This is a genomic window from Pararhodobacter sp. CCB-MM2, assembly GCF_001691415.1.
Classification (GTDB): Bacteria; Pseudomonadota; Alphaproteobacteria; order Rhodobacterales; family Rhodobacteraceae; genus Pararhodobacter.
Genome location: NZ_LRRR01000011.1, coordinates 57,672 through 113,669, shown reverse-complemented (window position 1 = coordinate 113,669; position 55,998 = coordinate 57,672). Strand labels below are relative to the sequence as shown.

At 67.2% G+C, this 55,998-nt stretch carries 49 protein-coding genes, 1 tRNA gene, 1 pseudogene and 1 riboswitch (2 of these 52 running past the window's edge); of the genes and pseudogenes, 29 read left to right on the top strand and 22 right to left on the bottom strand.

What is annotated here, in order from left to right:
• Window positions 1-1,091, bottom strand: the 5' portion of a protein-coding gene (locus BCY78_RS12945; RefSeq protein WP_068302451.1) for a globin-coupled sensor protein. Its footprint begins 358 nt before the window's first position; the window shows 1,091 of its 1,449 coding nt (coding positions 1-1,091); it begins with the start codon at window positions 1,089-1,091; its stop codon lies off the left edge, out of view.
• A 575-nt stretch (window positions 1,092-1,666) separates the two neighbouring features.
• On the bottom strand, window positions 1,667-2,845 hold the full coding sequence (locus BCY78_RS12940) for a YbfB/YjiJ family MFS transporter (RefSeq protein ID WP_233499401.1): 1,179 nt from the start codon (window positions 2,843-2,845) through the stop codon (window positions 1,667-1,669).
• 139 nt (window positions 2,846-2,984) lie between these two features.
• Between BCY78_RS12940 and pheS the strand changes: the two genes are divergently transcribed.
• From pheS to BCY78_RS12925, 3 genes are all read left to right on the top strand, one after another.
• On the top strand, window positions 2,985-4,046 hold the full coding sequence (gene pheS, locus BCY78_RS12935; protein ID WP_068302448.1) for a phenylalanine--tRNA ligase subunit alpha: 1,062 nt from the start codon (window positions 2,985-2,987) through the stop codon (window positions 4,044-4,046).
• A 274-nt stretch (window positions 4,047-4,320) separates the two neighbouring features.
• Window positions 4,321-5,781 (top strand): trypsin-like serine protease, encoded by a 1,461-nt coding sequence (locus BCY78_RS12930; protein WP_068302447.1) that lies wholly within the window; start codon window positions 4,321-4,323, stop codon window positions 5,779-5,781.
• Window positions 5,782-5,958: 177 nt separating this feature from the next.
• Window positions 5,959-7,401: an MORN repeat-containing protein gene (locus BCY78_RS12925; protein WP_068302444.1), complete on the top strand. Its 1,443-nt coding sequence runs from the start codon at window positions 5,959-5,961 to the stop codon at window positions 7,399-7,401.
• Between the two features lie 188 nt (window positions 7,402-7,589).
• Here the strand turns inward: BCY78_RS12925 and BCY78_RS12920 are convergent, their stop codons facing one another.
• Complete coding sequence (locus BCY78_RS12920; protein WP_068302442.1) at window positions 7,590-8,249, bottom strand: hypothetical protein; 660 nt, start codon at window positions 8,247-8,249, stop codon at window positions 7,590-7,592.
• Between the two features lie 138 nt (window positions 8,250-8,387).
• On the opposite strand from BCY78_RS12920, the gene BCY78_RS12915 reads away from it, so the two are divergent.
• On the top strand, window positions 8,388-9,164 hold the full coding sequence (locus BCY78_RS12915; protein ID WP_068302440.1) for a DUF1013 domain-containing protein: 777 nt from the start codon (window positions 8,388-8,390) through the stop codon (window positions 9,162-9,164).
• Window positions 9,165-9,227: 63 nt separating this feature from the next.
• Here the strand turns inward: BCY78_RS12915 and BCY78_RS12910 are convergent, their stop codons facing one another.
• A complete protein-coding gene (locus tag BCY78_RS12910; protein WP_068302437.1) occupies window positions 9,228-9,638 on the bottom strand; it encodes a hypothetical protein in 411 nt (136 codons plus the stop codon).
• A gap of 152 nt (window positions 9,639-9,790) precedes the next feature.
• Here BCY78_RS12910 and pheT point away from each other — a divergent pair, with 152 nt between their 5' ends.
• From pheT to BCY78_RS12865, 9 genes are all read left to right on the top strand, one after another.
• Complete coding sequence (gene pheT, locus BCY78_RS12905) at window positions 9,791-12,211, top strand: phenylalanine--tRNA ligase subunit beta (RefSeq protein WP_068302435.1); 2,421 nt, start codon at window positions 9,791-9,793, stop codon at window positions 12,209-12,211.
• Window positions 12,212-12,445: 234 nt separating this feature from the next.
• Window positions 12,446-13,468, top strand: coding sequence for a DMT family transporter (locus tag BCY78_RS12900; protein ID WP_068302433.1), 1,023 nt, complete (start codon window positions 12,446-12,448; stop codon window positions 13,466-13,468).
• A gap of 57 nt (window positions 13,469-13,525) precedes the next feature.
• Window positions 13,526-13,602: transfer RNA gene (locus BCY78_RS12895), tRNA-Pro, on the top strand.
• A gap of 159 nt (window positions 13,603-13,761) precedes the next feature.
• Window positions 13,762-14,205 (top strand): TerB family tellurite resistance protein, encoded by a 444-nt coding sequence (locus tag BCY78_RS12890; RefSeq protein WP_068302496.1) that lies wholly within the window; start codon window positions 13,762-13,764, stop codon window positions 14,203-14,205.
• 556 nt (window positions 14,206-14,761) lie between these two features.
• Window positions 14,762-16,822 carry an HlyD family efflux transporter periplasmic adaptor subunit gene (locus BCY78_RS12885; RefSeq protein ID WP_068302430.1) on the top strand — a complete coding sequence of 687 codons (2,061 nt, stop codon included), beginning with the start codon at window positions 14,762-14,764 and terminating at the stop codon, window positions 16,820-16,822.
• On the top strand, window positions 16,822-18,393 hold the full coding sequence (locus tag BCY78_RS12880; RefSeq protein ID WP_068302428.1) for a glycosyltransferase: 1,572 nt from the start codon (window positions 16,822-16,824) through the stop codon (window positions 18,391-18,393). The genes BCY78_RS12885 and BCY78_RS12880 overlap by 1 nt, the downstream gene beginning before the upstream one ends.
• Before the next feature lie 13 nt (window positions 18,394-18,406).
• Window positions 18,407-19,462, top strand: coding sequence for a polysaccharide biosynthesis/export family protein (locus tag BCY78_RS12875; RefSeq protein WP_083195011.1), 1,056 nt, complete (start codon window positions 18,407-18,409; stop codon window positions 19,460-19,462).
• 14 nt (window positions 19,463-19,476) lie between these two features.
• Window positions 19,477-20,643, top strand: a complete 1,167-nt coding sequence (locus tag BCY78_RS12870) for a nucleotide sugar dehydrogenase (RefSeq protein ID WP_068302425.1) — start codon at window positions 19,477-19,479, stop codon at window positions 20,641-20,643.
• Between the two features lie 52 nt (window positions 20,644-20,695).
• Window positions 20,696-21,802, top strand: a complete 1,107-nt coding sequence (locus BCY78_RS12865) for a hypothetical protein (protein ID WP_068302422.1) — start codon at window positions 20,696-20,698, stop codon at window positions 21,800-21,802.
• A 20-nt stretch (window positions 21,803-21,822) separates the two neighbouring features.
• Here the strand turns inward: BCY78_RS12865 and BCY78_RS12860 are convergent, their stop codons facing one another.
• A complete protein-coding gene (locus tag BCY78_RS12860) occupies window positions 21,823-22,281 on the bottom strand; it encodes an Lrp/AsnC family transcriptional regulator (RefSeq protein WP_068302420.1) in 459 nt (152 codons plus the stop codon).
• 117 nt (window positions 22,282-22,398) lie between these two features.
• Between BCY78_RS12860 and putA the strand changes: the two genes are divergently transcribed.
• The 3 genes from putA to BCY78_RS12845 all read left to right on the top strand — a co-directional run bounded on the left by putA (window position 22,399) and on the right by BCY78_RS12845 (window position 27,677).
• Window positions 22,399-25,821, top strand: a complete 3,423-nt coding sequence (gene putA / locus BCY78_RS12855) for a bifunctional proline dehydrogenase/L-glutamate gamma-semialdehyde dehydrogenase PutA (RefSeq protein WP_068302418.1) — start codon at window positions 22,399-22,401, stop codon at window positions 25,819-25,821.
• A gap of 77 nt (window positions 25,822-25,898) precedes the next feature.
• Window positions 25,899-26,633, top strand: a complete 735-nt coding sequence (locus BCY78_RS12850) for a rhomboid family intramembrane serine protease (protein ID WP_225297513.1) — start codon at window positions 25,899-25,901, stop codon at window positions 26,631-26,633.
• Window positions 26,634-26,744: 111 nt separating this feature from the next.
• Window positions 26,745-27,677, top strand: a complete 933-nt coding sequence (locus BCY78_RS12845; RefSeq protein ID WP_068302414.1) for a pirin family protein — start codon at window positions 26,745-26,747, stop codon at window positions 27,675-27,677.
• An 82-nt stretch (window positions 27,678-27,759) separates the two neighbouring features.
• On the opposite strand, the gene BCY78_RS12840 is transcribed toward BCY78_RS12845, so the two are convergent.
• Both BCY78_RS12840 and BCY78_RS12835 read right to left on the bottom strand, forming a co-directional pair.
• Window positions 27,760-28,392, bottom strand: coding sequence for an NrsF family protein (locus BCY78_RS12840; protein WP_068302413.1), 633 nt, complete (start codon window positions 28,390-28,392; stop codon window positions 27,760-27,762).
• On the bottom strand, window positions 28,389-28,949 hold the full coding sequence (locus BCY78_RS12835) for a sigma-70 family RNA polymerase sigma factor (RefSeq protein WP_225297509.1): 561 nt from the start codon (window positions 28,947-28,949) through the stop codon (window positions 28,389-28,391). Before BCY78_RS12835 ends, BCY78_RS12840 begins: the two co-directional genes overlap by 4 nt.
• 170 nt (window positions 28,950-29,119) lie before the next feature.
• Between BCY78_RS12835 and BCY78_RS25985 the strand changes: the two are divergent.
• The 5 genes and pseudogenes from BCY78_RS25985 to BCY78_RS12810 all read left to right on the top strand — a co-directional run.
• Window positions 29,120-29,386, top strand: a pseudogene (locus BCY78_RS25985) (DUF2282 domain-containing protein); the annotation flags it as partial.
• Between the two features lie 209 nt (window positions 29,387-29,595).
• Complete coding sequence (locus BCY78_RS12825) at window positions 29,596-30,441, top strand: DUF692 domain-containing protein (protein WP_068302407.1); 846 nt, start codon at window positions 29,596-29,598, stop codon at window positions 30,439-30,441.
• Complete coding sequence (locus tag BCY78_RS12820; protein WP_068302402.1) at window positions 30,431-31,159, top strand: DUF2063 domain-containing protein; 729 nt, start codon at window positions 30,431-30,433, stop codon at window positions 31,157-31,159. Before BCY78_RS12825 ends, BCY78_RS12820 begins: the two co-directional genes overlap by 11 nt.
• Complete coding sequence (locus BCY78_RS12815; RefSeq protein ID WP_083195009.1) at window positions 31,156-31,626, top strand: DoxX family protein; 471 nt, start codon at window positions 31,156-31,158, stop codon at window positions 31,624-31,626. Before BCY78_RS12820 ends, BCY78_RS12815 begins: the two co-directional genes overlap by 4 nt.
• Window positions 31,627-31,719: 93 nt before the next feature.
• Window positions 31,720-33,144 carry an amidase family protein gene (locus BCY78_RS12810; RefSeq protein ID WP_068302399.1) on the top strand — a complete coding sequence of 475 codons (1,425 nt, stop codon included), beginning with the start codon at window positions 31,720-31,722 and terminating at the stop codon, window positions 33,142-33,144.
• Window positions 33,145-33,150: 6 nt separating this feature from the next.
• On the opposite strand, the gene BCY78_RS12805 is transcribed toward BCY78_RS12810, so the two are convergent.
• The 4 genes from BCY78_RS12805 to BCY78_RS12790 form a co-directional block, all read right to left on the bottom strand.
• On the bottom strand, window positions 33,151-34,305 hold the full coding sequence (locus tag BCY78_RS12805; RefSeq protein ID WP_068302396.1) for a M20 aminoacylase family protein: 1,155 nt from the start codon (window positions 34,303-34,305) through the stop codon (window positions 33,151-33,153).
• A gap of 117 nt (window positions 34,306-34,422) precedes the next feature.
• Window positions 34,423-34,815: an iron-sulfur cluster assembly accessory protein gene (locus tag BCY78_RS12800; RefSeq protein WP_068302490.1), complete on the bottom strand. Its 393-nt coding sequence runs from the start codon at window positions 34,813-34,815 to the stop codon at window positions 34,423-34,425.
• 5 nt (window positions 34,816-34,820) lie between these two features.
• Complete coding sequence (locus BCY78_RS12795; protein ID WP_068302392.1) at window positions 34,821-35,189, bottom strand: SUF system Fe-S cluster assembly protein; 369 nt, start codon at window positions 35,187-35,189, stop codon at window positions 34,821-34,823.
• A 90-nt stretch (window positions 35,190-35,279) separates the two neighbouring features.
• Window positions 35,280-36,044 carry an enoyl-CoA hydratase-related protein gene (locus tag BCY78_RS12790; protein WP_068302389.1) on the bottom strand — a complete coding sequence of 255 codons (765 nt, stop codon included), beginning with the start codon at window positions 36,042-36,044 and terminating at the stop codon, window positions 35,280-35,282.
• A gap of 81 nt (window positions 36,045-36,125) precedes the next feature.
• Between BCY78_RS12790 and tgt the strand changes: the two genes are divergently transcribed.
• The gene (tgt, locus tag BCY78_RS12785; protein WP_068302386.1) at window positions 36,126-37,256 is read left to right on the top strand and encodes a tRNA guanosine(34) transglycosylase Tgt; all 1,131 of its coding nucleotides are present in this window, start codon (window positions 36,126-36,128) and stop codon (window positions 37,254-37,256) included.
• Window positions 37,257-37,337: 81 nt separating this feature from the next.
• Here the strand turns inward: tgt and BCY78_RS12780 are convergent, their stop codons facing one another.
• Both BCY78_RS12780 and BCY78_RS12775 read right to left on the bottom strand, forming a co-directional pair.
• Entirely contained in the window at window positions 37,338-38,633 is a 1,296-nt protein-coding gene (locus tag BCY78_RS12780) for an HlyC/CorC family transporter (protein WP_068302384.1), read from the bottom strand.
• Between the two features lie 155 nt (window positions 38,634-38,788).
• The gene (locus BCY78_RS12775; RefSeq protein ID WP_068302381.1) at window positions 38,789-39,358 is read right to left on the bottom strand and encodes a DUF882 domain-containing protein; all 570 of its coding nucleotides are present in this window, start codon (window positions 39,356-39,358) and stop codon (window positions 38,789-38,791) included.
• 539 nt (window positions 39,359-39,897) lie between these two features.
• Here BCY78_RS12775 and BCY78_RS12770 point away from each other — a divergent pair.
• Genes BCY78_RS12770 through BCY78_RS12755 form a run of 4 tightly spaced genes read left to right on the top strand, consistent with a single transcriptional unit; the run spans window position 39,898 to window position 44,197 of the window.
• Entirely contained in the window at window positions 39,898-41,523 is a 1,626-nt protein-coding gene (locus BCY78_RS12770; RefSeq protein ID WP_083195008.1) for a murein L,D-transpeptidase, read from the top strand.
• Window positions 41,524-41,576: 53 nt separating this feature from the next.
• Entirely contained in the window at window positions 41,577-42,683 is a 1,107-nt protein-coding gene (lpxD, locus tag BCY78_RS12765) for a UDP-3-O-(3-hydroxymyristoyl)glucosamine N-acyltransferase (RefSeq protein ID WP_068302378.1), read from the top strand.
• A 15-nt stretch (window positions 42,684-42,698) separates the two neighbouring features.
• A complete protein-coding gene (locus tag BCY78_RS12760; RefSeq protein ID WP_068302376.1) occupies window positions 42,699-42,986 on the top strand; it encodes an acyl carrier protein in 288 nt (95 codons plus the stop codon).
• 2 nt (window positions 42,987-42,988) lie between these two features.
• The gene (locus tag BCY78_RS12755; RefSeq protein ID WP_068302373.1) at window positions 42,989-44,197 is read left to right on the top strand and encodes a beta-ketoacyl synthase; all 1,209 of its coding nucleotides are present in this window, start codon (window positions 42,989-42,991) and stop codon (window positions 44,195-44,197) included.
• 18 nt (window positions 44,198-44,215) lie between these two features.
• Here the strand turns inward: BCY78_RS12755 and BCY78_RS12750 are convergent, their stop codons facing one another.
• From BCY78_RS12750 to BCY78_RS12740, 3 genes are all read right to left on the bottom strand, one after another.
• Window positions 44,216-44,800 carry an invasion associated locus B family protein gene (locus tag BCY78_RS12750; RefSeq protein WP_158515935.1) on the bottom strand — a complete coding sequence of 195 codons (585 nt, stop codon included), beginning with the start codon at window positions 44,798-44,800 and terminating at the stop codon, window positions 44,216-44,218.
• A gap of 313 nt (window positions 44,801-45,113) precedes the next feature.
• Complete coding sequence (locus BCY78_RS12745; RefSeq protein WP_068302367.1) at window positions 45,114-46,334, bottom strand: MFS transporter; 1,221 nt, start codon at window positions 46,332-46,334, stop codon at window positions 45,114-45,116.
• Between the two features lie 158 nt (window positions 46,335-46,492).
• On the bottom strand, window positions 46,493-47,530 hold the full coding sequence (locus BCY78_RS12740) for an LLM class flavin-dependent oxidoreductase (protein ID WP_199523152.1): 1,038 nt from the start codon (window positions 47,528-47,530) through the stop codon (window positions 46,493-46,495).
• A 149-nt stretch (window positions 47,531-47,679) separates the two neighbouring features.
• On the opposite strand from BCY78_RS12740, the gene BCY78_RS12735 reads away from it, so the two are divergent.
• Window positions 47,680-48,420, top strand: a complete 741-nt coding sequence (locus BCY78_RS12735; RefSeq protein WP_068302361.1) for a glucose 1-dehydrogenase — start codon at window positions 47,680-47,682, stop codon at window positions 48,418-48,420.
• Here the strand turns inward: BCY78_RS12735 and BCY78_RS12730 are convergent.
• The 6 genes from BCY78_RS12730 to gcvT are packed head-to-tail and all read right to left on the bottom strand — an operon-like array spanning window position 48,417 to window position 54,532.
• Window positions 48,417-49,307 carry a ketopantoate reductase family protein gene (locus BCY78_RS12730; RefSeq protein ID WP_068302358.1) on the bottom strand — a complete coding sequence of 297 codons (891 nt, stop codon included), beginning with the start codon at window positions 49,305-49,307 and terminating at the stop codon, window positions 48,417-48,419. The two genes, BCY78_RS12735 and BCY78_RS12730, sit on opposite strands and share 4 nt — an antisense overlap.
• Window positions 49,308-49,362: 55 nt before the next feature.
• Complete coding sequence (gcvP, locus tag BCY78_RS12725) at window positions 49,363-52,203, bottom strand: aminomethyl-transferring glycine dehydrogenase (protein WP_068302355.1); 2,841 nt, start codon at window positions 52,201-52,203, stop codon at window positions 49,363-49,365.
• 27 nt (window positions 52,204-52,230) lie between these two features.
• Window positions 52,231-52,710, bottom strand: coding sequence for an SRPBCC domain-containing protein (locus BCY78_RS12720; RefSeq protein WP_068302352.1), 480 nt, complete (start codon window positions 52,708-52,710; stop codon window positions 52,231-52,233).
• Complete coding sequence (locus tag BCY78_RS12715; RefSeq protein WP_068302349.1) at window positions 52,703-53,068, bottom strand: VOC family protein; 366 nt, start codon at window positions 53,066-53,068, stop codon at window positions 52,703-52,705. The genes BCY78_RS12720 and BCY78_RS12715 overlap by 8 nt, the downstream gene beginning before the upstream one ends.
• A 4-nt stretch (window positions 53,069-53,072) precedes the next feature.
• Complete coding sequence (gene gcvH / locus BCY78_RS12710) at window positions 53,073-53,432, bottom strand: glycine cleavage system protein GcvH (protein ID WP_068302347.1); 360 nt, start codon at window positions 53,430-53,432, stop codon at window positions 53,073-53,075.
• A gap of 11 nt (window positions 53,433-53,443) precedes the next feature.
• Window positions 53,444-54,532 (bottom strand): glycine cleavage system aminomethyltransferase GcvT, encoded by a 1,089-nt coding sequence (gcvT, locus tag BCY78_RS12705; protein ID WP_068302344.1) that lies wholly within the window; start codon window positions 54,530-54,532, stop codon window positions 53,444-53,446.
• Between the two features lie 158 nt (window positions 54,533-54,690).
• A riboswitch (glycine riboswitch) is annotated at window positions 54,691-54,789 on the bottom strand.
• 132 nt (window positions 54,790-54,921) lie between these two features.
• Between gcvT and BCY78_RS12700 the strand changes: the two genes are divergently transcribed.
• Together BCY78_RS12700 and BCY78_RS12695 are read left to right on the top strand one after the other, a co-directional pair.
• Window positions 54,922-55,482 (top strand): gamma-glutamylcyclotransferase family protein, encoded by a 561-nt coding sequence (locus BCY78_RS12700; protein WP_068302342.1) that lies wholly within the window; start codon window positions 54,922-54,924, stop codon window positions 55,480-55,482.
• Window positions 55,482-55,998, top strand: partial view of an endonuclease/exonuclease/phosphatase family protein gene (locus BCY78_RS12695; RefSeq protein WP_068302339.1) — the 5' portion only. Its footprint extends 281 nt past the window's final position; 517 of the gene's 798 nt are visible here — the first part of the coding sequence; it begins with the start codon at window positions 55,482-55,484; its stop codon lies off the right edge, out of view. The genes BCY78_RS12700 and BCY78_RS12695 overlap by 1 nt, the downstream gene beginning before the upstream one ends.

Here is a 55,998-nt window from a genome sequence, read left to right as displayed (position 1 = left end):
TCCCCGGCATTGACGGCGAGGTTGCGCACCTCGGTCGCGACGACGGCGAAACCCGACCCCGCGGCGCCGGCGCGGGCGGCCTCAACCCCGGCGTTCAGGGCCAGCAGGTTGGTCTGGAAGGCGATGTCCTCGATCATCTGGGTGATGTTCGAGATCTTCTCGGACGAGGCCTTGATCTCGCCCATCGCCTGCGCGGCGGCATCCACGGTGCGCGAGGCATCGTCGAGGTCGTTCTGGGCCTTGCGCGAGATGTCCTGCGCTTCCTCGGTCATCTGGGTCGCGCCGGAAATGGTGGCGGTGATCTCCTGCATCGCGGCGGCGGTTTCCTCCAGCGAGGCGGCCTGACTGTTGGTCCGCGCCGACAGGTCGTCCGACATGTCCGACACCTGACGCGACTGCGTCATCAGCGTCTGCAGCAGCGACTGCGTGCGCGACAGGGTGCCGCCCAGCTTGTCGAAGGCCGCGTTCAGCGTGTTGCGCAGGTTGTCGTATTGGCGCGGGAAGTCGCTTTCGTCCGGCGAGGGGATGCGGTGGCGCAGGTCGCCCTCGGCCAGTTGCTCGACCGCGGTGTCGAGATGGGCGAAGGCGCATTCCAGTTCCTCGTTCCAGACGCGGAAGGTGATCGTGGTCACGCGCTGGATGTCGAAGGCGAAGGCGCGGTTCACGGCCGAGACCATCTCGGCCAGCTTGGTGGCGCCGCTGATGGCCTGAACCCCGCGGGAATGGCGTTTGATCAGCGTGGCGAGGATCTGCGACGAGGCGCTGGCATAGGCCGACATATACACTTCGAGCGGCAGGTTGATCCGGGCATGGGTGCGGCCGATCCGGTCGGTCGAGGCGCGGTATTCCTCACCATAATCGCCGGTCAGCAGCAGGCCCCAATGGGCTTTTTGCGCGTTCCGGGCGCGGGTCATACGCTCTTCAGAGTCGAAAAAGCCCGAGGCCAGCGGATCGGCTTTCACGCCGACATAGAAATCCGCAAGGATGCCGTCGATTGCGGGCTCGATGATTTTCCACGCCTGTTTGAGCCGTTTTACAGTGGCGTCATTCAGGCCAAAGCGTTGGATGCCGTCTTCGAGATTGCCTGTCATATGCAGCCCTCATTCAGTCTGTTGCCGGGCCAGTGCCCCGCGATCTGCGGGGCGCGGGGAGGTGGCCCGGCGTCCTATCAGGGCTACGCCGCCTTCCTTTACGGAACATGATTTTAGATACAATGCGGATGCATCTTTACGCTCAATTCGGCTTCAAATCCGGGCGAATTCGAAGGGCTTTCCCTGGGGTCAGATGAGGCGACTCGACTGCTGTATCGTGTTGTCATAACAACAGAAATTCTGCCTCGCCCGAGCTCTGCGCGAAACCGAAATCGCGATTATTTCTCATGTTATCAAAGGGGCGTTATGCCGGGCCGTTGGCGGGGTCTCGCGCCCGGTGGGGCGCTGTGCCCTCCATCCAGATGAGCAGGCGCCAATTCGGCGAGCGGAAAATCAACATTTCCTCCCTTCCGAAACGTTAATTCCGCAAGGCAAATGCGCGAAAAAGCTCAGTCTAAAAAAGTACGGCTCGAGAAAAATAATCATCACGAACGCGTGATGAATCGAATTCTGACGCCCAGATTCAGGAGTTGTTGGAACAACTCGGTCTCAAAACGAATCGCTTTTGCTCGCAATCACGCCTTTAGCGGGCGCTGCAGGCTGGCCGCCAGTGCGCCGCACAACAGTAGGCCCGATGCTGCGACCAGGCTGATTCCGATGCTGCCCGAGAGATCCCCCAGCCAGCCCGCGGCATAGGGCCCAAGGGTCTGGGCGATGGCGAAGACGACGGTGAACAGGCTGATGGCGGAGCCCCAGCTTTCGGGCGGAAGGTTCTGTCGGGTGAAATTGGTGACCGCGCCGGGGGCCATGAACACGCAGGCGCCCAACACCAAGGCCGAGACAACAAGGCCCAACGTTCCGGGCCAGAGGACCGGCAGGGCCGAGCCTATGGCGATCCCGGTGAGGACCAAGGCCAGCGGCCGGCCCGAGGCATGGCGGGCAAAGACCCCGCGCCACAGCATCGGCGAGACGGAGATGCAGCTGCCGAGCAGGATCCACACCAGCGCGACCTGCCAGACGCCCGCCGCTTGCTCCTTCATCCAGGAGGACAGGAAGGTGAGGTAGACGATATAGCCCAGCCCGAACCCGGCGTAGCCCATCAGCTCCGGCGCGATGCGGGCCAGTGGCAGGCGCGGCGACGAGGCGTCGCGGCGGGGCACGGGCGGGGATTTCACGGCTGCCCACAGGCCCAGCGGGACGCAGAGCAGGCTGAGGCCACCGACGATCACCCAGGCCCAGGGCCATGAGGTGTCGCCCCAGATCTCCAGCATCGGGGGCAGGGTCGCGCCGCACAGGACGATCGCCGATCCGCCGCCCGACCCGAAGAGGATGGCGATGCCCAGCGCATTGAGCCTCGGGTTGTCCGGCCACAGGCGCGCGGCGAGGGCGCCGGCGGTGGAGAAGGATAGCGCGCCGGCCAATCCGGTCAGGAAGCGCCACAGGCTTTGCCACCACAACTCGGGGATCAGGCCGGTCGCCACCAAGGCCAGCGCCGTTCCGACGAGGCCCCAGGCGAACAGCGTGGCCGGGCCGGTGCGGCGCAGGGCCAGCATCGTGCCGACTGCGCCGAGGATATAGCCCAGCGCGTTTGCCGTGTTCAGCCAGCCCGCCTGTGCATAGGTCCAGTCCAGATCCGCGCGCATGGCCGGCAGGATCAGCCCATAGGCGAAGCGACCGAAGCCGTTGGTGACCAGCACGCCCAGCGACAATCCCGTCAGCAGCAGCCAGGGATTGGCCTCTCTTGCCTCGCTCATGTGGTCCTCCCGTCCCGTTGGCGGCATCGTGCCCGTGCGCCCCGGCGTCAACAAGGGTGGTTGCGCCTGACGAGGCCTGCCTGCGCTTGCAATCACGCCACGTCACGGATAGCAGGTGGGCCAAGTTCTGGAGGCTGTCATGCAAGACCTGCGCGAAACCTATCTGGCCCGTATCTCGGGTGCTGCCGATCAGGCGGCGCTGGAAGAGGTGCGTCTCGCCGCCCTTGGCAAGAAGGGCGAGATCAGCCTGAAGATGCGCGAGCTGGGCAAGATGTCGCCCGAAGAGCGCCAGACCGTCGGCAAAGCTCTCAATGAGCTGAAGGACGAGCTCGACACCGCCCTGCGCGCCCGCAAGGTGGCGATGGAGGACGCGGCGCTGGATGAGCGGCTGAAGGCCGAGTGGCTGGATGTCACGCTGCCCGCCCGTCACCGCATGCGCGGCACGATCCATCCCGTGAGCCATGTGACCGAGGAATGCACGGCGATCTTCGCCGATATGGGCTTTGCGGTGGCCGAGGGTCCGCAGATCGAGACCGACTGGTACAATTTCGACGCGCTCAACATCGCGCCGGAACACCCCGCGCGTCAGGAGCATGACACCTTCTTCATGCACCGTGCCGAGGGTGATAACCGTCCGCCGCATGTGCTGCGCACCCATACCTCGCCGGTGCAGATCCGCGCGATGCAGGACCAGGGCGCGCCGATCCGCGTGATCGCGCCGGGCCGTGTGTACCGGATGGACATGGACCAGACCCATGCGCCGATGTTCCACCAGATCGAGGGCATGGCCATCGACAAGGACATCTCGATGGCGAACCTGAAATGGGTGCTGGAGGAATTCTTCACCGCCTATTTCGGCACCAAGGTGAAGACGCGCTTCCGCGCCTCGCATTTCCCCTTCACCGAACCCTCGGCCGAAGTCGACATCCAGTGCAGCTGGGTCAACGGCCAGCTCCGCGTGGGCGAGGGCGATGGCTGGCTGGAAGTGCTGGGCTCAGGCATGATGCATCCCAAGGTGCTGCGCGCCGGTGGGATCGATCCCGACCAATGGCAGGGCTTCGCCTTCGGCATGGGCATCGACCGGATGGCGATGCTAAAATACGGCATCCCCGACCTGCGCGCCTTCTTCGAGAGCGACCTGCGCTGGCTGCGCCATTACGGCTTCGGCGCGCTGGAGGCGCCGACGGTTCACGCCGGCTGAACGCTTCGCCATACCCATACCTCGTGCAGCGGCGCCCCTCGGGGCGTCGTTTGCATTTGGCGGCCGCCCTGTCAGGCAAGACTTTGGCCGCCGGCCTGTCCAGTTTTCGTTGACCTGTCGCGGAAGCGTGACACACTCCGCGCGTTGGATGTTTCCGGTGTTTTGGGAGTTCTGAATGACAAATTCTTCTGACCTATTGAGTTTCGGCTGGATGCGGAGGACGGCCTTTCTGGCCGGTGTCGTCGCTCTCTCCACAGCGTTTGCCTTGCCCGCCATGGCGCAGATTCCGGGCGCGGGCCTGAAGCCGGAAGATGCTGTGGTTGCGCAGTCCGATGATACCGCCATCGCGCCGCAGATCGTCGGCGGTTCTGCGGTGAGCAATCGTCGCTTCCGTCGGAATTTCCGCTGGATGGCGGCTCTGATCAACGAGGGCACCGGGCGGCAGTTCTGTGGCGGGGCGCTGATCGATCCGGAATGGGTGTTGACCGCGGCGCATTGCTTGCCCGGCGCCCAAGCTTCTGCGATCAGCGTTCTGCTGGATACGCCGACCCTGTCCTCGGGCGGGGAACTGGTGCCGGTGGTGCAGATTTTCATGCATCCGCAGTACAACGGCAGCACCAACGAGAACGGCATCGCGCTTCTTCAGCTGTCGCGGCCCGTTGACGGACATCCCCTGTCGCTGCTGCCCACCGTTGCACAGGGCGTAAACCTGACCGATCCGGGCGATACGCTGCGTGCCATCGGCTGGGGCGATACGACCCAAGGCGGGTCGTCGCCCGACCGCCTGCGCGAGGTGGCGCTGCCGGCGGTCGCCCAGGGAACCTGCCGCGCGGCCTACCCGAACGAGTATATCGCTGACACGATGCTCTGCGCCGGCCGTCCCGCAGGTGGCATCGATACCTGCCAAGGCGATTCGGGTGGACCTCTGGTCGCGCGGGCGGGTGACGCCTGGGTCCAGTTGGGCATCACCAGCTGGGGCTATGGATGCGCGCAGCCGGGGCTGTACGGCGTCTACACGCGGGTGGCGGATTATCTGGGCTGGATCTCGGACACGATGGCCGGCATCGTCACTTGCGGTGTGACGGATGTGCCAGCGCCGATGCGCCTGCCGCGGGATTTCTCCTGTAGCTCGCTGGGCCCGATCGATGACGGGAGCTCGGGTCTGGTCTCGATCGGTTTCCCGGTGCGGATGGGCGCTGAGACCTTCACCGAGGTCGCGGTCAACAACAACGGCAACATCAGTTTCGGCGCCACCTTCGGAGATTATCAGGCCAGACGCCTCGTTGATCTCGCTCTGCCGATCATCGCCCCCTTCCTTGCGGATGTAGATACGCGCGCATCGGGGAGCGGGGTGGTCTATTACGGGACTGGTCGTATCGGGACGCGGCGCGCTTTCACAGCGATCTGGCCTTTGGTCGGGTCTTATAGCCTGGACGCGGAGGCGCTGAACGCCTTCCAGGTGACCCTCATTGAACTTGGACGGAACTCAGGAAATTTCCGTATCGAGTTCAACTATGCCCAGATCGAATGGGATGAACGCGCTGCGGGTTCCACTGCGGCACCGCGGGTAGGGTTCTCGCTGGTGCCCGACCGGCCGGCTCGGAGCCGCGAGATCGGCGGCTCGGGTGAATTCGGTGTCTTGCTCGACACCGGCACCCGCCCGCTGGTCGACCGCAGCAATGCCGGTCGGGCAGGGCGGTTCCAATGGGTCGTGCGCGGCGGGCGGCTGCGCTGATCCAAAGACCTGACGACGATCCTGAAGGCGGGCCCTGCGGTGCCCGCCTTTTCAAGGCCCTGCCGCGAAACCGGCGGATCACGGCGGCGTCATGCCATGGCCGCTTGTCATGCCAAGGCGCCTTGCACTAGGTTTGGGGCGCCTCGGGCCCCGGCCCGCCTCATACCAGGCCTGATGATGACGAACCGCCCCCTTGCCGCCCTTTTCCTGGCCCTCAGCCTTGGCGCCGCCGCGCCTGCGCTTGCACAGGACCTCGGCGAAGTGATCACCCGCCAATACCCCGACGGCGGGATCTACGAGGGCACCTTCCTCGAGGGGCGCCAGCACGGACAGGGCACCTACCGCATGCCTAACGGCTTCGAGTATACCGGCGAGTGGTCCCACGGCGAGATCACCGGCACCGGCACCGCGCGCTATCCCAACGGTCAGGTCTATTCCGGCGCGTTCCTCGATGGGCGCCCGCATGGGCAGGGCCGCATGGTCTTCGCCGATGGCTCGTCCTACGAGGGCAACTGGGACGCGGGCCGCATCATGGGGCAGGGCCCCCGCCGCTACGTGACCGGCGTGGTCTATACCGGCGCCTTCGATGACAGCCAGCCGCATGGCACGGGGACCATGACCCGCCCCGGTGGCATGCGCTACGAGGGCGAATGGGCCCATGGCCTGCGCGAAGGGCAGGGGACGCTGACTTATCCCGATGGCTCGGTCTATGTCGGCGGCATGCTGGCCGACCTGCGCCATGGCGAGGGGCGGCAGACGCGCCCCGACGGCACCGTCTATGACGGCGAATGGGCCGAGGACATGCCCAGCGGCGCCGGCGTGCTGACGCTGGCCAATGGCGAGCGGCGCGAGGGCACCTTCGTTGCCGGCCAGTTGCAGGGCGTCGGGCGTCTGATCCTCGCCGATGGCGGGATCTACGAGGGCGCTTTCGCCGATGATCGCCGTCAGGGGCGCGGGCGGCTGACCACGGCGGATGGCTATGTCTATTCCGGCGAATGGGTCGCGGACCGGATCGACGGCCGCGGGGTGATGACCGCGCCGGACGGCACACGCTACGATGGCCAGATGCGCGATGGCGTGCCGGATGGCGAAGGGCTGATCGCCTATGTCGACGGCACCGGCTACAACGGCCAATGGTCCGAGGGGCGCCGCGAAGGCCCGGGCCGCGCGCGTCTCGCGGCGGACATGGTCTATGAGGGCAATTTCAGCGCCGGCCAACCGCAGGGCGAGGGGCGCATGGAATACCCGGACGGGCGCGTCTACACGGGCCTCTTCGTGTCGGGCCGGCCTGAGGGCGAGGGCGTGATGACCTATCCCGACGGCACCCGCTACGAGGGGCATTTCACCGCCGGCGAGCGCGATGGGCAGGGCACCATCACCACGGCAGATGGCTTCACCTACAATGGCCATTGGACTGCTGGCCGGATCGAAGGGCGCGGCACCGCGACCTATCCGACCGGCGATGTCTACGAGGGCGATTTCGTCGACGGCCAGCGTGTGGGGCAGGGACGCCTGACCTATGCGGCCGGGCAGGTCGTCTCGGGCCGCTGGGAACAGGGCGTGCTGGTCGAGCCGGACACCGCCCCCGCCCCCGCCGCCGAGGCGCCGAGCGACGGCTGATCCGTTGATTGATGACAACAAAAGACCCGCGTCCGGTTTGGCTGGACGCGGGTCTTTGAGTATTTGCGACAAGGTGAAAGAGGCAGGGGCTTTTGCCGGGCGGCCTCTCATCTGGGGCAGGCCGCGATGCGTATTTGCGGCAGAGTGAAAGGGCGCGGGCGGAGCCTTGAGCCCCGCCGCGCGCGGGGTCAGCGAACGGGCAGGAAGACGGCGCTGGAGCGCGAGCATTCACGGCGCGTCAGGGCCGGGGCGCAATCCTCGGGTTCGAGCGAGCGGTTGAGGCAGACGCGCAGCTCCACCATCTCGCCGCGTGGGCAGGAGGTGACGATGCGGTCAGGCGTCAGGTCCGGGTTGGCCTCGATGAAGGCGGCCTCGACCACGTTGGGATCGACGCTGAGTTCACGGTTGATGCCGCCGAAGACTTCGGGCAGGGCGATGCTGTCTACCGCGGTCTGCACCAGCCGGTAGTAATTGGCCGCCGACAGGCCGGTGCAGCGTCCGTGCTTGTTCCACTGGTGCCAGGCCGAGCCCGAGGTGCCGAACAGCGGCGATTGCTCGGTCGTTTCGCGCCGCGAGGGATCGCGTTGGGTGGTGGCGCAATACTCAGGCCAGCTGCCGTCGTCATATTGCGGCCAGAGCCCGTGCACGGCCCAGCCGAGGCCGGCGCCGTCACGGCAGCGGGGATCGTCGCGGTCGTCGCCGTCCATGGCGCAATAGGCCGGGATCCAGCTGAGGGCCAGAAGGTAGCTGTCGAACTCCCCCGCGCGGTCTTGGGTGTTGTGCTGGGCGCTCGCCGGCGTGGCGAAAAACGGCAGAAGGGCGATCAGGAGGGCGGTCAGGCGCTGCATTTTCTCTTTCCTCAGGGCGTCGGGACGCTTATATACGGCGCATTCCCCGAAATCGAGGATGCACGGCCCGCGGCCGTGGCCGGTCCTGACCGGCGAGTGCCGCGCCATGCGTGGCTCGCAGGTTGAAGGACGACGAACATGACGAAACCGCTGATGGCCAAGGCGACCGCCGTCTGGCTCGTGGACAACACCACGCTGAGCTTCAAGCAGGTGGCCGATTTCTGTGGCCTGCACGAGCTGGAAGTTCAGGGCATCGCCGACGGTGACGTGGCGACCGGCGTGAAGGGTTTCGACCCGATCGCGCATAACCAGCTGGAAGAGACCGAGATCAAGAAGGGCGAGGCCGACCCGCTCTACAAGCTCAAGCTGAAGTTTAACCCGGCCTCGGTCGGCGAGGAAAAGCGCCGTGGCCCGCGCTACACCCCGCTGTCCAAGCGCCAGGACCGTCCGGCGGCGATCCTGTGGCTGGTCAAGTTCCACCCGGAACTGGCCGATGCGCAGATCCGCAAGCTGGTGGGCACCACGAACCCCTCGATCCAGGCGATCCGCGAGCGGACCCACTGGAACATCCAGAACATCCAGCCGATCGATCCCGTTGCGCTGGGCCTGTGCCGCCAGTCCGAGCTGGACATGGAAGTGCAGAAGGCCGCGAAGAAGCGCGAGGCCGAGGGCATCGTGATGACCGACGACGAGCGTCGCAAGCTGGTGTCGACCGAGCAGTCGCTCGACATGCCGGCCGAGCCGCGCCTGCCGCGCAACATCGCGGGTCTGGAGACCTTCACGCTGGGTGGTCAGTCCGAGGACGAGACCGAAGAACAGACCGCGCGCGACTATTCGGACGCGGACAGCTTCTTCAACCTGCCCGAGGGCGAGGCGGACGAGGACGAGGACGACAGCGACGATCCCCGCCGCTGATCGGCCCGACAGATACGATCGCAAGGCGCGCTCCCATGGGGCGCGCCTTTTGCGTTTGGCGGATCAATCCGCGCGGGGCCAGAAATGCACGATCAGCGCGGCGAGGACGACCTCGATCAGGCTGAGCGGCACGGCCCAGAGCAACAGGGCGAAGGGCAGCACGCCGAGGTTCCCGGTCACCACCCACATCATCAGGAATCCTGCGAACCAGGCAACGCCCGTGGCCTCGATCAACGAGAAGCGTTTGAGCAGCATCCAGATCAGCGCCGCGAGGCAGAGCGACCACAGCCCCCAAGCCGCACCATTGAGTGCCGCATCGGGAAATTGCAGGCCCAGGTCGGCGTAGTGGCGCTGCCAATAGGATTTGAACAGGAATTCGTTGCGCAGGAACTCGCTGAGCGCGATCCAGATCGCCGCGGCAAGAATGGCCACCGCAGGATGGCGATAGGCGGGGCGGGGAGGGGTGAGGGACACGGGCACGCTCCGGAAACAGGGGACAGCCCAGCTTGCGCGACACGGCGGCCTCAGGCCAGTCCTTTCCGTGACCGCATGCCGCCAAGCCCCGGCTTTCCTTGCGCGACAGGATCGGCTAACAGGACGCCGAACAGTGAACTGAAGGTCTGGCGATGAAATTCACCCTGTCCTGGCTCAAGGAGCACCTGGAAACCGAGGCCACGCTCGATGAGATCGTCGAGGCGTTGACCGATCTGGGCCTCGAGGTCGAGGAGGTGGCGGATCCCGCCGCCACTCTGGGCGCGTTTCGTATCGCCAAGATCGCCGAAGCGGTGAAGCATCCCGATGCGGACAAGCTGAACCTCTGCCGTGTCGAAACCCTGCCCGATGGTCCGGGCGGCAAGGTCGAGGAAGTGCAGGTCGTCTGCGGTGCGCCGAACGCGCGCACCGGCCTCGTCGGCGTCTTCGCCCCGGTCGGCACGCATGTCCCCGGCACCGGCGTCGACCTGAAGCCGGGCGTGATCCGTGGCCAGGCCTCGAACGGGATGATGTGTTCCGAGCGCGAGCTGGAGCTGTCCGAAGACCATGACGGCATCATCGAGCTGCCGTCCGATGCGCCGCTCGGCATGCGCTATATCGACTATGCGGGCCTCAACGACCCGATGATCTACATCAAGATCACCCCGAACCGCCCCGATGCGCTGGGTGTGCGCGGCGTTGCCCGTGATCTGGCCGCGCGGGGCCTCGGCACGCTGAAGGCCTTGGACGTGACCCCGGTTGCGGGCACCTTCGCCAGCCCCGTCACCGTGACCATCGACCCTGCGCTGAAGGACAAGGGCTGCCCCTATTTCGCCGGTCGCGTCATCCGCGGCGTGAAGAACGGCCCCTCGCCGAAATGGCTGCAGCAGCGGCTGAAGGCCATCGGCCTGCGTCCGATCTCGGCTCTGGTCGACGTCACCAATTTCTTCACCTTCGCCTACAATCGCCCGCTCCATGTCTTCGACGTGGCCAAGGTGCAGGGCGGCGCGCTGCGTATCCATCCGGCAGCGGGCGGCGAGGAGATCCTCGCGCTCGACGGCAAGACCTATGCGCTGAAGCCGGGGATGATGGCGATTTCCGATGCATCGGGCGTCGAATCCATCGCCGGCATCATGGGCGGCGAGCATTCGGGCTGCACCGAGGAGACCGTCGATGTCTTCCTCGAATCGGCCTATTGGGACCCGATCACCATCGCCACCACCGGCCGCGCACTGAAGATCAACTCCGATGCCCGCTACCGCTTCGAGCGTGGCGTGGACCCGGAGTTCACCCTGCCGGGGCTGGAACTCGCGACCCGCATGATCCTCGATCTCTGCGGCGGTGAGGCCTCGGAGGTCGTCAGCGACGGCGCGGTGCCGGATACGACCCGCGACTACCGCTTCGACGCCGCCCGCTGCTCCAGCCTCGTCGGCATGGACATCCCCGAGGCCCAGCAGCGCACGATCCTCGAAAGCCTCGGCTTCAGGCTGAACGGCGACCGCGCGACCCCGCCGAGCTGGCGTCCGGACGTGCTGGGCGACGCCGACCTCGTCGAGGAAGTCGCCCGCGTCGTCTCGCTCACGAAACTCGAGGGCAAGCCGATGGCCCGCCCGCAATCGGGTGTGCCTGTGCCGATCCTCACGCCGCTGCAAAAGCGCGAGCGGCTGATGCGCCGGACGCTGGCCGCGCTCGGCTACCATGAATGCGTGACCTATTCCTTCATCGACGCCGCCTCGGCCGCGCTGTTCGGGGGCGGTGAGGACGCGCTGAAGCTGGAGAATCCGATCTCCAGCGAGATGACACATATGCGCCCGGACCTGCTGCCCGGCCTGCTGCAGGCCGCCGCCCGCAATCAGGCGCGCGGCTTCATGGACATCGCGCTCTTTGAGCTGGGCCCGGTCTTCCATGGCGGCGAGCCCGGTGAGCAGGAGATCCACGCGACCGGCCTTTTGATCGGCGCCAACGGCCCGCGTGACCCGCATCACGCCCGCCGCAATGTCGACCTTTTCGACGCCAAGGCCGATGCCGAGGCCGTGCTAGCCGCCATCGGTGCCCCGGCCAAGACCCAGTCCGACCGCAATGTCGCCAGCTGGTTCCACCCGGGCCGCGCCGGCCGCCTGACGCTGGGCAAGAACGCGCTCGCAACCTTCGGCGAAGTGCATCCGCGCGTGCTGAAGGCCTACGGCATCAAGGGCGCCGCCGTCGCCTTCACCCTCTCCGTCGCCGCGGCACCGATGCCGAAGAAAGCCACCGCCACCCGCCCGGCTTTGGTCCTCAACGACCTGCAGGCCGTCGAGCGTGACTTCGCCTTCGTCCTCGACACCTCGGTCGAGGCGCTGGCCGTCGTCAACGCCGCCCAAGGCGCCGACAAGGCGCTGATCGAGACCGTCCGCGTGTTCGACGAATTCTCGGGCGACAAGGCGGTTTCGCAGATGGGCGAAGGCAAGAAATCGCTGGCCATCACCGTGCGCTTGCAGCCTCAGGGCAAGACCCTGACCGAAGAAGACATCGAGGCCGTCTCGGCCAAGATCGTCGACAAGGTCTCGAAGGCCACCGGCGGCACCTTGCGCGGCTGATCGCACGCGTCAGAACACCGAAACGGGGGCCCGCGCGGCCCCTTTTTCATGGCCCGCGCCCTGACCCACAGGCTGCCTCATCTTTGTTCCCCAAATATCCCGGGGGGGTGAATTCGTCCCCTCCTTCAGGGGACGAAGAGGGGGGCTGGCCCCCCTCCCTTGTCGTATCGCGGAACCGGGCTATAGGTTGGGACCAGAGACCGCTAACCTGTTCACTAACCGGATCCCGGCCCCATGACCCAGACGACCCCCTCCGCCCCGACCAAGGCCAATTCCGGCCCCGTCGGCCCGCTGATGGCCCTGCTGGGCTTCGCCCTTTACGCGACGCATGACGTGTTGATCCGCATCTTGGGTGAGACCTATTCGGTCTTTCAGATCATGTTCTACATGGGTCTGTTCAGCTTCCCCTTCCTTGTGCTGATGCTGATCCGCGATCCTGAGCCCGGAACCCTGCGCGCGGTTCATCCCTGGTGGTCACTGACGCGGACGGCCTGTGTCGTCGTCTCGGCCGGCGGGGCCTTCTATGCCTTCACGGTGCTGCCTTTGGCGCAGGTCTATGCCGTCCTCTTCGCCTCGCCCCTGCTGATCACGCTGCTGTCGATCCCCATGCTAGGCGAGAAGGTCGGCCTGCATCGCGGAGGCGCGGTGATTGTCGGGCTATTGGGCGTGATCGTGGTGCTGCGCCCCGGCGGAACCGAGCTGGGGCTTGGCCATGCGGCGGCGCTGCTGTCGGCGTCGACGGCGGCGCTGAACGGGGTGATCGTGCGCAAGATCGGCCCGGACGAGCGCTCGGCCGTGCTGCTGCTCTATCCGATGCTGGCGAATGTGGTGATCATGGGCGCGCTGCTGCCGGCGGTCTATGTGCCGATGGAACTGCCGCATCTGGCGACCGTTGTGGTGATCGCGGCGCTGGCCTTCGTGGCGATGTCGCTGTCGATCGGCGCCTACAAACGGTCGGAGGCCGCGTTGGTGGCTCCCATGCAGTATTCACAGATCCTCTGGGCGGCATTCTATGGCGCGATCCTGTTTGGCGAATCGCCGGACCGCTGGACGGTGGCCGGGGCCTCGCTGATCGTGGCCTCGGGCCTCTACATCGTGTTCCGCGAATCGCGCCGCAATGTGTCCGAGAACCAGCCGGTTCTGCAGACCCGGTTGCGCAATGAATCGGTGGCCGCGCCGGCGCCGATCGTGATGGAGGAATTGCAGCAGGATTTGGCGCAGGACGCGGAAACCGGTGAGAGCGAAAAGGCGGCATAATCCTTGCGGTAGCCCCTTGCAAAGCCCCGCGTGGCGGGGTAATCCCGCGCCCACGGTCGGAGTGTAGCTCAGCTTGGTAGAGCACTGTCTTCGGGAGGCAGGGGCCGGAGGTTCGAATCCTCTCACTCCGACCAAGATCAAACAGCCCCCCTCGTGGGGGCTTTTTGCTGCGCGGGTGGGACGGCGCTCGCCTGCGGCATCGCCCCGCCCACCCTCCCATCGCCGCGCCTTTCACGCGCCCGTGTCACCAGCGGCCCTTGTCGTTCGCGCGCCTGCGACGCATGTTGACCCGCATGATCGACGTTCTCCGCAGTCTCTTCCGTCCCGATGCCGGCAACCGGCACGAGGTTCCCGCCGACATTGCCGTCGCCGCCCTGCTGGTCGACGCCGCGCGGGCCGATGATGTCTACAAGCCCGAGGAGCGGCTGGCGGTCGTGACGCTGCTGCAGGCGATCTTCGGGCTGGAGCTGCCCGAAGCGGAACGTCTGTGCGAACAGGGCGAAGCCGCGCAGGCGGAGGCGGCGGATATCGTCCGGTTCACCCGCGTGGTGAAGTTCGGCATGGAGGAAGCCGAGCGCGTCCGGCTGTTCGAGGCCCTGTGGGAGATCGTGCTGATCGATCACGAGCGTGATCCCGATGAGGATGCGTTGTTGCGGCGTCTGGCGCCGCTGTTGGCGGTCTCTGATCATGACAGTGCAGCGGCCCGGCAGCGCGTTCTCGCGCGCCAAGGTGGCTGAACGGGGCGATTCCCGGCTTTCCGATGCGTTTTGCGGAAACAGTGCCTTGAGGGCGCTGGCGTTTGTCTTGTGTCGATAAACGGTGGTGCGCCAGGGCTGTCTTGCAACCACAAGGAGGCAATGTGGTGGGATTGGGGCTGATCTGGCCAGAAACTCCCCTCAATTGTCCTTAAACTTTCCCGATCTCGCCCCGATCTCCGGTCAGACCTATCCCAACGAGAAACAATCGTGACCCGTTCGAGGTCACTTGGGACAGTGCAGGTCGGTCATGGTGCAAGCAGGCAATCAGTCGGGACGGAGCCGCGCGGACGGCGCCTTCGATGCCGAGGATTTTCTCGGGCTGGGTGACGCGTCCGGTGCTGCTCCGAGTGCGAAGATCCACAGCCTGCCCCCCATTGTCACTCCCCCGGTCTATGACCGGAACGGTCCCAACCGCATGGCGCGGATCGATCCCGCAAAAGTGGCACCGCCGTCCCGCCCGGCTTCTTTCCCGACGGCCCGTGCGTCTGCACCGCTATCGGCCCCACAGCCGCTACGGGAGCCGGAAGGCCGGGCTGTGGCGGAAGGGCCGACCCCGATCGTCAGCCCGCCGGTCTATGACACGCGGGGTCGGGTCGTCTCACCAGAGCGTCTTGCCGACATCGCGCCGCTCACGCCCCCTGCGCCCGCAGCGATCGTCACGCCTGTGTCCGCCCCGGCCGCCGCTCCCGAGGATCCGGAGCTGGAAGCTCTGCTGTCCGACTTCCGGGAAGATCCGCGCACGGCCCGGAAACCGGCGCCCGTGGCCGAGGCCGCGCCGATCGTCGAGGCGCCGGCCCCTGCACCGCTGCCCCGCGTTGCTCCGCCGACAATGCGTCCCGCTGTGGCCAACACGCCGGTCGTTGCACCGGCTCCGGCTGCGACGCCGCTTGTGACCCCGCCCAGCTATGATCGGCAACGGCGCCCAGTTGCTCCCGCAACCTTCGAGGCCGGCGACGCGACCGAGGTCTTCGACCTGCCCGAACCCGACCGGGCCCCGCAACCGCGTCAGCCGCAACCGCCTGTTCAGGTCATGGCCCCGCAACCCGCGCCGGCCCGGACCCCGGTGCAGTCGCATAGCCCGGACCTGAACGCGGTCGCGGTGCATGAGCCGATGAGCGTGCGCCTTCAGGGCGCCGAGATGCGCACCTCGGTCTGGACGGTGAACGGCTTCACGCTGACCGAGCCCTACCAACCGCGGCCGGGCCAAGGCCGCGTGTTCGACGTGACCCTGCTGATCGGCAAGGGCGTGACGCGTATCGAGATGCGCGTGCAGGTTCGCGCCGAGGCCGAGCCGGGCCAACCGGCGCAGCAGTTCATCTTCGTCGATCTGGACCGCGCGCAGGCCGAGATGTTGCACCGCATCGTCGATCAGGTGGTCGCCGATCACGCGCTCTCCCTGACCCGGCTGATCAATGACACGACCGAGAACCGTCAGGCCCAACACCAGACCGGCGAGCGCATGCGCCGCTTCCGGACCGGGTTCCAGCTGTCGCTGGCGGGCCTTGCCCTTGCCACCGCCGGCGCCGTGGCGCTGAACAGCTTCACCTCGGTACCCGCGCGCTATGCCGCAGTGACCGTGGGCGCCACCAGCATCGCCGTTCCCGTGGCCGGCACGGTTTCGTCCCTGCGGATCGAGCCCGGTCAGCGCGTCGCCTTGGGCGATGTGTTGGGCTATGTCCGCCCCTCGGATTTCGAGCGCCGGGCGCTGAACGTGCTGGACCGCCGCCGCGCGCTGGAGGCCGAACTGGCCGATCTGCAGGCGCGCCGCACCGCCACCGGCGAGCTTGCCAGCCTGTCGGTGGCCGGGGCCGAGGGCGAACGCTCGCGTCAGGCCGAAGCCCTGCAACTGGCCGAGCGCCGGGTCGCCATCGAGCGCCAGCAACTGGCCGCGCTGCGGGCTGGGGGCCTTCCCACCGCCGAGCGCCAGCGCCAACGCGCGCAGCAGGAAGCCCGCGTGCTGGAAGCCGAGAGTGACCTGCTGCGGGTCCGGACGGATTCGGATCGTCTGGGGCAGGTGCTCGCGCTTGCGCCGATGGGCATTCTGGGCGGCGAGATCCGGCCCGGGACGACCACGCTGGCGGCCATGGATCAACGCATCGCCTCGCTTCAGGCCGAGCTGCAGCAGATGGCACAAGGTGGCCTCGATGCCGAGCTGGGCGCGCCGATCCTGTCGCCCTGCGATTGCACCGTGCAGACCGTCAGCGCGCGGGCCGGCGAATGGGCCGAGCCGGATCAACCGCTGGCCCTGCTGACGGGCGGCGAGGCTGCGACGATCCACGCGCTGGTGATGGCCGAAGAGGCGCGTCACCTCGATTTGGGCGACCGCGCGCTGGTCGAGCTGGCCGATGGCACCCGTCTGGAAGGCCGCGTGTCGCAGTTCAACTACAACCCGCATTGGCGCGGATTTGCCGGCCTGCAGGACAATGTCTTTGCCGCCGACCGCTATGCCCGCGTCGAGATCACCACCGAGCAGCCGTTGCGGGCGCCCGCCGGGATGGTGGCCGATGTGTCGATCCAGACCAGCGCGCTGTGGGGCTTCCTGCGTGCGCAGGTGGGCGGGCTGTTGGCCGGCCTGTCCAGCCTGGTAGGCCTGTGATGGCCGCGCGCGAGATCCATCTGGGGACGTCGCCACTGTCCAGCTACGCGCTGTTCGGAACGGCCTGGCTGACGGCACTGGTAGTGCTGTTCACCGTGATCCCGCCGCGCACGCTGATCGCCGGCGACGCGGCCTTCCTCGCGTCGATGGGGATGATCGGCGCCTGGCGCTGGTCGTGGGGCGGCTTCCACATGCTGCGCGCCTGGGCCTTCACCCGCCGCGTCTTTCCCGCCATCCGCCGCGATGCCGAGGCCGCTGCGCCGGCCAAGGGCCGCCATGTCGCCGTGGTCTGCCTCAGCTGGAAGATGGGCGATGCGATGAATGCGGCGGTCTATGGCAACCTGTTCAAGGACATCCTCGATTACTCGGGCCAAGGGACCGTGGTGGCTGCCGTCGCCTCGACCGACGAGATGGCGCTCATCGGCCATGTCCACCGCTCGATCCCGGGAACCGAGGGGATCCGGCTGGCCTTCACGCTGCAGGACGGCACCGGCAAACGCTCGGCCATGGCCGATGCGCTGGCGAAGCTGCGCGAGATGGGCGTGCCGCCCGATTGCCCCGGCATCCTGATGGATGGCGATACGCTGGTTCAGCCCGGTACCCTGCGCCGCACCGCGCCGATCCTGCTGCACCAGCCGCGCGTCGGGGCCCTGACGCTGGACAATACCCCGCTGGTTGCCGGCACGACGCTGGCTCGCGAATGGTACCGCCTGCGCATGGCCCAGCGGCATGTCTACATGTCCTCGATGGCGCTGTCGGGCCGGGTGCTGGTGCTGACCGGTCGCTGGTCGATGTTCCGCACGCAGATCATGATGCACCCCAACTTCGCTGCGAACCTGCTGGAAGACGTGCTGCACCACAAGCGGCTGGGCAAGATCACCATGCTGACCGGCGACGACAAGTCGACCTGGCGCTGGGTGGTCGAGAACGGCTGGGACGTGACCTACGTGCCCGACGAGGTGATCTATTGCCTCGAGTCGCTGCCGGGCAAAGGCTTCGTCGCGGATACTGTCGGCCTGCAGAAGCGCTGGTTCGGCAACATGACCCGCGGCGGCGCCAAGGCGCTGAAACTGGGGCGCAAACGGCTGGGCACCTTCACCTGGCTGGCGCTGATGGACCAGAAGGCGTCGATGTGGACCCCGCTGTTCGGTCTGGTTTTCTTCGGCACCGCCGCGCTGATCCACGATCCGATCTTCCTCGCGATCTATGCGCTGTGGATCTGCCTGACCCGCAGCCTGCATTCGGCCGGCGTCGGCCTGATCTCAGGCCGTTGGCATCCCGTCTTCCCGCTGCTGACCTATTACGGACAAGTCGTCGGCGCCGGCATCAAGATCTTCGTCTCGCACAACCCCAACGTCCAGCGCTGGACCCGCCAGAACACCGGCGGCAAGGGCAAGGGGCCGCAGGCCTTCAACCCCGCCGCCCCGCGGCTCGAGAGCAAGGTCATGCTCGCCGCCTCGCTCGCCGCCTTTGTGTCGGCAGTGCTGCTGATCTCCAACGTCACCGACGACAGCGCGCGCTTCGATCTTTGGACCGAAGACCTCTCCGCCCGCATCATCCACGGCTATTGAACAGGACCTGCCGATGTACGCTCTTTCCCAGTCCCTGCGTTCCTCTGCCTGCATAGCAGCGCTCGTTCTGCTCTCGGCCTGCGTCTCGGGCCCCGGGCCCGAGGCCACGATGATGGCCGCGCGCCCGGCCGGGGCGGCGCTGGCCTCGTTCGACCGCCAATTGGTGCCGGTGACCCTGACGGCCGAGACCGTCGCCCAATATGCCGCCACGCCGAGTGCGGGGCAGGGGGGCTGGCGCTACCTGCTGGGGGCCGGGGACGTCGTGCAGCTTTATGTCGTCGATGCGCCGGAACTGACGCTGCCGGGCGGCGCGCAATCGGGTTACCGGGTTGAGGAAGACGGCGCCCTCCAGCTGCCGTTCCTGGGCCGGGTGCCCGCCGCCGACCGCACGCCCGAGGCGCTGCGGGCCGATATCGCCGCGCGGCTGCGCCAATACATCGCCAATCCGCAGGTCGACGTTCGCGTCACCGGCTTCAACGCGCGCCGTGTCTCGGTCGTGGGCGCGGTGCCCCGGCCCAACCGGCAAGCACTGACCACCACGCCGCTGACCGTCATCGACGCTGTCAACGCGGCCGGCGGCTTCACCGGGGATGCGGCCCGCGACCGGGTGGTGCTGATCCGCGACGGGATTGAGCAGCGCGTGGATCTGGAGGCTTTCCTGACCCGCGGCCAGCCCACGCCGGTGCTGCGCGACGGCGATGTTCTGCGCGTCGTCACCGGTGCCGAGGGCGCCCGCCTGCCGGCGCTGGCCGAGGCGCGTCCCGCACCGCTGCGCCTGATGGGCACGGATGGGCAGCCGCGCCTCTATGACCTGTCCGGCGGCATCGTCAGCCTCGCGGCGGTGCTGGGCACCCAGCCGCCCGCCAGCGGCACGGTCCATGTCCTGCGCGCCCAGACGGGCCGAACGCTGGTCCTGCAACTGCCCGCGGCGCAGGCGCTGTCCGCCGACTTCGGCGCGCGTCTGATGCTGGGGGCGGGGGATGTCATCGTCCTCGACCCGCGTCCGGCCGGTGCCTCGGGCGCCGACCTCACCCCTGTGCATGCCGCGCTGCGCGCGCTCAACCTGTGACCGGAGTATCCGCCATGAAGATCGCCGTTGCCGGACTGGGCTATGTCGGCCTGTCGAACGCCATCCTGCTGGCCCGTCACCACACGGTGACCGCCATCGACATCACGCCCGAGCGGGTCGCCGATGTGAACGCCGGTCGCTCGCCCATCGTGGATGCGGAATGCAGCGAATACCTCGCCTCGGGCATGCTGGACCTTCGCGCCACCCTCGACCCGCGTGAGGCCTATGCCGACGCCGAGCTGGTGATCATCGCCACGCCCACCAATTACGATGCGCAGACCCATGCCTTCGACACCTCGTCGATCGAGACGGTGATCGACACGGTCCGCGCCCTGAACCCGCGCGCCACGATGGTGATCAAATCCACCATTCCGGTCGGCTACACCAAGGCCCTGAAAGAGCGGCTGGGCTGCGACAACATCGTCTTCTCGCCGGAGTTCCTGCGCGAGGGCAAGGCGCTCTATGACAACCTCTACCCCTCGCGGATCGTCGTGGGCGAGGTCAGCGCGCGCGGCGACAAGATCGCGCAGCTGTTCCGCGCCGCCGCCCTGAAGCCCGAGGTCGAGACGCTGCTCACCGACGCGACCGAGGCCGAGGCGATCAAGCTTTTCGCCAATACCTATCTCGCGCTGCGGGTATCCTTCTTCAACGAGATCGACACCCTGGCCATGGCCACGGATCTGGATGCGCGCGAGGTCATCGCAACGCTGTCCGAGGACCCGCGTATCGGCGACCATTACAACAACCCCTCCTTCGGCTATGGCGGCTATTGCCTGCCGAAAGATTCCAAGCAGTTGGTCGCCAACTTCGCGCAGGTGCCGCAAAGCCTGATGAACGCTATCGTGTCGTCGAACGCGTCCCGCAAGACGGTGCTGGCCGATTCCATTCTGGCCCGCGCGCCCAAACGGGTCGGCGTCTATCGGCTGGTGATGAAGGCCGGTTCGGACAATTTCCGCGAAAGCGCGGTGCAGGACATCATCGTCGCCCTGAACGATGCCGGCGTCGAAACCGTCATCTACGAGCCGGCCTGGCCGGGCGAGACGCTGAACGGCCAGCGCGTCCTGCGCCGGTTCGAGGAGTTCGACGACGCCTGCGACCTGATCATCGCCAACCGGATGACCCCGGACCTCGATCCCGTCGCGGGCAAGGTCTTCACCCGCGACCTGTTCGGCCAGAACTGATCCTAAAGCGGCCCCCATTCTCGAACCGTGACTTCAGCCAGAGAGTAATCCCATGCGTATCACCATCATCGGACTGGGCCTTGTGGCCATGAGTGACGCCCTGTCTCTGGGTCGTCTGCACGATGTCACCGTCACCGGCCCGGTTCCCGACCGGATCGAGGCGATCAACCGCGGGGAATTCCCGCTGCAGGATCCGGCCCTCGCCGGCTATCTGGCCGAACATCCGGTCCGCGTGCGCGCCACGGTCAACACCATCGCCGCGCTGGAGCAGGCCGAGCTGGTCCTCGTGGCCTCGCCCCTGCGGCAGGATCCGGTGACCGGGCAGGTCGACACGATCGAGCTGGAGAGCCGGATCGAATTCGCCCATACGATGTGCCCCGGCGTGCCGATCGTCATCCGCTCGGCCGTGCCCATCGGCTTCACCGCGCGCCTGCAACAGCGCCTCGACAGCCAGTGGCTGATCTGCGCGCCTGAATTCCGCCGGGAAGGCGCGGCGCTGCAGGATGCCTTGAACCCGGCACGTCTGGTGATCGGCGATCGCGGTCGCCTTGGCACGCGTGTCGGCCGCGTTCTTGCCAGCGCGGCGCTGAACCCCGCCGTCACCCTGCGCCAGATCGGCCCGTCCGAGGCCGAGGCCGTCCGCCACGCCGAGCAGGCCTATTTCGCCGCCCGCGTCGCCTATTTCAACGAACTCGACAGCTACGCCATGGCGCATGGGCTGGACGCGCGGCAGGTGATCGACGGTGTCTGCCTCGACCCGCGGATCGGCCGTAGCGCGAACAACCCGTGTTTCGGCTTCGGCGGCCAGCTGATGTCCCGCTCGACCCGGCAGCTGGTGGATGCCACGGCCTCGGTGCCGGTGCATATCCTGCCGGGGATCGACGAGGCGAATGCCGTGCGCTCCTCGGCTCTGGCGGCGTCGGTCCTGCAACGGGCCCCGCGTCGGGTGGGGATGTATCGCCCCGGCCACTCGGCGCCGATGACGCAACTGGCGGACCGTCTGCGCGCGGCGGGGACCGAGATCTTGTCCTGGGACGGCGAGCCCGCGACGCTGGATGCGTTCAAGGCCGATTGCGACGTTGTCATCGCCCAACGCGCGGTGCCCGAATTGGCGGATCTGGGCGGCAAGCTGTTCTGCCGCGACCATTTCGCCGCCTGACCCCTGCGGGCCGGGCGGGTCTATCGCCCGGCTTCCTTCACCGATTCCATCGCCACATGGGTCGAGGTCGAGGCCACATGCGGCAGGCCCGAGATCTTCTCGGCGAGGATCTGCCGGTAATCCATGATGTCTTCCGAGCGAACCTTCAGCAGATAGTCGAAGGCGCCGGCGATCATGTGGCATTCCTCGATCTCGGGCAGGGCGCGCACGGCGGTGTTGAAGGCCCTCAGCGCTGCTTCGCGCGTGTCCGACAGCTTGACCTCGACAAAGGCCACATGTCCGCGGCCCAGCCGGTAGTGATCCACGCGGGCTTGATAACCCGTTATGAAACCGGCCTTTTCCAGCCGCCTCAGCCGCGCCTGCGTGGGGGATTTCGACAGGCTGATGCGGCTGGCTAGCTCGGTCACGCTGATGCGGCCGTCCTGCTGAAGGATGCGCAGGATCGCCAGGTCGAAGCTGTCCAGATCGTCGCGGGTCATTGTCCTGTCCGGGGCTGAAAAATCGGCGATTTCGCCTGCGCCTTTACGGTAATCGGGAAAAAGGCGGGCCTCAATCGGGGTAATGCTGGTTCAGACCCCCTTCTTTGGTGCCAGACCATGACCGAACCGCTCATCAACCCGATTCCCGCTGACGAAGAGACCCTCGTGGCCGCTTTGGCCGAGGCCGCCGCGCTCTCGCCCGAGGCCCGCGCGCGCATCCATGCCCGTGCCGTGCAGCTGGTCAAGGACATCCGCTCGGGCGCGAAACCGGGGCTGATGGAAGTGTTCCTCGTCGAATACGGCCTCTCGACGGATGAGGGCATCGCGCTGATGTGCTTGGCCGAGGCGCTGCTGCGGGTGCCCGATGCCTCGACCATGGACGCGCTCATTGAGGACAAGATCGCGCCGTCGGATTGGGGCAAGCATCTGGGCCATTCCGCCTCGTCGCTGGTCAACGCCTCCACTTGGGCGCTGATGCTGACCGGCCGCGTGCTGGACGAGGAACAGCCGGGCATCGCCGGCCATCTGCGCGCCGCGGTGAAGCGGCTGGGCGAGCCGGTGATCCGCACCGCGGTGGGCCGCGCGATGAAGGAGATGGGCCGCCAATTCGTGCTGGGTGAGACGATCCAGTCCGCCATGGCCCGTGGCGCTGCGATGGAGGCGCGCGGCTACGCCTATTCCTACGACATGCTGGGCGAGGCCGCCCGCACCGAGGCCGATGCCCGCCGCTACCAAGAGGCCTATGCCAAGGCCATCGAATCCATCGGCACGGGCTGCAAGGGGCAGGACATCAAGGCCAATCCGGGCATCTCGGTGAAGCTCTCGGCGCTGCATCCGCGCTATGAGGAAAGCCAGCGCGACAGCGTGATGCGTGAGCTCGTGGGGCGCGTCACGCAGCTTGCCCGCATGGCCGCCAAGCGCGGCATGGGCTTCAACATCGACGCCGAGGAGCAGGACCGTCTTGTCCTCTCGCGCGACGTGATCGCCGCCGTCCTGACCGATCCGGCGCTGGAGGGCTGGGACGGGTTCGGCGTCGTCGTGCAGGCCTACGGGCCGCGCGCCGGGGCGATGATCGACTGGCTCTATGCCGAGGCCGCGCGGCTGGATCGCAAGATCATGGTCCGGCTGGTCAAGGGCGCCTATTGGGACGCCGAGGTGAAGCGCGCGCAGGTCATGGGTCTGCCGGGCTTCCCGGTCTTCACCGCCAAGACCGCGACCGACATTTCCTACATGGCGAACGCCCGCAAACTGCTGGGCCTGACCGACCGCATCTACCCGCAATTCGCGACGCATAACGCGCAGACCGTGGCGACGGTGCTGGAGATGGCCACCGGCCTGCCGCGCGATGCCTTCGAGTTCCAGCGCCTGCATGGCATGGGTGAGCGGCTGCATGACCTCGTGCTGACCGCCGAGAAAACCCGCTGCCGCATCTACGCCCCGGTCGGCGCGCATCGTGACCTGCTGGCCTATCTGGTGCGGCGGCTGTTGGAGAACGGCGCGAACTCGTCCTTCGTAAACCAGATCGTCGACGAGAAAGTCGCGCCCGAGCAGGTCGTGGCCGATCCGATCTCGGCGCACCGCCCCTTCGCCCTCACCACCGGCCCCGCGCTGTTTGCGCCCGAGCGCGCCAATTCGCAGGGTTGGGACTTGACCTCGGCCCCCGATCTTGCGCGGATCGAGGCCGCCCGTCTGCCCCATGCCATCGCGCATGTCACCGCCGGTCCGCTGATGGCCGCGCCGGTGCAGGGCGGGGCCGTGGTCGATGCACTGAACCCGGCGCGTCCCGGTGAGCAGGTCGGCAAACTCACGCAGGCGAGCCGCGCCGATGTCGACGCGGCCCTCGCCGCCGCCCGCGTCTGGGATGCCGCGCCCGAGGAACGCGCCGCCGTCCTGAACCGCGTCGCCGACCTCTATGAGCGCGATTTCGGCCGTTTCTTCGCCCTTCTGGCGCGTGAGGCCGGCAAGACGCTGCCCGATTGCGTCGGCGAACTGCGCGAGGCCGTGGACTTCCTGCGCTATTACGCCGCCCGCATCACGCCCGAAATGACCCCGCGCGGGCGCATCACCTGCATCTCGCCCTGGAACTTCCCGTTGGCGATCTTTACCGGCCAGATCGCCGGCGCGCTGGCCGCAGGCAACGCGGTGCTGGCGAAACCCGCCGAGCAGACGCCGCTCATCGCCCATGCCGCCGTTGAGCTGATGCTGGAAGCGGGCGTGCCGGCGACGGCGATCCAGCTGCTGCCGGGCGAGGGCGCGGAGGTGGGCGCGGCCCTGACCTCGGACCCGCGCGTTGATGGCGTGGTCTTCACCGGCTCGACCGAGACCGCGCAGGCGATCCGCCGGGCGATGGCCGCGAACCTTGATCCCTCGGCCCCGTTGATCGCGGAAACCGGCGGCCTCAACGCCATGGTCGTCGATTCGACCGCGCTGCCGGAGCAGGCGGTGCGCGACGTGGTGGCCTCGGCCTTCCAATCGGCGGGCCAGCGCTGCTCGGCCCTGCGTTGCCTCTATGTGCAAGAGGATGTCGCGCCGCACATGCTGGAGATGCTCGGCGGCGCGATGGAGGCGCTGGCGCTGGGCGATCCGTGGTCGCTGTCGACGGATGTGGGCCCGGTCATCGACCTCGAAGCCGCGCGCGAAATCCGCGCCTATATCGCCGAGGCCCGCAAGCAGGGCCGGGTGCTGCACGAACTCCGCGCGCCGAATGCCGGCCATTTCGTCGCCCCGGTGGTGATCGAGGTGAAGGGCATCGCCGATATCCCGCGCGAGATCTTCGGCCCGGTGCTGCATGTCGCCCGCTTCAAGGCGAAGGATCTGAACAAGGTGCTGGACGCGGTGAACGCCCGTGGCTTCGGGCTGACCTTCGGCCTGCATACCCGGATCGACAACCGCGTGCAGGAGGTGGTCGAGGCGATGCGTGTCGGCAACCTCTACGTCAACCGCAACCAGATCGGCGCTGTGGTTGGCAGCCAGCCCTTCGGCGGCGAGGGCCTCTCGGGCACCGGCCCCAAGGCGGGCGGCCCGGATTATGTCGCGCGGCTTGCCGCCCCGGCGCCGGCGGCGCAAGCCGGCGGCGAGGCCGAGGGCACGGCGGATCTGACGGCGCTGCAACGCGAGCTCGACGCACCGATCCCGTCCGAGGCTGTCGCCACCCATGACATGCCCGGACCGACCGGCGAGTCGAACCGTCTCAGCCTGCATCGGCGCCCCGCCGTGCTGTGCCTTGGGCCGGGCCGCGCCGCCGAAACCGCGCAGGCGGCGGCCATCCGTGCGGCGGGCGGCGTCGCCGTCATGGCCGGCGGCACGGTGCCGGCCGAGTGGCTGGAGCGCGCGCAGGGCTTCTCGGGCGTGATCTGGTGGGGTGATGCGGGCCAAGCACGGGCCTATGCGCAGGCCTTGGCACGGCGCGCGGGGGCGATCCTTCCGCTGATCACCAGCCAGCCGGATCGGGCCCATGCCTTAACCGAACGCCACCTGTGTATCGACACCACAGCCTCGGGTGGGAACGCGCAACTGCTTGTTGAAGCATCGGGTGCTTGACGGAACGCGCGGCTTCGCGCATCCCCTTGGGGATGTTGCCAATCCGTGACCAAAACCCGTCGGGGCGCACCCCCTGGATGACCTGGGCCCTGATCGCCGTGAACACCTTGGTGTTCATGGCGTATTACCCGCTGGGCACCGAGGAATCCGTGCGCCTCGTTTACCACGAATGGGGCATGGTCCCGGCGTGGCTGAGCCTTGGCTACGGCTTCCTCACGCCGATGACGGCGATGTTCCTACATGGAGGCTGGCTGCATCTTGCGCTGAACATGCTGTTCCTGCGCGTGTTCGGCGACAATCTCGAAGCCGAGATGGGGCCGGTGCATTTCCTCGCCTTCTACTTCCTCTGCGGCATCATCGCTTTCGCGCTGCAATATGTCGCGGCGCCCTACAGCCCGGTGCCGATCGCCGGGGCCTCGGGCGCTGTGGCCGGTGTGATGGGGGGCTATCTGCTGATGTTCCCCCGCGCGAAGGTGGAGCTGGCGATCTACTATGTCATCGGCGTGCGCCTTTGGGCGGCGCCGGCCTGGGTGCTTCTGGGCCTGTGGTTTGCGCTGCAGGTCTGGGGCGGGATGATGGCGCCCGTCGGGGGGGGTGTGGCATTCTGGGCGCATATCGGCGGTTTCATCGCGGGCGTGGGGATTGCCACGCGGACCTGGCGCCTGAAGGGTGGACGGCTGTTCTGGACCCGGTTCGGTGGCCTGCCGCCGCATCCCGAAGCTCATGTCGCCATCCCGGTGGTGCGGGGCCGCGGCGCGGTGCTGCCGCCGCCGCAACCGCGCGGGCTGTTCCGGAAGTTGGACGAAAGCTGACCTGTTCAGCCGCGCAGGCTGCTTGTGCGGGGCGCTATCGGCACCGGCGCTTGCCGCAGGGCCCGCCGGGACGCATCTTTGGCACAGACCCAAGGAAGGAGGAGCCCCGCTATGAGCTGGAACCCCGCGCTTGCCCCCGGAGACCTGACGGAAGATCCTGCCAGCCTCGAGACTTTGATCGTGCCGCGCGCGCGTGACATCGGCGGCTTCGAGGTCCGCCGCGCTTTGCCCGCCGCTGGCCGACGCATGGTCGGGCCGTTTGTGTTCTTCGATCAGATGGGCCCTGCCGAGTTCATCACCGGCGAGGGCATCGATGTCCGCCCGCATCCTCATATCGGGCTGGGCACGGTGACCTATCTGCTCGACGGGCATTTCATCCATAAGGACAGCCTCGGGACTGATCAGAAGATCGTCCCCGGGGAGGTCAATTGGATGATCGCCGGCCGCGGCATCACCCATTCCGAGCGCACCGACCCGCCCGCCCGCCAGCATCCGCAGAAGCTGTTCGGTGTTCAGACCTGGCTGGCTTTGCCCGAGAACCGCGAGGAGATGGCCCCGGAATTCGAGCATCACGGCAAGGACGCGCTGCCGATGCTCTCGGGCGAGGGCAAGGAGGTCCGGCTGATCCTCGGCCATGCCTGGGGCGAGAAGGCGCCGGTCTCGGTCTTCGGCGATCTGTTCTACGCCGATGCGGTGCTGGAGGCGGGCGCGATGATCCCGATGCCGGATGGGCACGAGGACCGGGGGCTGCATGTCCTATCGGGCTCGGTCAGCGTGGCGGGGCAGGAGATCGGCACCGGCCAGATGGCGGTGTTCCGTCCGGGCGATGCGATCACGCTGAAGGCGGGTCCGGCGGGGGCGCGGCTGATGCTGCTGGGCGGTGATACGCTGAATGGGCCGCGCTATATCTGGTGGAATTTCGTCAGCTCCTCGAAGGAACGGATCGAGGAGGCCAAGGACGCATGGCGTCGCGGCGAATGGGGGCAGGGGTTGTTCAGCCTGCCGCCGGGGGATGACGCGGAGTACATCCCGCTGCCACCATGAGGGGTGTCGCAACGGTGGGGTGAAACCCCACCCTACGGGGCCGCGCGCAACTTGTAGGGTGGGATTTCATCCCACCTTTCCCTTACCAGCGCAAAAACCGCGCGCCGATCACCGCGCCGATGAGCGTCACCACAGCCATTGCCACGCCATAGGCCGGGAAGAAATACATCAGCGCGTCATGCGGGCAGTGCAGCGAATAGATCGCCGCCGCCTCCCCGCCCGCCGTCAGCCCCGCCGCCGCCCCGGCCCAGCCGGGATGCCGCGGCGCGCCGGCTTTCAGCGACCACAGCGCTGCGCCCAAGGGCAGCGATGCCAGCGCAGGCACCGAGATCAGGCAATTGGTGTAATCCGGCGTGTCCAGAATGGCCCGCGTCTCGGGCATGGTCGTGACCGCCAGCGCATAGGCGAGCAGCCCCGCCATGCCCGCCAGCAACACTGCCAGCAACGCACCCTGCGCGCCAAGCCTCGCCTCGGGCCGCGACATCCCGCGCACCAGCCACAAAGCCGCCAGCGACAGCGCCAAGGGCAGCGCGGTCTTGTAAAGCGCGGGCGAGGTCAGGGCCTCGGCCAGATCCGGGCGGGTGTGCCAGAAGAGCAGGAACGCGGCAAAGGACAGCGCCAACGCCAAGGGCAAGCTGCGCAGCATCCGCACGCCGGGCGCGACGGAGGGGGTGGTGTCGGCGGCCAACGCCGCGATGAAATCCTCGGTCTTCATTCGATCATCCTTTCCCGCAACCGCGAGAGAGACTTCAGCGCCCGGTGCAAGGCGACGCGCACCGCGCCCTCGCTCATCCCGAGCCTCGCGCCGGTTTCGGCCGCACTTTCGCCCTCGATCCCGATGGCGCGCACGATTTGCGCCGCGCGGGGCTCGAGCTGGTCGATGACGCGGGCCATGTCCGAGGCCTCGAACGGGTCCTCGCCCTCGGGCGCGGCCAACTGCTCGGCGAAATCCTCGACCGGCAGTTCCACCCGCTGACCCCGCGCGCGGAAGGCGTCGATCACCTTGTGCCGCGTCACCGCATAGAGCCAGGGCCGGAGCGGCGCATCCTCGCGCCAGCTCTGCCGTTTCAGATGGATCGTCAGCAGTACCTCCTGCACGATATCCTCACAGGCCTCGGGGCCCATCGCCCCGCCGCGTGCGCGGACGATCCCGCGCACCACCGGCGTGACAAGCGTCAGAAGCCGGGCATAGGAGCGCCCGTCACCGCGATTAGCGGCGCGCATCAACGTCTCCCAATCCCCTGCCGTTTCCGGTTCCTCAGACAAAGTCACTCGTATGCCCCTACGGTCGCAACGGGCCGTTTGTTACACCCCTTCCCGGCAATTTCGACGAAAAAACCGCCGATGTCACGGCTGCGTGAGCAGGCGTAACGGCGGGCAGGGATGCCTCGTCCTGAAGGGCAGGACCGCAACGGATGCGGTGCCACAACGGGAGATCCCAGATGACCACCAAGACCCCCATCCTCGCCGCCTCGATCGCCGCTGCCCTGACGCTGGCCGCCGGTGCCGCACAGGCTGACGACATGGCGCAAGAGCGCTGCTACGGCGTCTCGCTCGCCGGTCAGAACGATTGCGCCGCGGGTCCGGGCACCAGCTGCGCCGGCACCTCGACCATCGACTATCAGGGCAACGCCTGGACGCTCGTGCCCGCCGGCACCTGCGCGACGATGGAGCTGCCGGCCGACGGCATGGGCCATGCCCGCATGGGTGTGACGGCCGAGATGCTGGACGAAGGCGGCTATGGCCCGGGGATCAACCGCGACCTGCCGCCGACCCTCGATGCCGAGATCGCGGCGACCTACCAGCCGGCGATGATGATGGACGAGGACATGTCGCATAGCGGCTAAGCCCACCTTCCCTGTCCCGGCGCCCGTTGGGGTGCCGGGACGGACCTTGCCCTGTCAGCCCGGAGGCCCCGATGAGTGATCCCGATTTCCGCCTTCCCGCCCGTCCCGGTGTCGGCTTCAAGCCCGAGCATTACCGCGAGGCCCTGACGGCGCCCCTCGGCTTCTACGAGGTCCATGCCGAGAATTACATGGGCGCGGGCGGCGCGCCGCATGCGATGCTGGAGCGGCTGCATGCCGATCATGCGATCAGCGTGCACGGCGTCGGCCTGTCCATCGGTGGCGCGGGGCCCTTGGACCCGGAGCACCTCAAGCGGTTGAAAATCCTGCTGGATCGCCACCAGCCCGAGAGCTTTTCCGAGCATCTCGCCTGGTCCTCGCATGGCGCGGCCTGGCTCAATGACCTGCTGCCCTTGCCTTATACCGACCAGTCCCTCGCCACGATCTGCGCCCATATCGACGAGGTGCAGACGACCCTCGGCCGCCGTCTCCTGCTGGAGAACCCCGCGACCTATGTGACCTTCGCGGAAAGCACCTGGGCCGAGGTCGATTTCCTGCGCGAGATCACCCGGCGCACCGGCTGCGGGCTGCTGCTCGATGTGAACAACGTCTTCGTTTCGGCCACCAATCACCGCAAAGATGCGCGCGCTTATCTCGCCGAATTCCCGCTCTCCGCCGTGGGCGAGATCCATCTCGCCGGCCACGAATCCGAGGATCTGCCCGACGGCCCCTTGCTGATCGACAGCCATTCTCGCCCCGTCGCCGATCCGGTCTGGGCGCTGTTCGCCGATCTCATCACCCGCACCGGCCCGCTGCCGACGCTGATCGAATGGGACAATGACGTGCCCGGTTTCGACGTCCTGCTGGCCGAGGCCGCGCGGGCCGAGACGCTGCTGGAGGGCGTGCGCCATGCAGCCTGACCAAGCCCTGATGGAGGCGCGGATGCAGGCCGCGCTCTGGCACCCCGAGACGCCCGAGGGGCTGGGGCAGGCCGAGGGTCTCGACCGCCGCTTCGCCGTCTATCGCAACAATGTCCAGCACGGGCTGACCCGCGCTCTGGCCGCCCGTTTTCCGGTGATCGAACGCCTCGTCGGCGCCGAGTTCTTCACCGCCGTCGCGCGCCTCTTTGCCGCCGCGCATCCTCCGGCCTCGCCCGTCCTCAGCGACTGGGGCGAGGGCTTCCCTTCTTTCCTGCGCGCCTTTCCGCCCGCCGCGGGCCTGCCCTATCTGCCGGAGGTGGCGCAGCTGGAATGGCTGCGCGGGATCGCCTTCCACGCCGCCGACGCGCCCATGGCCGACCCGGCAGCGCTGGGGGCCGTGGACCCCGCGCGGCTGGTCCTGCGCCTTGCGCCCGCGGTGCAGGCCTTCGCCTCGGACCATCCGGCCGTGTCCATCTGGCGGATGAACCAGCAAGGCGCGCCGCGTTCGGCCCCGCCCAAGGGCCCCGAATTCGCGCTCATCGCCCGCGACGCGGGGTTCGCGCTGCTGACCGAGCCCTTAGCCAAGGACCAACACGCAATCCTGACGGCGCTCTTGCAAGGCCAGTCTTTCGCACAGGCCGCACAAACAGACCCCACCCCGCTGCTGGCGCTGTTGCTTCGCCACCGGCTCATCGCCCAGATCGAGGAACAGCCATGAGTGACACAACCTTCGCCCCCGCCAGCGGTCTCAAGCTGCGCATCGCCGCACTCAACGCCCTGATCGGGCGGCTGGTGCCCGCCGACCTGATCCCGCTCGCCGCAAGGATCGCCATCGGCATGGTCTTCTGGCAATCGGCCCGCACCAAGGTCGACGGGCTGATGATCAAGGACCAGACCTATTTCCTGTTCGAAAACATCTACAACCTGCCGCTGATCCCCTCGGATTGGGCCGCCGTGCTTGCCACGCTCGGCGAACACACCTTCTCGGTCCTCTTGATCCTCGGGCTGGCGACGCGGTTCGCGGCCGGCGGACTTCTGGTGATGACCGCCGTGATCCAGATCTTCGTCTTCCCCGAGGCCTGGGTTCTGCACAGCAGCTGGGCCGCCTGCCTGCTGGTGGTGCTGGGACGCGGACCGGGTCGGGTGTCGCTCGACTGGCTGCTTGGGATCGACGGCCGACGGTGACGCGGCGGCGCTCCGCCGTTCGGGTTGCTTTGTCATTGCGCCGCGGGCCGCGCCCCGCCTAGGCTCCGCCGCAAGCCGGCAAAGGAGCCCGACATGACCGACACCCCCCTCTGGCAGCTGAGCGCCACCGAACTCTCGGCCCTGACCCGCGCCGGCGAAGTTAGCGCCGAAGAGGCCACGCGCAGTGCCATCGAGCGTATGCAGGCGGTCAATCCCGGCCTGAATGCCGTGGTTGTCGATCTGTCCGACGCCGCCTTGACCCGCGCCCGACGGCTGGATGCCGAGGCCGAGAAAGGCCCGCTGCATGGCGTGCCGGTGACGATCAAGATCAACATCGATCAAAAGGGGCAGGCCACCTCCAACGGCTTGCCGGCGTTGAAGGATTTCATCGCCGAACAGGATGCCCCGGTGGTCCGCGCGCTGGAAGAGGCCGGTGCGGTGGTGATCGGCCGGACCAACACGCCCGAATTCTCGTTCCGCGCGGATACCGTGAACCCGCTGTTCGGCCGGACCTACAACCCGTGGGGCAAGCATCTGTCCGCCGGCGGCTCGTCGGGCGGCGCCGGCTCGGCGGTGATGGCGGGCATGGGGGCGCTGGCCCATGGCAATGACATCGGCGGCTCGCTGCGCTTTCCGGCCTCGGCCAACGGGGCGGTGACGGTGAAGCCGGGGCTGGGGCGTGTGCCGGCCTTCAACCCCTCGCAAGCGGCCGAGCGCGGGATGCTGGCGCAATCGATGTCGGTGCAGGGGCTGATCACCCGCTCGGCCCGCGATCTGGCGCTGGCGATGCCGGTGATGATCCGCCCCGATGCGCGCGATCCGTTCCATGCGCCGCTGCCGTGGAAGGGCGCGCCGATCGAGGGGAAGATCAAGGTCGGTTTCACCAAGGAAACGCTGGATTATGCCCTGCATCCCGAGGTCGACGCCGCGCTGGACGACGCGCGCGAGGCGCTGACCGAGGCGGGTTATGTCGTCGAGGAGATCACGCCGCCCTCGTTGCGGGCGCTGGTCGAGACGGGGTTCCGCGCGCTGGTCACCGAGATGGATGCGATGTCCGGTGCGGATTTCCAGCGGCTGGGCTCGGACGAGATGAAGGGGATTCTGGCGGAATACCTCGCGGCCTATCCGCCCTTCGAGTTCGAGGATTACCTGCGTGCCGTCGCCCTGCGCTCGCGCTTTGCGCGGGAATGGTCGCTGCTGCTCGAGGATTACCCTCTGGTGCTGACGCCCTTCCTGCCGATGCCGTTCTTCACCGCCGGTCGCGATGCCGAAGGGGCCGAGGGCGTGGCCGATGTCATGGGCGCCTCGCTGTGGTCGACGGCGATGAACTTCCTTGGCCTGCCGGCCGGCAATGTCCCGGCACGTCTCGCGGCGCTGGAGACGGGCACCCAACCCATCGGCGTGCAGATCGTCGGCCGGCGCTGGCGCGAGGATCTGATCGTCGATTCGATGGCGGCCATCGAAGCCGGGATCGGCCCGATGGCCCCGCGTCTGTGGTCGCGGATGGAGAAGCGCTGAGGCGGCTTACGCCGCCCCGCGCGTCTCGACCATCCGGGCCATCAGCGCCGCGCCCAAGGGCAGGGTCGCATCGTCAAAGGTGAAGCCGGGGTTGTGCACGGCGATGCCCGAGCCATGCCCGACGGTACAATAGGCGCCGGGGACGACCTGCAGCATGTCGGCGAAATCCTCGGAGCCCATGACGGCGTCGGTCTTCTCGGTCGCCTTCTCGCCGACCAGCGTGGCGGCGACGTCGATCATCGCCTGCGACAGCTCGGCGTTGTTCTCCAGCACGTCGAAGACATTGCGCATGTCCAGCCGGACCTCGCAGCCATGCGCCAGCGCGGCAGCGTCGCAAAGTGCCTGCATCCGTTCCGTCACCTTGCCGGCCAGATCGCGGTTGAAATAGCGCACGGTGCCGGCCAGCTGCGCGGTCTCGGGGATGACGTTATAGGCCGCGCCTGCGTGGATCTGCGTGACCGAAACGACGATCCGCTCGGACGAGGGCACGTTGCGGGCGACCACGGCCTGGATCTGACCCACGAGGTCCGAGGCGATGATGATCGGGTCGATCGAGGCCTCGGGCATGGCGGCATGGGCGCCCTTGCCGGTGATGTGAATGTCGAAGAAATTCGCGCCCGCCATCGCCGCGCCCTTCTTCACGCCGATCTCGTCCATGGCGTGGAAGGGGGAATTGTGCAGGCCGTAGATCTCGTCGCAGGGGAAGCGGTCGAACAGACCCTCGGCGATCATTGCCCGCGCGCCGCCGAGGCCCTCTTCGGCCGGCTGGAAGATGAACACGGCGGTGCCGGCGAAATCGCGGGTCTCGGCCAGATAGCGGGCGGCGCCGAGCAGCATCGTCGTATGCGCGTCATGGCCGCAAGCATGCATCACGCCTGGGGTCTTCGAGGCGAAGGGCAGGTTGGTCTGCTCGTGGATCGGCAGGGCGTCCATATCGGCGCGCAGGCCGATGGTCTTGCCGGGGCGGTTGCCGCGCAGCACCCCGACGACGCCGGTCTTGCCGATGCCGGTGGTCACATCCAGCCCCAGCCGCGTCAGTTCCGTGGCGACGATGCCCGAGGTGCGAACCTCCTGAAAACCCAGCTCGGGATGGGCGTGCAGGTCACGGCGGATCTCGGTCAGCTCGTCGGCGAAGTCGCGGATGCGTTGGGGGATGGTCATGGCGGTCTCCTGTTGCGGGCACAGGCTGGACCGCCAAGGGGCAGGGCGCAAGCGAATAGCAAAAGGGGGGCTCTGCGCCCCCCGAAGTCCTGCCGATGATCGCTGATTGACGGCCGCTCAGCCTGCTTTCGAGGCGGCGTCGAGCTTGGCTTTCAGCGTCTCGATGTCGTCGAACTTCACGCTCTCGCCGCAGCCACAGGCTTCCGAGACATTCGGGTTGCGGAACTTGAAGCCGGATTCCAGCAGGCCGGTCTCATAATCGATCTCGGTGCCGAACAGGAACATCTGCGCCATGGGGGCGATCAGCACGCGGGCCTCGCCCTGCTGCACGACTTCCTCATGCGCCTCGATCTCGTCGGCGAAGTCCATCGTGTATTCCATGCCCGCACAGCCGCCCTTCTTGACGCCGATGCGCAGGCCCATCTTGCCTTGCTTGGCCATCAGCCGGGCGATGTGACGCTCGGCCGTGGGGGTCAGGGTGACGGGGGATTTGCCGGGAATGCCGAACATGATGCTCACATGAATCCCAGTTCGAGGCGGGCTTCGTCGGACATCATGTCCATGCCCCATTGCGGGTCGAAGGTCATCTCGACGTCGATCTCGCTGACACCCGGCACGGCGCCGATGGCGTCCTGCACCCAGCCCGGCATTTCGCCGGCCACCGGGCAGCCCGGCGCGGTCAGGGTCATCACCACGTCCACCTTGCCGGCGTCATTGATTTTCAGCGTGTAGATCAGGCCGAGATCGTAGATATTGACCGGGATTTCCGGGTCATAGACCGTGCGGCACGCCTCGACCACCTGCTCGTAGAGCGGGTGCTCGGTCGTCGACGGGGCGATGAGGGGCGTGCCCTCGGCTGGGGTCGGGGTCTCAGAGGCGTTCATGCCGTCCTCGTACTACGTATTCCTGAGCGAAGATATAAGATTACACGGGCACAGCGTAAAGGGGTGGGGCCGAGATCGGTTTTCGCCGCTTCATTCCGCGGCTTTCTTGCCCATTGGCGGATCGGGAAGCGCCGGGTCCATGAAATGGCCGATCATCGCCTCGGTCGCCACGGCATAGGCCTGATCCAGCGGCAGCGCCATCTGGGCCCGAGTCGCCGCCAGCCCGGCCTGCGAGATGGCCGAGAATCGGCTGGCGAGGGTTTGGGTGATCTCAGCCACGCGGGCGGGCAGTTCGGCCTCGGGCAGGACCTCGGTCAGGATGCCTTGCGACAGGGCCCAATCGGCGGATTTCTCCTCGCCGGTCAGGGCCAGCGCCATCAGCGCCTTACGATGCGTGGCGCGGGCGACGGCGACCGAGGGCGTGGTGCAGAAGCCGCCGCGACGGATGCCCGGCAGACAAAAGCGCGCGTTGTCCGAGGCGAAGGCCAGATCGCAGGCAGCGATCAGTTGCAGACCGGCGGCGGTGGCGAGGCCCTCGACCCGCACGACGGTGGGTTTGTGGCTGTTGGCAACGGCTTGCATCATCGCCGCGCACTCGGTGAACAGCTCGGTGACATAGGCCCGGCCGCCATCGGCATCGGCGCGATGGGCGGCCACTTCCTTCAGATCGTGGCCAGCGCAGAAGATCCGTCCCGGCCCGTGGATCAGGATCACCCGCGTCTCGTCGTCGTCCTGCGCCGCGGACACGGCCTCATGCAGGGCGCGGATCATGCCCAGAGACAGGGGGTGGGCCACGCCGTTTTCCAGCGTCAGGGTGAGCACGCCCTCGGCGCGGGTGATCGAAATCGGTTCCATGCCCTCAATCTGTTCCGCGCAGGCAAGGCTGGCAAGGGGCCGCATTGCGCGGTAAACGGGCGCGAAAGCGAGGCATCACCCATGAGCGAGCGGTTTTCCTTCACCCTGAAGGCCAAGGACGGCAAGGCGCGGACCGGCGTCATCCACACCCCGCGCGGCGAGATCCGCACCCCGGCCTTCATGCCGGTCGGCACGGCGGGCACCGTCAAGGCGATGATGCCCGAAAGCGTCCGCGCCACCGGGGCGGATATCCTGCTGGGCAACACCTATCACCTGATGCTGCGGCCCACGGCCGAGCGGGTGGCGGCTTTGGGCGGTCTGCACAAGTTCATGAATTGGGACCGGCCGATCCTCACCGATTCGGGCGGGTTTCAGGTGATGTCGCTGGCGTCCTTGAGGAAGCTGACCGAGGAGGGCGTGAAGTTCTCCAGCCATGTCGACGGCTCGAAACACATGCTGACGCCGGAACGCTCGATGGAGATCCAGCGGCTTCTAGGCTCCGATATCGTCATGTGCTTCGACGAATGCCCCGCGCTGCCGGCCGAAGACAAGGTCGTCGCCGAATCGATGCGCCTGTCGATGCGCTGGGCGCAGCGCTCGCGCGATGCCTTCGGGGATCGGCCAGGCCATGCGCTGTTCGGCATCATGCAGGGCGGCGTCACGCCCGAACTGCGCGAGGAATCCGCCAAGGCGCTGACCGGGATCGGCTTCGAGGGCTATGCCATCGGTGGCCTTGCGGTGGGCGAGGGGCAGGAGGCGATGCTGGGCGTGCTCGACTACGCGCCGGGCTACCTGCCTGAGGACAAGCCGCGATATCTGATGGGCGTGGGCAAGCCCGACGACATCGTCGGTGCGGTCGAGCGCGGGGTCGACATGATGGATTGCGTGCTGCCCTCGCGCTCGGGTCGGACGGGGCAGGGCTGGACGCGCCGGGGCTCGGTCAACTTGCGCAACGCGCGGCACCGGGACGATCCCCGCCCGCTGGACGAGGCCTGCACCTGCCCGGCCTGCCAGAACTACTCGCGCGCCTATCTGCACCATGTGGTGAAGGCCGACGAGATCATCGGCTCGATGCTGCTGACCTGGCACAACCTGCATTATTATCAGGAGTTGATGCAGGGCCTGCGCGACGCGATTGCCGAGAGCCGGCTGTCGGCTTTCGTCGCGCAATTCCATGCGCAGCGGGCAGAAGGCGATATCGAACCGCTCTGAGGGGACGCAACGGTGGTGTGAAACCCCACCCTACGCCTGCCGCGCCACCTGCGTAGGGTGGGATTTCATCCCACCTGTGGCTCACATCTTGCGCACACGCAGCCGGGTCAGACGGTTCTCGACCCGCTCCACGACCATGAAGCGGAAGCCGTGGAACTGGAACACCTGCCCCGCCTCGGGGATCTGCTGCGCCTCGTGGATCACAAGGCCGGCCACGGTATTCGCCTCCTCGTCCGGCAAGGCCCAATCCATCGCCCGGTTCAGGTCACGGATGGTCATGGTGCCGTCAATCTCGATCGCACCCGTCTCCAGCCGCGTGATCGGGTCCTCGGTGGGGATGTCGTGCTCGTCGACGATCTCGCCGACGATTTCCTCGAGGATGTCCTCCAGCGTGATCAGCCCTTGCAGCGCGCCGTATTCGTCGATCACCAACCCGAAGTGCCGGCGTTGCGACAGGAACTGGCGCATCTGCTCGTCCAGCGGCGTGGTGTCCGGCACGAAATACGGCTCGCGCGCGACGGTCGAGATATCCAGCGTCGCCACCGCCGAGAAATCACCCCCGGCTTCGGTCACCACGCGGTGTACCTCGCGCATCAGGTCGCGGACATGGATCACGCCGACGATGTTCTCGGGATCGTCCCGCCAAGCGGGCAGGCGCGAATGCGGCGAGTTCACCGATTGCGCGATGATCTCGGCCGGGGAGGCGTCGATATCCACCGTCTCCAGCTGCGAGCGGTGGAGCATCACCTCCTCGACCGTGCGATGGCCAAGATCCAGGGCGCCCAACAGGCGGTCGCGGTCTTCCTTGTCGACCGCGCCTTCGGAATGGCCGAGCGCCAGCGTGCCGGCAATCTCTTCCTGATAGCTCAGCACCGCGCTGTCGGGATCAGTGCGCACTCCGACCATGCCCAGCATCGCGCGCACGAGGATCTGCACGGTGCCGACGATCGGCGACAGCAGGAACACGATCACCCGGATCGGGCGCGAGACCAGTGAGGCCGCGCGCTCGGGGTTGGTGATGGCATAGGTCTTGGGCATCACCTCGGCGAAGATCAGCACCAGCAGGGTCATCACCAGCGTCGCCAGTGCCACGCCCGAATCGCCGAATAGCCGCGTGAAAAGCGCCGTCGCCAATGAGGCCGACAGGATGTTGACGACGTTGTTGCCCAGAAGGACCGAGCCGATCAGCCGCTCACTGTCTTCGGTAATCTTCAGCGCGGTTTCGGCTCCGCCCGACCCCTTGTCCGCCAGCGCCCGCAACTTGGCGCGGGACGAGGCCGTCAGGGCGGTCTCGCTCCCCGAGAAGAAGGCGGAAATGATGAGAAGCGCGATGATCGCGCCGGCGGTCAGCCATAAGGCGGTGTCGAAGGTGGTCATTGTCCCGGGCTCTGATGAACCGCCAATCTAGGGGGCGGGGCGGTCCCTGTTCAAGACCGCGTCCTGCGACAGGATGACGACAGGGCGCATTTGGGCAAAGAAAAACCCCGCAACCGAGAGGCTGCGGGGTTCTGGAACTCTCGATGTTTCGGCGCTCAGCCGCCCCAGGTGCGGACGGGGCCGCAATCCATATGGGTGAAGTTCGAGCGCGAGTAGCGGCCGACGCCACCGGCGTTGCAGGCCAGGGCGGCACGGGCCACCTGGTTCACCGAACGACCGTTGATGCGCACGTCGGCGGCTTGGCCGACCATGTGCCGCGAGTTGCGCGCCACGCCCGACGAACGGGCCCGGAGCATCGCGTTGGTCTCGGGCGAACGGTAGCCCGAGAGCAGCATGTAGGGTTCCGACACGTCGAGCAGGTTATGCGCGGCGGTCAGGATATCCACGGTGCGGGTGTCGATGCGGTGCAGCGCATCGTTGCGCCAGTCGCGGAAGAAGTGGTTCACCTCGTCCAGCACCTCGGGGACATATTCGCCGTCGATCCAGTAGATCGCGTCGATACGTTCACCCGAATGGCCCGAGTACATCTTCAGGCGGCGAATGTCGCCAGCGCCACGGTTGAAGAAAGAGGCTTTCGACATCGTGGGGGCAGCGGTGACGGCGGTCGCGGCGAAAACGCCAAGCAGAGCACGCCGGGAAAATCCGGTCTCAACCGAGGAAGTCATTATCGTCCTGTCCCATTCCCAAGTTCAGCGGGTTGCCTTGTCGGCTTTGGTTCATGCTTAATCCCCTTCTGGGTTCTCTCGCGGACTGGCCGCACGCCGTTTGTGGCATCAAGCGATGAAGCGATTTTTTCTTCGTGATGCTTCTATGCCACAAGCCTGCGCGTCGCCCAAGTCCGGATTCGGGTGGACAGGTCGTCTGACCCGAAAATAGGCGGGAATCTGCTGAAATTGTCTTAATGGTGTATGACTTTGTTATTTATCAAAGGCTTAGATGGTCGTTTTCGTGCCCATTGAGCGTCGCTGAGGGGCGTTCGACTGCGTGGCGAGCGCCATTTTGCGGGGCAGCTGCCGCTTTTGTGGGAACCGAAGGGCGACTCGGGGCGTTTGTCGCGGAATCGGTGGGGTCTCCAAGTTGTGAATCGACCCCGCAAATGCGATCTTGGCACAATTATGTGAACCCGAGCGCGGCGCCGGACGACCCATACTGATGATGGGCCCCTTTGCTGCGAAACCGGGCTTATGACAGTGGGAGACTGAGAATGGTAAAGCTGGATCACCGGGCGTCGGCTCTGCGGTCGCGACTGCGGGCCACCGTCACGGCGCTGGCCCTTGGCATGGCCGGGATGACACCCGCCCTCATCGCCGGGGTGGTCGCGCTCCCGGTGCAGGCGCAGCAATTCCCCGCCTTCCGTCAGGCTCTGGCCGAAGGCGTGGCCGAGAATCAGGCGCTGTCCACCTTCTATCGTGAGAACGGCTACCGTCCGATCTGGACCAGCGCCGAAGACGCCACGCGCCGCACCGCGCTTGTGAGTGCGCTGTCGCGTGTGGGTGAGCACGGCCTGCCGGAAGCGCGTTATGACCTCGATGGATTGTTGGCGGCTTTCTCGGCCGTGGAAACCGAGCGGGATCGCGGCTTGCTCGAAGCCCGGGCCTCGATGGTCTTCCTGCAATATGCCAACGACATCCACAGCGGCCTGATCGATCCGCGCTCCATCGACCGTGAAATGATGGTGCGCGAGCTGCCGCGCCTCGATCCGTCAGAGCTGATGCGCGACTTCGCGGGCGCCGAGCCGATTGCCTTCATCCGCAACCTCGCGCCGTCCTCGCCGGAATACGCGCGTCTGTATCGTGCCCGTCAGGAGCTGGTGCAGACCATCGCCCAAGGCGGTTGGGGCCCGCAGGTTCAGGCCGGCTCGCTGGCGCCGGGTGACCGTGGTCAGGCCGTGATCCAGCTGCGCAACCGGCTGATCGCCCAGGGCTTCATGCCGCGCATCGCCACCGGCAGCTACGATTCGGTCATGCAACAGGCCGTCCGGGCCTTCCAGGAATCGGTGGGGCTTGAGGCCGACGGCGTTGCGGGCAACGCCACAATCCGCGCCATCAATACCGACCCGCAGGAGCGGCTGCGTGCCATCACCGTCGCGCAGGAGCGCGAGCGTTGGCTGAACATCCCGCGTGGCGACCGCCACGTCTGGGTCAACCTGACGGATTTCGTCGTCCGCGTCGTCGATTTCGACCAAGTCACCTTCGAGACCCGCTCGGTCATCGGTTCGCGTCAGAACCAGACGCCCGAATTCTCGGACATGATGGAATACATGGACATCAACCCGACCTGGACGTTGCCGCGTTCGATCATCGGGGAGTATTGGGGCGCTCTGTCCTCGGGCGGGGCTCGTCACCTGAACCTGATCGACAATGCCGGTCGCGTGGTGCCGCGTGAATACGTCGACTTTGCGGCTTACTCGCCGCAGACGTTGCCCTACGACGTGCAGCAGCCGCCGGGGCCGGGCAATGCGCTGGGCGAAGTGAAGTTCATGTTCCCCAACCAATACGCGATCTATCTGCACGACACCCCGTCGCGCTCGCTGTTCAGCCACGAGACCCGCGCCTATTCGCATGGCTGCGTCCGTCTGGCCGATCCGCGCGAGTTCGCCTACGCGCTGCTCGCCGTGCAGGAAGACGATCCCGTCAGCTACTACCACATGATCCAGCGCACCGGTCGCCTGACGCGCGTGCCGCTGGTGACGCCGATCCCGGTCCATCTGGTCTACCGCACCGCCTATACCTCGGTGACCGGCCAGATGAACTATCGCAACGACGTCTACGGCCGTGATGCGCGTATCTATGACGCACTGGTGGCGGCCGGGGTGGAAGTGGGCGCCTGAGCGCGCTACACCGGGCGGGCGCCTGATCCCGGCGCCCGCCCGGAGGTTTTCCCATGCAGCATAGCATCGCTGAGATCGCCCAGGTGCTTCAGGCACGTTTCGAGGGGGCAGGCGAGCTGACCGTGACCGGCGCGGCCGAACCGGCCCTCGCCGGTCCTTTCGATTTGGCCATGTGCATGGACCCCCGCTATGCCGAGGGGCTGTCCAAGGGCCGCGCCCGCGCCGCGATCCTGTGGGAAGGCGCCGATTGGCAGGCGATGGGGCTTCAGGCCGCGATCTTCGCCCCGCGCGGACGGCTGGCCATGGCCCGGCTGACGCAGGCCTTCGATCCGGGTCCGGGCCTCAATCCCGGCATCTCTCCGCATGCCGTCATCGACCCCAGCGCCGAGATCGGCGAGGGCGCCTCGATCGGCCCCTTCACCGTCATCGGCCGCAACGCCCGCATCGGCGCGCGCGCGCGGATCGCCGAGCAGGTCTCGATCGGTGTCGACGTGACCATCGGCGACGATGCCCTGATCCTGCCCGGTGTGAAGATCGGTGCGCGCGTGACCATCGGTCACCGTTTCGTCGCACAGCCCGGCGCGGCAATCGGCGGCGATGGCTTCAGCTTCGTGACCGAGGAGCGCTCACGGGTCGAGGAAGCCCGCGCGACCCTCGGGCGTCCGGGCGAGACGAAGAAACAGGCCTGGCAACGCATCCATTCGCTGGGGGCCGTGACCATCGGCGACGATGTCGAGGTCGGAGCCAACGCCAGCCTTGACCGTGGCACGATCCGGGACACGCGGATCGGTCGCGGCACCAAGATCGACAGCCTCGTGCAGGTCGGGCACAACGTCGTCGTCGGCGAAGATTGCCTGCTCTGCGCTCAGGTGGGCGTCGGTGGTTCGACGCGCGTGGGCGACCGCGTGGTTCTGGGCGGGCAGGTCGGTGTCGTGGACAACATTTTCGTCGGCGATGACGTGGTCGTGGGCGGTGGCTCGGTCGTCAATTCCAACGCGCCGGCTGGTCGGGTGTTGATGGGATCGCCCGCCGTGCGCATGGATTTGCACGTCGATATCTATAAAGCGCAAAGAAGATTGCCGAGAATGCTTGCGCAAATCGCCGAGCTTCAGAAAACTGTCAAGAACCTGTTGGAAAAGGGGGGCCACGATGCCCCTTGATCAGGAGATGACAGGATGGACGGCAATTTCTTGACCCTCGAGGATGGCCTTCAACGCAAGGTCGTCGCGATCCTCGCCGCGCAGGCTTTGCGCGAACCCTCGGGGCTGACCCTAGAGATGACGCTCGAAAGCCTCGGGATCGACAGCCTTGGCATGGCCGAGATCATCTTCGCCATCGAGGAAGATTTCGACGTGCAGGTCCCCTTCAACGCCAATGACCCCGACGCCGCCGGGCTGGACCTCGGCACCGTCGGTTCGGTCTGCGCGGCGGTGTCGCGGCTCGTGCGCGAGCAACGCGGCTGATCATGGGCAGGCGCGTTGCGATCACCGGAGCCGGAACCGTCAACGCGCTGGCGCTTGATGTACAAGGAAGCCTCGCGGCGCTGACGGCGGGGCGGGTGGCCATCGGCCCCATGGACTTCGAAGAGATCGACCGCCTTTCGGTGAAGATCGGCGGGCAGATCAAGGATTGGGTGCCCGAGGACCGTTTCACCCGGCAGGAAGTCACCCTCTACGACCGCGCCGTGCAATTTGCCGTCGAGGCCGGGCGGCAGGCCATCGCCGAGGCCGGGCTGGAGCTGAGCGAGGCCGAGGCGCTGCGCGCAGGCGTGGTGCTGGGGACCGGCGGCGGGGGCTACAACACCATCGACGAGAGCTACCGGGCCGTGCATGCGCAGGGCAAGAACCGGGTGCATCCCTTCACCATCCCGAAGCTCATGCACAACGCCGCCGCCGCGCATCTGGCGATGCGGCATGGGCTCAAGGGCCCCAGCTTCACCGTCTCGACCGCCTGCGCCTCCAGCAACCACGCGATGGGGCTGGCCTTCCAGATGGTGCGGTCGGGCGCGACGGATGTCATGCTGGCCGGCGGCGCGGAATCGACCCTGTGCTTCGGCGGGCTAAAAGCGTGGGAGGGCCTGCGCGTCATGTCGCCCGATGGCTGCCGGCCGTTCTGCGCCAGCCGCAACGGCATGGTGCAGGGCGAGGGCGCGGCGGTCTTCGTGTTCGAGGATTGGGACCGGGCCGTTGCACGCGGTGTGCCGATCCTTGCGGAGGTGGCGGGTTTCGCCATGACCTCGGACGCAGGCGACATCGTCTTGCCGGACCCCGACGGGGCCACGCGGGCGATGCAGGGCGCGCTGGCGGATGCGGATCTTACACCCGAGGCCATCGGCTATATCAACGCGCATGGCACCGGTACCGCGGCGAATGACCGCTCGGAAGCCGAGGCGATCCGCCGGGTTTTTGACGCCCCGCCGCCGGTGTCGGCGACCAAGTCGATGCACGGGCATCTGCTGGGCGCGGCCGGGGCGGTGGAATTGCTCTCGGTGATCTCGGCCCTGCGCGACGGGGTGATCCCGCCGACGGCCGGCTGGCGGGAAGAGGACCCGGCAGTGCTGGGCCTTGACGTGGTCCCGAACGAGGCGCGCCGCGCCCAAGTGGACGCGGCGCTGACCAATGCGTTTGCCTTTGGCGGGATGAACGCCTGCCTCGCGTTGAAGCGGGCAGGCTGATCCTTTCCCGACCTGAGCTTACTGGCCCGACCGTGCGGCGGCGGCAGCCTCGGCAAGGCGGGTCTGCAGGTCGTCATAGGCGGCAGTGAAACCCGACAGCGAGACGTTGATGTCGACCGGCTGGTTGATCGCCACGAAGGGCGCGATGCGGATCGTCGCGCTGGAGCCGGCCTTCATCTGGTCGATCTCCTCGGCCGAGAGGCCCATGCGGACCACGCAGCCCACCACGGTGCAGACGCGGAAGCCCTCGACGCGCATCTGTTCGCTGTTGCCGATGGCGAAGCCCATGCCGGTCGGCAGGAAGGTTTCCAGCGGCGTCGTCACCGTCGCACCGGCCGAGAACTCGGCGCCCAGAGGCAGGGCGGCGATGCTGATCTCGGCGATCGGGGCGTTGTTGCTGTCTTCCAGCAGCTGGTACATCTCGCATTGCTGCGGCTGACCTTCGACCTCGGGCGAGCAGATGATCTGCCAGTCGGCATGGGTCGCGGCGACAACCGGGGCGGTGGCCTCGGCCTCGGCCTGCGAGGTGGCCTGCTGGGCAAAGGCGGGGGCGGCCAGCAGGGTGGCGGCGGTCAGACCCGAAACCAGGGCAGTACGGAACATCATGGAAGCATCCTCTGGTGCGTGTTCGTTGGCACCGGGGGTAGCATGATCGCCTTGCCAAGTCAGGGGAAAATCCGCGCGCAAAGGGCCCGATGACGAAAAAGCGAAAGGGGCCCGCAAGCTGGACCCCTTCCGACTTTTTTGCTCCCTGTCGGACTGGCCGACTTATTGAAAGCGACGCTAGGCAGAAAAAATCAGTGCGTCAACAGAGAATCGGGCGCGTTTTCGCGCGTTTGGCGTCACTGTTCGATGCCGCGATGCAGCGACGAAAAAACGGGCAAGGCGCCGATCCTATGGGCAGTATGCGACCCAATCAGGCCGTTTTCGGCCGCATTGCCAGCCAGATCAGCGCCCCGCCGGCCAGAACGAGGAACGGCAGCATCGCCAGATTGACCAGCTGCCAGCCGGTCTCCACGTCCGAGCCCGAGCAGTTCATCAGCTGCCCCGAGGACAGCGAGGCGACCGTCACCCCGCCGAAGACGATGGCGTCGTTCACGCCCTGGATCCGGCCCCGCTCGGCCGCGGAATGGGCGCGGGCCAGCAGCGTCGTGCCGCCGATGAAGGCGAAGTTCCAGCCGATGCCCAGCAAGACGAGCGCGCCGAAGAAGTGGCTCAACTCGACGCCCGAGAGTGCCACGGCCCCGGCCCCCGCCAGGATCACCAGACCGAGGCCGATGATCTTCTCGACGCCGAAGCGGGCGATCAGGTGCCCGGTGAAGAACGAGGGCGCATACATGGCCAGAACGTGGGCCGAGACGATGTCGGCGGCGTTCGAGGTCTGGAAGCCGCAGCCCACGACCGCCAACGGCGTCGAGGTCATCACGAGGTTCATCAGCGCGTAGCTGACGGTCGCGCAGATGATGGCCACGACGATCATCGGCTCGCGCAGCAATTGGCCGCGCGACCGGCCGACCAAGGCGGCGCCCTTGACCGGCGCGGGCGGCTTGGGGATGTCGAGGAAGGCGAAGAGCCACATGCCGATCAGGTTGACCGCGATCACGCCCAGATAGGTGCCGAGGAAGGGCACGACCATCGCGTCCGAGGTCACCTTGACCAGCTGCGGCCCGACAATGGCGCTAAGCAGGCCCCCCGCCATGACGTAGCTGATCGCCTTGGGTTTGAAGTCGTCCGAGGCGGTGTCGGTGGCGGCGAAGCGGTAGAAGCCTTGGCCCGACATGTAGACGCCGGTGAACAGCGCGCCCAGGACGAAGAGCCAGAATTGGCCATAGAGCAGGCCGGCCGCGCCGATCGCGGCGCCGAGGGCACCGGCCATCGAGCCCAACACGAAGCCCCAGCGACGGCCCGCGCGCTGCATGAAGGCCGACATCGGCGTCGCCGACAGCATCGAGCCCAACACGGCCGCCGAGATGGGCAGCGTGGCCCAGCAGGGGTTCGGCGCCAGCGACTGGCCGGCAAGGCCCGCCGTGGTGAAGATCATCGGCATCTGCGCCCCTAAGATCGCCTGCGCGGCGACGAGGACGGTCACGTTGCGCTTGGCGCGGCGATTGTCGGGGAGGGGGGCTGCGGTGCTCATGCGCTTGGCGTAGCGCGGGCCTTGCGCGATGGGAAGCGGTAAAGTTCACGAATGAAGCAGTTGCGGCACCGGGTCACGCCCGAAACGGAGCGCCCCCGCCCGGCGGTGTCGCGGGGCGGGGGCGTCGTTTGAGTATTTAAGACAAGGTGAGGGGGCGATCAGCCGCCGTTCAGCATGTCCTTGACCATCGGGATGACCTCCTCGCCATAGAGCTTGAGGGTCTCCATGTTCTCGTGATGCGGGACGGGGCCGGTGGTGTATTTGATGTCGAAGCGTTGCACGCCCAGACCCTTGACGGCGCGGTGGATCTTGCGGGCCACGGTCTCGACCGAGCCCACGAACAGCGCGCCATGGGCGACCTCGGCGAGGTACTTGTCCTTGCTCATCGGGCCCCAGCCACGCTCGCGGCCGATGCGGCCGAAATTGGTGGCGTAATGCGGCCAGAGGCGCTCGCGCGCTTCCTCGTCAGTCTTGGCAACGAGGCCGGGCGAGTGGATGCCGATCGGGCGGGCGGGGGTGCCCAGTTGCTCGACCGCGCGGTGGTAGAGCTCGACATAGGGTTTAAAGCGCAGGGGATCGCCGCCGATGATCGCCAGCATCAGCTGCAGGTCCTGGCGCGCGACGCGAATGACCGATTCCGGGCTGCCGCCGACGCCGACCCAGGTGGTCATCTTCTGGCCGAGCGGCGGGTATACGGTGACATTCTGCAACGGCGCGCGGGTGCGGCCCTGCCAGCTGACCGTGTCCTGATGCAAGAGGCGCGAGAAGATCTCGAGCTTCTCTTCGAACAGGTCGTTGTAATCGGCCATGTCATAGCCGAACAGCGGGTAGCTTTCGGTGAACGAGCCCCGCCCGAGGATCGGCTCCGCCCGGCCGTTCGACACCGCGTTCAGGGTCGAGAAGCGTTGGAACACGCGCACCGGGTCGTCGGTCGACAGGATCGTCACCGCCGTGCCCAGCTTGATGCGCTTGGTGCGCCCGGCGATGGCCGCCAGCACGATCTCGGGCGAGGAGATCGCGAAATCGTCGCGGTGGTGTTCGCCGAGGCCGATGAAGTCGATGCCGAGCTCGTCGGCATAGGCGGCTTCCTCGACGACGTCGCGCAGCACCTGATCCATGGGTTTCAGCTGGCCATCGGCGCCGAGGCTGACGTCGCCGAAAGTGTCGAGGCCGAGGGAAATCTCGCTCATGTTCATCTCCTTGTTGCGACACAGGTAGGCGCAGCGCCTTGCGCGGTAAAGGCGCGGCGGCGCATGGGCGTTGTGCATCAATTCACAAAGGGCTTGCCCCATAGCGGGCGCGGGGCGCAGGCTGGGGTGGAGGAGAGGCCAAGGGGGAGGAACGCATGAGATTGGCAGGCAAGACGGCGGTGATCACCGGTGCAGGGTCCGGCTTCGGGGCGGGCATCGCGCGCCGCTTCGCCGAGGAAGGGGCGCGGGTGATGGTCGCCGACATCAACCTCGCGGGCGCCGAGGCCGTGGCCGCCGAGGTCGAGGGCGTGGCGCAGAAGGTCGACGTTGCGAACGACGCGAGCGTGGCCGAGATGGTGGCGGCGGCGCGAGCAACGCTGGGGCGGATCGATATCCTTGTGAACAACGCAGGGGTCACGCATCTGCCGGCCGCGATGGAGGATGTGACCGAGGCCGAGTTCGACCGGGTGTTGGCGGTCAATGCGAAGTCGGTCTACCTGACCGCGCGCCATATCGTGCCGCATATGAAGAACCGGGGCACCGGGGCGATCCTGAACATCGCCTCGACCGCCGGGGTCAGCCCGCGCCCGCGGCTCAATTGGTACAATGCCTCGAAGGGCTGGATGATCACCGCGACGAAGGCGATGGCGGTGGAGCTGGCGCCCTTCGGCGTGCGGGTCAACGCGCTGAACCCGGTGGCGGGCGAGACGCCGCTGCTGCCGTCGTTTCTGGGCGAGGACACGCCCGAGATGCGGGCGAAGTTCCTGTCGACGATCCCGATGGGCCGGTTCTCGACCCCGCAGGATCTGGCCAATGCCGCGCTGTTCCTGTGTTCGGACGAGGCGAGCCTGATCACCGGCGTGGGGCTGGAGGTCGACGGCGGGCGCTGTATCTAGCGCGGCTCGACCAGCCCGACCATCATCGCCAGCGCGCGGTTCAGCGGCGTGTCGATCCCCAAAGCCGCGCCGCGGCGGGCGATCTCGCCATTCAGCATGGCGATTTCGGTCGGTTTGCCGGCGATCACATCCTGCGCGGTCGAGGACAGCTGCCCGGCCATCGAGCGCGTGATGCCCATGACCTGCGCCAGCATGTCCGCGGGCAGGGTGATGCCGCTGGCCTCGGCCACGGCGCGGCATTCATGGACGATCTGGGCGAAGGTGGCCTCGGCCTCAGGCCGGGCGGCCATCACGCCATAGGGCTGGCGGGTCATGGCGGAAATCGCGTTGACGGCGCAGTTGAGGGTGAGCTTGGTCCAGAGCGCGGTTTCGGCCTGAGGCGAGACCTCGGTCGGGACTTGTGCGGCGTTGAAGAGCGCGCTCGCGGCTTCGGCGCCGGGGCCTTCGCCGAGGACCAACTCACCCCGGCCCTTGTGCGCGACATGGCCCGGACCGGCCATGCCCACGGCGACATAGACAACAGCGGGCAGGGCGGGGCGGCCGAGGGCCTCGGTCAGGATCGCGGCGTTGCCGATGCCGTTTTGCAGGCTGAGCACGGTGGCCGAGGGCGCAAGGTGGGGCTTCACGGCCTCGGCGGCGGCCTGAGTGTCGGGGGATTTGACGCAGATGAGGACGAGTTCCGCGCCCGCGACGACGGCGGGGTCGGTGCTGGCCTCGACGGTGACGGTTTCAACCGTGCCGCCCTTTTCCAGCAGCAGGCCGCGTTCGTCGACCGCCTGCACCAGCGCGGGGCGGCCGATCAGCACGACCTCTTCGCCCGCCTTGGCCAGCATTGCGCCATAATAGCAACCGACGGCGCCCGCCCCGAAAATCGCGATCCTAGCCATATATTCCTCCTGTCCGGCCCTTGAGGTGGACCGGACAGGCGGCAGGTTCAAGCCCTTACTCGGCCGCTTGCGCGTAGTCCGAGAGCGGCGGGCAAACGCAGAACAGGTTGCGGTCGCCATAGACGTTGTCGACGCGGCCGACCGGCGGCCAGTATTTGTCGACCCGGAACGAGCCCGGCGGGAAGCAGCCCTGTTCGCGCGAATACTCGCGGTCCCAGTCGGCCACCAGATCCTCGACCGTGTGCGGCGCATGGCGCAGGGGCGAGGCCTCAGCGCTGATCTCGCCATTCTCGACCGCCGTGATCTCGGCACGGATGGCGAGAAGGGCGGTGATGAAACGGTCGATCTCGGCCTTGGTCTCCGATTCCGTGGGTTCCACCATCAGCGTGCCGGCCACCGGCCAGCTCATGGTCGGCGCGTGGAAACCGTTGTCGATCAGGCGCTTGGCGATGTCCTCGACCGTGACGCCGGCTTCGGCGAAGGGGCGGGTATCGAGGATGCATTCATGCGCGACACGGCCCTTATTGCCCATGAACAGCACCTTGTAGGCCCCTGACAGGCGCGAGGCGATGTAGTTCGCGTTGAGGATCGCGACCCGCGTCGCCTGCGTGAGACCTGCGCCGCCCATCATCAGGCAATAGGCCCAGCTGATCAGCAGGATCGAGGCCGAGCCATAGGGCGCGGCGGACACCGGACCCTCAGACCCGCCGGTCTCGGGATGGCCGGGCAGATGGGGCGCAAGATGCGCTTTCACGCCGATCGGACCCATGCCGGGGCCGCCGCCGCCATGCGGGATCGCGAAGGTCTTGTGCAGGTTCAGGTGGCTCACATCGCCACCGATCTCGCCGGGCTTCACCAGACCGACCATCGCGTTCATGTTCGCGCCGTCGATATAGACCTGCCCGCCATGCTCATGGGTGATCTTGCACACCTCGCGCACGGTTTCCTCGAACACGCCATGGGTCGAGGGATAGGTGATCATGCAGGCGGCGAGCTGGTCGCCGGCCTTCGCGGCCTTGTCGCGGAAATCTTCGACGTCGATGTCGCCATTGGGCGAGGATTGCACGACGACCACATCCATCCCGCACATATGCGCCGAGGCCGGGTTGGTGCCATGCGCGGACATCGGAATGAGGCAGATCTTGCGCTGATCGTCGCCCCGTGCGCGGTGATAGGCGAGGATGGTCAGAAGTCCCGCATATTCCCCCTGCGCGCCCGAATTGGGCTGCATCGACATGGAATCATAGCCGGTGATCTCGCAGAGCTTCGCGGCGAGGTCGGTGATCACCTCGTGATAGCCCGCGGCCTGATCGGGCGGGCAGAACGGGTGCAGCGAGCCGAACTCGGGCCAGGTGATCGGCATCATCTCGGCCGCGGCGTTCAGCTTCATCGTGCAGGAGCCGAGCGGGATCATCGCCCGGTCCAGCGCCAGATCTCGGTCCGAGAGGCGGCGCATATAGCGCATCATCTCGCTCTCGGCGCGGTTCATGTGGAAGATCGGATGGGTCAGGTAGTTCGTCTCGCGCTTGAAGCTGGCCGGGAAGCCCAGATGCGCGCGATGCGGGGGCACGCCGTCGATGCCGAAAGCTTTCAGGACACGGTGCAGGACATTCTCGTCGGTGGTCTCATCCAGCGCGATGCCGACATGGCGCATGCCGATCTTGCGGAAATTGAGCCCCTCCTGCCGCGCGGCGGCGAGGATACCGGCCTGCCCCACGCCGACCTCTACGGTGATGGTGTCGAAGAAAGCCTCAGGCTCGACCCGGGCGCCAGCCGCCTTCAGCGCGCGGGCGAGGCGTTCGGTCATGAAGTGCACCCGCTCGGCGATGGCGCGCAGGCCGACGGGGCCGTGGAAGACGGCATACATCGAAGCCATGACCGCCAGCAGCGCCTGCGCGGTGCAGACGTTGGACGTCGCCTTCTCGCGCCGGATATGTTGCTCGCGGGTCTGCAGGGCCAGCCGGTAGGCCTTGTTGCCGCGCGCATCGACCGAGACGCCGACCAGACGCCCCGGCATCTGCCGCTTATGGGCATCGGCGCAGGAGAGGAAGGCGGCATGGGGGCCGCCATAGCCCATCGGCACGCCGAAGCGCTGGGCGGAGCCAACCGCGATATCTGCGCCCATCGCGCCCGGCTCCTTGATCATGCAGAGCGCCAGCAGGTCGGTCGCCATGATCGCCACGGCCTTGGCGGCGTGCAGCGCGGCGATGGTGTCGGTGAAGTCGCGCAGATGGCCGTGGGTGCCGGGGTATTGGAAGATCGCGCCGAAGACCTGCGCGGGGTCCATGTCCTCGGGCTTGCCGGTGATCACCTCGATGCCCAGCGGCTCGGCGCGGGTTTTCATCACGGCGATGTTCTGCGGATGGCACTGATCGTCGATGAAGAAGCCCTTGGCCTTCGACTTGGCGACGCGCTGGGCCATGACCATCGCCTCGGCGCAGGCGGTGGATTCATCTAGAAGCGAGGCATTGGCCACCGGCAACCCGGTCAGATCCGCCACCATGGTCTGGAAATTGAGCAGCGCCTCCAGCCGGCCCTGCGCGATCTCGGGCTGATAGGGGGTGTAGGCGGTGTACCACGCCGGATTCTCAAGGATATTCCGCTGGATCGCCGGGGGCGTGATCGTGCCGTAATAGCCCTGACCGATGAGCGAGGTCATCACCGTGTTCTTCTCGGCCACCTCGCGCATCTTCGCGAGCAGCCCGCCTTCCGAGAGCGGCGCCCAGGTCAGCGGGTCGTCCTGCCGGATCGAGGGGGGAACGGCCTCGTCGATCAGCTGGTCAAGGGTCTGGCAGCCGGTCGCGGCCAGCATCTCGGCCATCTCGGCGGGCGAGGGGCCGATATGGCGGCGGTTGGCGAAATCATAGGGATCGTAGCTGCTGGGCGTATAGGTCATCGGGGGCTCCATCCATCAGGCGCGCGCTCAGGGCGCGACGACCCGGGCGAGATTGTCGAGCGAGGAGGCCAGCCCCTTCGCATGTTGGTCGGGGTCGATGCCGGGCGGGACCCGCGTGGCCTCGACAAGGACGCGGGTGCCCGCGCCCTCAGGGGTGAAGCGCCAATCCATCCGCATGGTGCCGGCCATGGCAGGATCGAGGCTGGGGAAGTCGACATCGAGGACCAGCCGATGCGGCGCCTCGAGGCTGACGAAGCGCGCGCGGACCACGTCGTGATGCGCGCCGGCCTTGCCCTTGGCGCCGTCGGTGAAGTGCAGCACCATCCGCAGCGCGCCGCCGGGCACGGGATCGAGCGCCTCGATCTCGCCCACGGCGCCCTGTGGTGGCAGCCATCGGGCGAGCGTTTCGGCCTCGGTCCAGGCGTTGAAGCAAGCCTCAGGCGGGGCGTCGATCAGACGCTCGGCGCGGTCGCGGCGCGCGGGGTCATAGGCCGGGGTCTCACGCATCGCCGCCCTCCCGATGCTGCGCGACATTGACGAGGTTGCCCTCGGGGTCGCGCAGGAAGAAGCGGTGGATGCCCCAGGGCTCCTGCACCGGGCCATAGACCGGCTCGGCCCCCGTGGCGCGCAGGGCGGCGAGCGCCGTGTCGAGGTCGTCGACCAGCACCGAGATCGCCGGCAGCTCGGTTCCCGAGCCGCCTTCGCTGGCCAGCTGCAACCGCACCCGTGCCTGCGCGGGATCGCCGAGGAAGGCGATCCAGCCCATGTCGAAATCGACGCTCAGCCCGAAGACCGCCCGGTAGAACCGGGCCAAGGCCGCCGGGTCGCGCGCGGGCAGGTTGGGAACGATTGCCAGCACCGCCATGGGATCAGCCGATGTGATCCTTGTACTCGTCCTCGGTCATGTAATCGTCGAGGGCCGAGAGATCGTCGATCTTCATCTTGAAGAACCAGCCCTCGCCCATCGGGTCGTCATTGACCAGCGCCGGGTTGTCGGTGAGCGCCTCGTTCACGGCCACGATCTCGCCATCCAGCGGCGCGAGGATGTCCGAGGCCGCCTTGACGGATTCGATCACGCTGACCTCGTCGCCCTTGGCGACCTGCGTCTCGGGCTCGGGCAGTTCGACGAAGACCACGTCGCCCAGCTGCTCGGCAGCATGTTCGGTGATGCCGACGACGACCAGATCGCCTTCGACGCGGAGCCATTCGTGTTCTTCGGTGAATTTCATGGCCTTGGACCTCATTTGCGGTAGGTGGAGGGACGGAAGGGAAGGGGGGTGACGCGCGCCGGCAGGCGCTTGCCGCGGACCTCGGCCCAGACGGGCGTGCCGGGGGCCGACAGATCTTTGGGCAGGTGGCCCATGGCGATGGGGGCCTGCAGCGAGGGGCCGAAGCCGCCCGAGGTGATCACGCCGACGGGCTCGGCGGCGTCCTCGGCGGCAAACAGGGGCGTGCCCTCGCGCATCGGTGCGCGGCCCTCGGGCAGAAGGCCGACGCGCAGACGGGAGGGCCCCTCGGCCAGCTCGCGCTGGATGCGGTCGGCACCGGGGAAACCACCCTCAAGCCGGCGGCGCTTCTGGATCGCCCAGTTCAGCCCGGCCTCGATGGGCGAGGTCGTGGTGTCGATGTCATGGCCATAGAGGCACAGCCCGGCCTCCAGCCGCAGCGAATCCCGCGCGCCGAGACCAATCGCCTCGACCGCCTCATCGGCAAGCAGGGTGCGGGCGAGGTCCTCGGCCCGGTCCTCGGGCACGGAGATCTCATAGCCATCCTCGCCGGTATAGCCCGAACGCGAGATCCACAGCTCGGTGCCGTTCCAGTCGAAAATGCCCACATCCATGAAGCGCATCGCCGCAACGCCCGGCACCAAAGCCGAGAGCGCGCCCTCGGCGGCGGGGCCCTGCAGGGCGATGAGGCCGCGATCCGTCACCGGTTCCACGCCCGGCAGATGGGCCTGCAGATGGGCGATATCGGCTTCCTTGCAGGCTGCATTGACCACGAGGAACAGGTGATCGCCACGATTGGCGACCATCAGGTCATCGAGGATCCCGCCCTCGGGATTGGTGAAAAGCGCATAGCGCTGGCGGCCCTTGGGCAGGCCATGCACATCCACCGGCACCAGCGCCTCAAGCGCTTCAGCGGGGGCGCGCAGGATCACCTGCCCCATGTGCGAGACATCGAACAGCCCCGCCTTGGCGCGGGTGTGCAGATGCTCGCCCATCACGCCGAGCTTGTATTGCACCGGCATCTCGTAGCCGGCGAAGGGCACCATCTTGGCCCCCAGCTCGAGATGCAAATCGTATAGGCATGTCACCCGTAGATCGGTCATTCCGTCCCCTCCGTCTCCGGTCGGATGACCGGCACCAGTCATGGCGCAATCCTGCGCCTGTTGGTGCCCCCTCTGTCTTTGCCCTGCGTCGATACCGCATAGGGCGCCTGAGATCGTTATCCCTTCGGCGGGCCCGAAGGCCACTCTCCAGAGTTCCAGATGTGAACGCGGTCCCTTGCGCCTGAGAGTTTACCGGGGCGGTTGCTCCTTCGGCACCGGCGGGGGTGGAGCCCGCCAGATTCTCCCGTGTTCACGACGCTTTCGATAGCAACAGCGACACGGGGCTGGCAAGCCCCCTCGTGCACCAAGGTATGCACCGGGTCGGAACAAGGCCTTGAAGCCCGCCGCGCCAAGGGGCATCCCTTTAGGAAAACACGGGAGTTTCCGACATGAGCGAACCCTTCTTCTTCGGCTACGGCTCGCTGGTGAACCGGCTGACCCATATCTACACCCCGGCCTATCGCGCCCGGTTGACCGGCTGGCGACGGGCGTGGAAGCACACGCAAGGCCGGGTCACGCCCTTCCTGACGGGGGTGCGCGACGAGGGTTCGGTGATCGACGGGCTGGTCGCGCATGTGCCGGGCGGCGACTGGGCCGCGCTCGATCTGCGCGAGGAGGGCTATGACCGCCACGCGATCCCCTCGGGGCTGGTGGTGGAGGGCGATCCGGCGCTGGCGGCGCAGGTCTATGCCGTGCCGGTGCGCACGATGGTGATCCAGGACGATCCCGCGCCGATCCTGATGAGCTATCTGGACGTGGTAATCCAGGGCTACCTGCGCGAATTCGGCGAACAGGGCGCCCATGATTTCTTCGCCACCACGGACGGTTGGGACACGCCGGTGCTCGATGACCGCGCCGCGCCGCGCTATCCCCGCGCTCAGGTGCTGACGCCCGAGGAAACTGCCTTTGTCGACGCAAAGCTGGCGGAATACCGCGTCACGGTGATCTGATGCGGTTGGTCTGCCTCAACGCCTGGGGCGGCACGCTGCATGAGGCGCTGATCGCGTGGCTGAGGGCCGAGACGGCGGATATCCTCTGTCTGCAGGAGGTCATCCACTCGCCCGAGGCCGCGCAGGATTGGCTAGAATACCGCGACGGCGCGCATGTCCTGCCGCAACGCGCGCGGATGCTCGACGATCTGCGCGCGGCGCTGCCGGGGCATGTCGCCACCTTCTGCCCTGCGGCGACAGGAGTTCTGTGGGATGGGGAGCAGACGGTGCCCTCGCATTGGGGGCTGGCGACGCTTGTGCGCGACACGGTGCCGGTGATCGGACAGGTGCAAGGCTTCGTCCACAAGGGCTATTCGGCGGAGGGCTATGGCGACCACCCTCGCTCGCGTCCCGCGCATGTGGTCCGGGTCTGGGCGGAGGGGCGGCCAGTCGTGGTGGCCCAGATGCACGGGTTGCGCGACCCCGCCGCGGGCAAAGCCGACACGCCCGAGCGTGCAGCGCAGGTGGGGCGGCTCA

What these genes read in the sequence shown, in the direction of transcription:
- BCY78_RS12860 (WP_068302420.1), bottom strand. Translation starts at nt 22,281, where the DNA reads ATGACCCGCGACGATCTGGACAGCTTCGACCTGGCGATCCTGCGCATC.
- BCY78_RS12900 (WP_068302433.1), top strand. Translation starts at nt 12,446, where the DNA reads ATGACCCAGACGACCCCCTCCGCCCCGACCAAGGCCAATTCCGGCCCC.
- BCY78_RS12805 (WP_068302396.1), bottom strand. Translation starts at nt 34,305, where the DNA reads ATGACCATCCCCCAACGCATCCGCGACTTCGCCGACGAGCTGACCGAG.
- gcvH (WP_068302347.1), bottom strand. Translation starts at nt 53,432, where the DNA reads ATGAAATTCACCGAAGAACACGAATGGCTCCGCGTCGAAGGCGATCTG.
- BCY78_RS12880 (WP_068302428.1), top strand. Translation starts at nt 16,822, where the DNA reads ATGGCCGCGCGCGAGATCCATCTGGGGACGTCGCCACTGTCCAGCTAC.
- BCY78_RS12840 (WP_068302413.1), bottom strand. Translation starts at nt 28,392, where the DNA reads ATGAAGACCGAGGATTTCATCGCGGCGTTGGCCGCCGACACCACCCCC.
- BCY78_RS12720 (WP_068302352.1), bottom strand. Translation starts at nt 52,710, where the DNA reads ATGCGTGAGACCCCGGCCTATGACCCCGCGCGCCGCGACCGCGCCGAG.
- BCY78_RS12770 (WP_083195008.1), top strand. Translation starts at nt 39,898, where the DNA reads ATGGTAAAGCTGGATCACCGGGCGTCGGCTCTGCGGTCGCGACTGCGG.
- BCY78_RS12890 (WP_068302496.1), top strand. Translation starts at nt 13,762, where the DNA reads ATGATCGACGTTCTCCGCAGTCTCTTCCGTCCCGATGCCGGCAACCGG.
- pheT (WP_068302435.1), top strand. Translation starts at nt 9,791, where the DNA reads ATGAAATTCACCCTGTCCTGGCTCAAGGAGCACCTGGAAACCGAGGCC.
- BCY78_RS12775 (WP_068302381.1), bottom strand. Translation starts at nt 39,358, where the DNA reads ATGACTTCCTCGGTTGAGACCGGATTTTCCCGGCGTGCTCTGCTTGGC.
- BCY78_RS12865 (WP_068302422.1), top strand. Translation starts at nt 20,696, where the DNA reads ATGCGTATCACCATCATCGGACTGGGCCTTGTGGCCATGAGTGACGCC.
- BCY78_RS12795 (WP_068302392.1), bottom strand. Translation starts at nt 35,189, where the DNA reads ATGAACGCCTCTGAGACCCCGACCCCAGCCGAGGGCACGCCCCTCATC.
- BCY78_RS12925 (WP_068302444.1), top strand. Translation starts at nt 5,959, where the DNA reads ATGACGAACCGCCCCCTTGCCGCCCTTTTCCTGGCCCTCAGCCTTGGC.
- BCY78_RS12760 (WP_068302376.1), top strand. Translation starts at nt 42,699, where the DNA reads ATGGACGGCAATTTCTTGACCCTCGAGGATGGCCTTCAACGCAAGGTC.
- BCY78_RS12800 (WP_068302490.1), bottom strand. Translation starts at nt 34,815, where the DNA reads ATGTTCGGCATTCCCGGCAAATCCCCCGTCACCCTGACCCCCACGGCC.
- BCY78_RS12920 (WP_068302442.1), bottom strand. Translation starts at nt 8,249, where the DNA reads ATGCAGCGCCTGACCGCCCTCCTGATCGCCCTTCTGCCGTTTTTCGCC.
- BCY78_RS12845 (WP_068302414.1), top strand. Translation starts at nt 26,745, where the DNA reads ATGAGCTGGAACCCCGCGCTTGCCCCCGGAGACCTGACGGAAGATCCT.
- BCY78_RS12850 (WP_225297513.1), top strand. Translation starts at nt 25,899, where the DNA reads ATGACCTGGGCCCTGATCGCCGTGAACACCTTGGTGTTCATGGCGTAT.
- BCY78_RS12810 (WP_068302399.1), top strand. Translation starts at nt 31,720, where the DNA reads ATGACCGACACCCCCCTCTGGCAGCTGAGCGCCACCGAACTCTCGGCC.
- BCY78_RS12730 (WP_068302358.1), bottom strand. Translation starts at nt 49,307, where the DNA reads ATGGCTAGGATCGCGATTTTCGGGGCGGGCGCCGTCGGTTGCTATTAT.
- BCY78_RS12780 (WP_068302384.1), bottom strand. Translation starts at nt 38,633, where the DNA reads ATGACCACCTTCGACACCGCCTTATGGCTGACCGCCGGCGCGATCATC.
- putA (WP_068302418.1), top strand. Translation starts at nt 22,399, where the DNA reads ATGACCGAACCGCTCATCAACCCGATTCCCGCTGACGAAGAGACCCTC.
- BCY78_RS12700 (WP_068302342.1), top strand. Translation starts at nt 54,922, where the DNA reads ATGAGCGAACCCTTCTTCTTCGGCTACGGCTCGCTGGTGAACCGGCTG.
- BCY78_RS12755 (WP_068302373.1), top strand. Translation starts at nt 42,989, where the DNA reads ATGGGCAGGCGCGTTGCGATCACCGGAGCCGGAACCGTCAACGCGCTG.
- BCY78_RS12825 (WP_068302407.1), top strand. Translation starts at nt 29,596, where the DNA reads ATGAGTGATCCCGATTTCCGCCTTCCCGCCCGTCCCGGTGTCGGCTTC.
- BCY78_RS12740 (WP_199523152.1), bottom strand. Translation starts at nt 47,530, where the DNA reads ATGAACATGAGCGAGATTTCCCTCGGCCTCGACACTTTCGGCGACGTC.
- BCY78_RS12870 (WP_068302425.1), top strand. Translation starts at nt 19,477, where the DNA reads ATGAAGATCGCCGTTGCCGGACTGGGCTATGTCGGCCTGTCGAACGCC.
- BCY78_RS12790 (WP_068302389.1), bottom strand. Translation starts at nt 36,044, where the DNA reads ATGGAACCGATTTCGATCACCCGCGCCGAGGGCGTGCTCACCCTGACG.
- BCY78_RS12815 (WP_083195009.1), top strand. Translation starts at nt 31,156, where the DNA reads ATGAGTGACACAACCTTCGCCCCCGCCAGCGGTCTCAAGCTGCGCATC.
- BCY78_RS12820 (WP_068302402.1), top strand. Translation starts at nt 30,431, where the DNA reads ATGCAGCCTGACCAAGCCCTGATGGAGGCGCGGATGCAGGCCGCGCTC.
- gcvP (WP_068302355.1), bottom strand. Translation starts at nt 52,203, where the DNA reads ATGACCTATACGCCCAGCAGCTACGATCCCTATGATTTCGCCAACCGC.
- pheS (WP_068302448.1), top strand. Translation starts at nt 2,985, where the DNA reads ATGCAAGACCTGCGCGAAACCTATCTGGCCCGTATCTCGGGTGCTGCC.
- BCY78_RS12915 (WP_068302440.1), top strand. Translation starts at nt 8,388, where the DNA reads ATGACGAAACCGCTGATGGCCAAGGCGACCGCCGTCTGGCTCGTGGAC.
- tgt (WP_068302386.1), top strand. Translation starts at nt 36,126, where the DNA reads ATGAGCGAGCGGTTTTCCTTCACCCTGAAGGCCAAGGACGGCAAGGCG.
- BCY78_RS12715 (WP_068302349.1), bottom strand. Translation starts at nt 53,068, where the DNA reads ATGGCGGTGCTGGCAATCGTTCCCAACCTGCCCGCGCGCGACCCGGCG.
- lpxD (WP_068302378.1), top strand. Translation starts at nt 41,577, where the DNA reads ATGCAGCATAGCATCGCTGAGATCGCCCAGGTGCTTCAGGCACGTTTC.
- BCY78_RS12930 (WP_068302447.1), top strand. Translation starts at nt 4,321, where the DNA reads ATGGCGCAGATTCCGGGCGCGGGCCTGAAGCCGGAAGATGCTGTGGTT.
- BCY78_RS12735 (WP_068302361.1), top strand. Translation starts at nt 47,680, where the DNA reads ATGAGATTGGCAGGCAAGACGGCGGTGATCACCGGTGCAGGGTCCGGC.
- BCY78_RS12745 (WP_068302367.1), bottom strand. Translation starts at nt 46,334, where the DNA reads ATGAGCACCGCAGCCCCCCTCCCCGACAATCGCCGCGCCAAGCGCAAC.
- BCY78_RS12750 (WP_158515935.1), bottom strand. Translation starts at nt 44,800, where the DNA reads ATGTTCCGTACTGCCCTGGTTTCGGGTCTGACCGCCGCCACCCTGCTG.
- BCY78_RS12875 (WP_083195011.1), top strand. Translation starts at nt 18,407, where the DNA reads ATGTACGCTCTTTCCCAGTCCCTGCGTTCCTCTGCCTGCATAGCAGCG.
- BCY78_RS12940 (WP_233499401.1), bottom strand. Translation starts at nt 2,845, where the DNA reads ATGAGCGAGGCAAGAGAGGCCAATCCCTGGCTGCTGCTGACGGGATTG.
- gcvT (WP_068302344.1), bottom strand. Translation starts at nt 54,532, where the DNA reads ATGACCGATCTACGGGTGACATGCCTATACGATTTGCATCTCGAGCTG.